51 protein-coding genes and 2 tRNA genes (2 of these 53 cut by a window edge) are annotated in these 56,725 nt (G+C 66.3%); 21 read left to right on the forward strand and 32 right to left on the reverse strand.

Features of this window, described 5'->3' with window-relative positions; genetic code table 11:
- From SM191_RS02750 to SM191_RS02760, 3 genes are all read right to left on the reverse strand, one after another.
- Positions 1-764, reverse strand: partial view of an MFS transporter gene (locus tag SM191_RS02750; RefSeq protein WP_341504881.1) — the 5' portion only. It extends 517 nt beyond the left edge of the window; only the first 764 of its 1,281 coding nucleotides appear in the window; it begins with the start codon at positions 762-764; its stop codon lies beyond the left edge, outside the window.
- Positions 765-993: 229 nt separating this feature from the next.
- Positions 994-1,070 (reverse strand) — tRNA-Arg (locus SM191_RS02755).
- 32 nt (positions 1,071-1,102) lie between these two features.
- A tRNA-Arg gene (locus SM191_RS02760) sits at positions 1,103-1,179 on the reverse strand.
- A 140-nt stretch (positions 1,180-1,319) separates the two neighbouring features.
- Here SM191_RS02760 and SM191_RS02765 point away from each other — a divergent pair.
- On the forward strand, positions 1,320-1,859 hold the full coding sequence (locus tag SM191_RS02765) for a hypothetical protein (protein WP_341504882.1): 540 nt from the start codon (positions 1,320-1,322) through the stop codon (positions 1,857-1,859).
- Between the two features lie 5 nt (positions 1,860-1,864).
- Here the strand turns inward: SM191_RS02765 and SM191_RS02770 are convergent, their stop codons facing one another.
- Entirely contained in the window at positions 1,865-4,069 is a 2,205-nt protein-coding gene (locus SM191_RS02770) for a spermidine synthase (RefSeq protein WP_341504883.1), read from the reverse strand.
- Between the two features lie 13 nt (positions 4,070-4,082).
- Complete coding sequence (gene hemB, locus SM191_RS02775; RefSeq protein WP_341504884.1) at positions 4,083-5,075, reverse strand: porphobilinogen synthase; 993 nt, start codon at positions 5,073-5,075, stop codon at positions 4,083-4,085.
- A gap of 100 nt (positions 5,076-5,175) precedes the next feature.
- Here hemB and SM191_RS02780 point away from each other — a divergent pair, with 100 nt between their 5' ends.
- Positions 5,176-6,033: a diacylglycerol/lipid kinase family protein gene (locus tag SM191_RS02780; protein WP_445949803.1), complete on the forward strand. Its 858-nt coding sequence runs from the start codon at positions 5,176-5,178 to the stop codon at positions 6,031-6,033.
- A gap of 73 nt (positions 6,034-6,106) precedes the next feature.
- On the opposite strand, the gene SM191_RS02785 is transcribed toward SM191_RS02780, so the two are convergent.
- The 5 genes from SM191_RS02785 to SM191_RS02805 are packed head-to-tail and all read right to left on the reverse strand — an operon-like array spanning position 6,107 to position 13,132.
- Positions 6,107-7,552 (reverse strand): MATE family efflux transporter, encoded by a 1,446-nt coding sequence (locus tag SM191_RS02785; RefSeq protein ID WP_341504886.1) that lies wholly within the window; start codon positions 7,550-7,552, stop codon positions 6,107-6,109.
- On the reverse strand, positions 7,549-8,433 hold the full coding sequence (locus SM191_RS02790) for a hypothetical protein (protein ID WP_341504887.1): 885 nt from the start codon (positions 8,431-8,433) through the stop codon (positions 7,549-7,551). The genes SM191_RS02785 and SM191_RS02790 overlap by 4 nt, the downstream gene beginning before the upstream one ends.
- Positions 8,434-8,456: 23 nt before the next feature.
- Positions 8,457-11,105, reverse strand: a complete 2,649-nt coding sequence (gene alaS, locus SM191_RS02795; protein ID WP_341504889.1) for an alanine--tRNA ligase — start codon at positions 11,103-11,105, stop codon at positions 8,457-8,459.
- Positions 11,106-11,138: 33 nt separating this feature from the next.
- Positions 11,139-11,879, reverse strand: coding sequence for a phytanoyl-CoA dioxygenase family protein (locus tag SM191_RS02800; RefSeq protein ID WP_341504890.1), 741 nt, complete (start codon positions 11,877-11,879; stop codon positions 11,139-11,141).
- Positions 11,876-13,132: a M24 family metallopeptidase gene (locus tag SM191_RS02805; protein ID WP_341504892.1), complete on the reverse strand. Its 1,257-nt coding sequence runs from the start codon at positions 13,130-13,132 to the stop codon at positions 11,876-11,878. Before SM191_RS02805 ends, SM191_RS02800 begins: the two co-directional genes overlap by 4 nt.
- A gap of 75 nt (positions 13,133-13,207) precedes the next feature.
- Here SM191_RS02805 and SM191_RS02810 point away from each other — a divergent pair, with 75 nt between their 5' ends.
- On the forward strand, positions 13,208-14,539 hold the full coding sequence (locus SM191_RS02810; RefSeq protein WP_341504893.1) for a dicarboxylate/amino acid:cation symporter: 1,332 nt from the start codon (positions 13,208-13,210) through the stop codon (positions 14,537-14,539).
- A gap of 109 nt (positions 14,540-14,648) precedes the next feature.
- On the opposite strand, the gene SM191_RS02815 is transcribed toward SM191_RS02810, so the two are convergent.
- From SM191_RS02815 to SM191_RS02840, 6 genes are all read right to left on the reverse strand, one after another.
- Positions 14,649-15,275: a glutathione S-transferase family protein gene (locus tag SM191_RS02815; protein ID WP_306999988.1), complete on the reverse strand. Its 627-nt coding sequence runs from the start codon at positions 15,273-15,275 to the stop codon at positions 14,649-14,651.
- Positions 15,276-15,926: 651 nt separating this feature from the next.
- Entirely contained in the window at positions 15,927-16,784 is an 858-nt protein-coding gene (locus SM191_RS02820) for a class I SAM-dependent methyltransferase (RefSeq protein WP_341504894.1), read from the reverse strand.
- Between the two features lie 65 nt (positions 16,785-16,849).
- Complete coding sequence (gene recA / locus SM191_RS02825; RefSeq protein ID WP_276039583.1) at positions 16,850-17,923, reverse strand: recombinase RecA; 1,074 nt, start codon at positions 17,921-17,923, stop codon at positions 16,850-16,852.
- 93 nt (positions 17,924-18,016) lie between these two features.
- Positions 18,017-18,853 carry a 4-(cytidine 5'-diphospho)-2-C-methyl-D-erythritol kinase gene (locus SM191_RS02830; RefSeq protein WP_341504895.1) on the reverse strand — a complete coding sequence of 279 codons (837 nt, stop codon included), beginning with the start codon at positions 18,851-18,853 and terminating at the stop codon, positions 18,017-18,019.
- A 41-nt stretch (positions 18,854-18,894) separates the two neighbouring features.
- The gene (locus SM191_RS02835; RefSeq protein ID WP_341504896.1) at positions 18,895-20,307 is read right to left on the reverse strand and encodes a tetratricopeptide repeat protein; all 1,413 of its coding nucleotides are present in this window, start codon (positions 20,305-20,307) and stop codon (positions 18,895-18,897) included.
- 169 nt (positions 20,308-20,476) lie between these two features.
- A complete protein-coding gene (locus tag SM191_RS02840; protein WP_306999979.1) occupies positions 20,477-22,132 on the reverse strand; it encodes an electron transfer flavoprotein-ubiquinone oxidoreductase in 1,656 nt (551 codons plus the stop codon).
- Between the two features lie 144 nt (positions 22,133-22,276).
- Here SM191_RS02840 and SM191_RS02845 point away from each other — a divergent pair, with 144 nt between their 5' ends.
- The 3 genes from SM191_RS02845 to moaB all read left to right on the forward strand — a co-directional run bounded on the left by SM191_RS02845 (position 22,277) and on the right by moaB (position 25,869).
- Positions 22,277-23,050 (forward strand): uracil-DNA glycosylase, encoded by a 774-nt coding sequence (locus tag SM191_RS02845; protein WP_341504897.1) that lies wholly within the window; start codon positions 22,277-22,279, stop codon positions 23,048-23,050.
- Positions 23,047-24,915: a lytic transglycosylase domain-containing protein gene (locus SM191_RS02850; RefSeq protein WP_341504898.1), complete on the forward strand. Its 1,869-nt coding sequence runs from the start codon at positions 23,047-23,049 to the stop codon at positions 24,913-24,915. Before SM191_RS02845 ends, SM191_RS02850 begins: the two co-directional genes overlap by 4 nt.
- Before the next feature lie 426 nt (positions 24,916-25,341).
- Positions 25,342-25,869, forward strand: a complete 528-nt coding sequence (gene moaB, locus SM191_RS02855; RefSeq protein WP_341504899.1) for a molybdenum cofactor biosynthesis protein B — start codon at positions 25,342-25,344, stop codon at positions 25,867-25,869.
- Here moaB and SM191_RS02860 read toward each other — a convergent pair whose 3' ends face one another.
- Complete coding sequence (locus SM191_RS02860; protein WP_341504900.1) at positions 25,870-26,202, reverse strand: VOC family protein; 333 nt, start codon at positions 26,200-26,202, stop codon at positions 25,870-25,872.
- A gap of 106 nt (positions 26,203-26,308) precedes the next feature.
- Between SM191_RS02860 and SM191_RS02865 the strand changes: the two genes are divergently transcribed.
- Complete coding sequence (locus tag SM191_RS02865) at positions 26,309-27,376, forward strand: PA0069 family radical SAM protein (RefSeq protein ID WP_341504901.1); 1,068 nt, start codon at positions 26,309-26,311, stop codon at positions 27,374-27,376.
- Between the two features lie 48 nt (positions 27,377-27,424).
- Entirely contained in the window at positions 27,425-27,559 is a 135-nt protein-coding gene (locus SM191_RS02870) for a hypothetical protein (protein WP_341504902.1), read from the forward strand.
- A 100-nt stretch (positions 27,560-27,659) separates the two neighbouring features.
- Here SM191_RS02870 and dnaE read toward each other — a convergent pair whose 3' ends face one another.
- Positions 27,660-31,151 carry a DNA polymerase III subunit alpha gene (gene dnaE, locus SM191_RS02875; protein WP_341504903.1) on the reverse strand — a complete coding sequence of 1,164 codons (3,492 nt, stop codon included), beginning with the start codon at positions 31,149-31,151 and terminating at the stop codon, positions 27,660-27,662.
- A gap of 101 nt (positions 31,152-31,252) precedes the next feature.
- Between dnaE and SM191_RS02880 the strand changes: the two genes are divergently transcribed.
- A complete protein-coding gene (locus SM191_RS02880; protein WP_341504904.1) occupies positions 31,253-31,819 on the forward strand; it encodes an HdeD family acid-resistance protein in 567 nt (188 codons plus the stop codon).
- A gap of 101 nt (positions 31,820-31,920) precedes the next feature.
- Here the strand turns inward: SM191_RS02880 and SM191_RS02885 are convergent, their stop codons facing one another.
- The 5 genes from SM191_RS02885 to SM191_RS02905 all read right to left on the reverse strand — a co-directional run bounded on the left by SM191_RS02885 (position 31,921) and on the right by SM191_RS02905 (position 38,065).
- On the reverse strand, positions 31,921-32,403 hold the full coding sequence (locus SM191_RS02885; RefSeq protein WP_341504905.1) for a glutathione peroxidase: 483 nt from the start codon (positions 32,401-32,403) through the stop codon (positions 31,921-31,923).
- On the reverse strand, positions 32,400-32,993 hold the full coding sequence (locus SM191_RS02890; RefSeq protein ID WP_341504906.1) for a GNAT family N-acetyltransferase: 594 nt from the start codon (positions 32,991-32,993) through the stop codon (positions 32,400-32,402). The genes SM191_RS02885 and SM191_RS02890 overlap by 4 nt, the downstream gene beginning before the upstream one ends.
- Positions 32,990-33,709, reverse strand: coding sequence for an ABC transporter ATP-binding protein (locus tag SM191_RS02895; protein ID WP_341504907.1), 720 nt, complete (start codon positions 33,707-33,709; stop codon positions 32,990-32,992). The genes SM191_RS02890 and SM191_RS02895 overlap by 4 nt, the downstream gene beginning before the upstream one ends.
- Positions 33,702-34,952, reverse strand: a complete 1,251-nt coding sequence (locus SM191_RS02900; protein WP_341504908.1) for a lipoprotein-releasing ABC transporter permease subunit — start codon at positions 34,950-34,952, stop codon at positions 33,702-33,704. Before SM191_RS02900 ends, SM191_RS02895 begins: the two co-directional genes overlap by 8 nt.
- A gap of 668 nt (positions 34,953-35,620) precedes the next feature.
- Complete coding sequence (locus tag SM191_RS02905; protein ID WP_341504909.1) at positions 35,621-38,065, reverse strand: TonB-dependent receptor; 2,445 nt, start codon at positions 38,063-38,065, stop codon at positions 35,621-35,623.
- 245 nt (positions 38,066-38,310) lie between these two features.
- Between SM191_RS02905 and SM191_RS02910 the strand changes: the two genes are divergently transcribed.
- Positions 38,311-38,790 (forward strand): Hsp20 family protein, encoded by a 480-nt coding sequence (locus tag SM191_RS02910; protein ID WP_341504910.1) that lies wholly within the window; start codon positions 38,311-38,313, stop codon positions 38,788-38,790.
- 331 nt (positions 38,791-39,121) lie between these two features.
- Here SM191_RS02910 and SM191_RS02915 read toward each other — a convergent pair whose 3' ends face one another.
- Positions 39,122-40,771, reverse strand: coding sequence for a CTP synthase (locus SM191_RS02915; RefSeq protein ID WP_341504911.1), 1,650 nt, complete (start codon positions 40,769-40,771; stop codon positions 39,122-39,124).
- A 106-nt stretch (positions 40,772-40,877) separates the two neighbouring features.
- Entirely contained in the window at positions 40,878-41,246 is a 369-nt protein-coding gene (secG, locus tag SM191_RS02920; protein ID WP_341504913.1) for a preprotein translocase subunit SecG, read from the reverse strand.
- Positions 41,247-41,612: 366 nt separating this feature from the next.
- Here secG and SM191_RS02925 point away from each other — a divergent pair, with 366 nt between their 5' ends.
- From SM191_RS02925 to eda, 8 genes are all read left to right on the forward strand, one after another.
- Positions 41,613-41,933: a MarR family transcriptional regulator gene (locus tag SM191_RS02925; protein ID WP_175311482.1), complete on the forward strand. Its 321-nt coding sequence runs from the start codon at positions 41,613-41,615 to the stop codon at positions 41,931-41,933.
- Between the two features lie 10 nt (positions 41,934-41,943).
- Entirely contained in the window at positions 41,944-42,243 is a 300-nt protein-coding gene (locus tag SM191_RS02930; protein ID WP_341504914.1) for an SH3 domain-containing protein, read from the forward strand.
- Complete coding sequence (gene argC, locus SM191_RS02935) at positions 42,240-43,166, forward strand: N-acetyl-gamma-glutamyl-phosphate reductase (protein ID WP_341504915.1); 927 nt, start codon at positions 42,240-42,242, stop codon at positions 43,164-43,166. The genes SM191_RS02930 and argC overlap by 4 nt, the downstream gene beginning before the upstream one ends.
- A 9-nt stretch (positions 43,167-43,175) precedes the next feature.
- On the forward strand, positions 43,176-44,639 hold the full coding sequence (zwf, locus tag SM191_RS02940; RefSeq protein WP_341504916.1) for a glucose-6-phosphate dehydrogenase: 1,464 nt from the start codon (positions 43,176-43,178) through the stop codon (positions 44,637-44,639).
- Positions 44,640-44,733: 94 nt separating this feature from the next.
- Complete coding sequence (gene pgl / locus SM191_RS02945) at positions 44,734-45,444, forward strand: 6-phosphogluconolactonase (RefSeq protein WP_306999936.1); 711 nt, start codon at positions 44,734-44,736, stop codon at positions 45,442-45,444.
- On the forward strand, positions 45,441-47,258 hold the full coding sequence (gene edd / locus SM191_RS02950; protein ID WP_341504917.1) for a phosphogluconate dehydratase: 1,818 nt from the start codon (positions 45,441-45,443) through the stop codon (positions 47,256-47,258). Before pgl ends, edd begins: the two co-directional genes overlap by 4 nt.
- Positions 47,259-47,277: 19 nt before the next feature.
- Positions 47,278-48,243 (forward strand): glucokinase, encoded by a 966-nt coding sequence (glk, locus tag SM191_RS02955; protein WP_341504918.1) that lies wholly within the window; start codon positions 47,278-47,280, stop codon positions 48,241-48,243.
- On the forward strand, positions 48,240-48,845 hold the full coding sequence (gene eda / locus SM191_RS02960; RefSeq protein WP_042482810.1) for a bifunctional 4-hydroxy-2-oxoglutarate aldolase/2-dehydro-3-deoxy-phosphogluconate aldolase: 606 nt from the start codon (positions 48,240-48,242) through the stop codon (positions 48,843-48,845). The genes glk and eda overlap by 4 nt, the downstream gene beginning before the upstream one ends.
- Before the next feature lie 292 nt (positions 48,846-49,137).
- Here the strand turns inward: eda and mltG are convergent, their stop codons facing one another.
- The 6 genes from mltG to fabD all read right to left on the reverse strand — a co-directional run bounded on the left by mltG (position 49,138) and on the right by fabD (position 54,260).
- Positions 49,138-50,106, reverse strand: coding sequence for an endolytic transglycosylase MltG (mltG, locus tag SM191_RS02965; RefSeq protein WP_341504919.1), 969 nt, complete (start codon positions 50,104-50,106; stop codon positions 49,138-49,140).
- A 247-nt stretch (positions 50,107-50,353) separates the two neighbouring features.
- Complete coding sequence (gene fabF, locus SM191_RS02970) at positions 50,354-51,610, reverse strand: beta-ketoacyl-ACP synthase II (RefSeq protein ID WP_306999926.1); 1,257 nt, start codon at positions 51,608-51,610, stop codon at positions 50,354-50,356.
- 122 nt (positions 51,611-51,732) lie between these two features.
- Positions 51,733-51,969 carry an acyl carrier protein gene (locus SM191_RS02975; protein WP_007403554.1) on the reverse strand — a complete coding sequence of 79 codons (237 nt, stop codon included), beginning with the start codon at positions 51,967-51,969 and terminating at the stop codon, positions 51,733-51,735.
- 131 nt (positions 51,970-52,100) lie between these two features.
- Positions 52,101-52,841 (reverse strand): 3-oxoacyl-[acyl-carrier-protein] reductase, encoded by a 741-nt coding sequence (gene fabG / locus SM191_RS02980; protein ID WP_306999922.1) that lies wholly within the window; start codon positions 52,839-52,841, stop codon positions 52,101-52,103.
- Positions 52,842-52,843: 2 nt separating this feature from the next.
- The gene (locus SM191_RS02985) at positions 52,844-53,272 is read right to left on the reverse strand and encodes a GxxExxY protein (protein ID WP_341504920.1); all 429 of its coding nucleotides are present in this window, start codon (positions 53,270-53,272) and stop codon (positions 52,844-52,846) included.
- A 28-nt stretch (positions 53,273-53,300) separates the two neighbouring features.
- On the reverse strand, positions 53,301-54,260 hold the full coding sequence (gene fabD, locus SM191_RS02990; protein WP_341504921.1) for an ACP S-malonyltransferase: 960 nt from the start codon (positions 54,258-54,260) through the stop codon (positions 53,301-53,303).
- Between the two features lie 258 nt (positions 54,261-54,518).
- Here fabD and rpsF point away from each other — a divergent pair, with 258 nt between their 5' ends.
- Genes rpsF through rplI form a run of 3 tightly spaced genes read left to right on the forward strand, consistent with a single transcriptional unit; the run spans position 54,519 to position 55,762 of the window.
- Positions 54,519-54,929 carry a 30S ribosomal protein S6 gene (rpsF, locus tag SM191_RS02995; RefSeq protein ID WP_037567458.1) on the forward strand — a complete coding sequence of 137 codons (411 nt, stop codon included), beginning with the start codon at positions 54,519-54,521 and terminating at the stop codon, positions 54,927-54,929.
- On the forward strand, positions 54,929-55,153 hold the full coding sequence (rpsR, locus tag SM191_RS03000) for a 30S ribosomal protein S18 (RefSeq protein ID WP_007403456.1): 225 nt from the start codon (positions 54,929-54,931) through the stop codon (positions 55,151-55,153). Before rpsF ends, rpsR begins: the two co-directional genes overlap by 1 nt.
- 12 nt (positions 55,154-55,165) lie before the next feature.
- Positions 55,166-55,762: a 50S ribosomal protein L9 gene (gene rplI / locus SM191_RS03005; RefSeq protein ID WP_341504922.1), complete on the forward strand. Its 597-nt coding sequence runs from the start codon at positions 55,166-55,168 to the stop codon at positions 55,760-55,762.
- Positions 55,763-56,135: 373 nt separating this feature from the next.
- Here the strand turns inward: rplI and SM191_RS03010 are convergent, their stop codons facing one another.
- Positions 56,136-56,725 carry the 3' portion of a transferase gene (locus tag SM191_RS03010; protein ID WP_341504923.1) on the reverse strand. It continues 73 nt past the right edge of the window, so 590 of the gene's 663 nt are visible here — the last part of the coding sequence; the start codon falls outside the window, past its right edge; it ends in the stop codon at positions 56,136-56,138.

Here is a 56,725-nt window from a genome sequence, read left to right on the forward strand (position 1 = left end):
GCGACCACCGGTGTGGCATACACCCACAGCAGATAGAGACCGAACCAGCTGAGAAATTGGATGGCCGCTACCGGACGCAGCGCCTGCCAGAGTGTGGCGAAGTCGGCCCGGCGACCAGGCCTCGCCGACGGATCGTGCCGCAGCGCTTTGGTGGCGGCCGGTTCGCGCACCCGCGCCACCGTCCAGCCGACTGCCAGCGCCACTGCCAGCGCCGCCGCCAGGAACGCCACCCGGATCGACGGCGCGGTCTGGCCCGGCTGCGCGACGTTCGACCAGCCGCCCCAGGCGAGCAGGATCGGCGCGCAGGCCCCGGCCAGCGCCCCCAACCCGATAAAGACGGTCTGCATGGCGTAGCCGCCCGCCTGATCCTCGGGCGGCAACGTGTCGGCGACCAGCGCGCGATAGGGTGCGTGGAGTGCATTCATCGCGGCCTCCAGTCCCCAGACCGCCGCCACGGCCACCACCAGCGACGTCGCCATCGGCAAGGCCGCCAGTGCGGCGATCACCAGCAGGGCCGATACCAGGATATAGGGCCGCCGCCGCCCGAACCGACCGCCATGACGATCGCTGATCCCGCCGACGACCGGCTGCACCAGCAGCCCCGTCACAGGCCCCGCAAGCCAAAGGATTGCCAACTGGTCGATCGAGGCCCCCAGTCCCTGGAACACGCGGCTCAGGCTGGCGCTCTGGATTCCAAATGCGATCTGCAACCCAAGATAGCCGACGCTGAGGTCTAGTCCCTTGATGCGCTTCGATGATCCCATGGCTCAGGGCATCTACAATTTCGTCCGCCCGCTCAAGTCGCTCTGTGGTCGCACGTTCTATGGATACATCGCCGAGCTTCGACCATCAGGGTTGGACCTGTTTATCGATACCCGATCCATCGAATTTCGGAATTGAACATCCGGCGTCCGAGGCCTGCAAGATGTTGGGTGCCCATCGCTATCCAACGCGTCGCGACGAAACGCAAGCAAATCTGGCGATTCTGCAAAGTGGCGCGCCCGGAACGATTCGAACGTCCGACCCTCAGATTCGTAGTCTGATGCTCTATCCAGCTGAGCTACGGGCGCGCATGGGTCTGATAAGACCGGATATGATCCACTGGCGCGCCCGGAACGATTCGAACGTCCGACCCTCAGATTCGTAGTCTGATGCTCTATCCAGCTGAGCTACGGGCGCGCTGTGGAGGTGGGCTCTTAGAAGCGGTTCGGGATCATGGCAAGCCCCTCGGCCCGGTTATCCACATTTTTTCGGAACGCGCCCGCAAAGCGTCCGTGCGGCATTTTCCCAAGCCCTGTCTTCCGTCTAGGATGGTTGCGATGATCCATCCGTCCCTCTCCACAATCCGCTCCGGCCCGATGATCGCGCTGCTCGGCCTGTTGTCCGCCACGATGCTGGCCGGATGCGCGCGCGACCGCGACACGACGCCCTATCCCTCGCTCGCGGTCCGCCCGGTCGAGAAGCAGGGCTTTGCCGAGCCGGTGACCAAGCCGGTCGCGCTGCGCCCCGATCCCGAGCTCGATACGCAGATCGCCGGGATCGCCGATCGCCTGACCGCTGTGGAGGGGGAGTTCGCCAAGGCCTATGACCAGGCCCGCGCCGGCGCGGCCAAGGCACGCGGGCAGAGCGTGGGCAGCGATGCCTGGCTGGCCGCGCAGACCGATCTGGCGGCGCTGGACGAAATCCGGGCGCGGACTTCGGGCTTGCTGACCGAGATAGACGACCGCGCCATCGCGCGTGCGGCCGCGCTGGAGCCGGACTATCCCGCGCTCACCGCCCTGCGCGAGCGGGTGGCGGGCGCGGTCGAGCGTCAGGCCAAGCAGATCGCGGCGCTGTCCGCCAGCCTGCCGAGCGGCTGATCCGCTCAGAACTGCCGGATGAAGGGCAGGACGCTGGAATAGTCGTCGGTCCAGGGCGCAAGGCCTGGCGGAGCGGTCGCGGCTTTCCAGTCGCCGCCCCTCGCCTCCAGCGCGCGGAGCACGCCCGAATCGCGCGACAGGGCGAGCCAGACCGAGGTGGTGGCCGACTCCTGCTCGTCCAGGTCCGAGGGGATATAGGCCAGCTTGCCGACCGCCCAGCCGCCGTCGCGCGCGGCGGCGGCCACCAGCGGCTCCAGATCGACGAAACGATTGGAGATATGGACCAGCAATAGCCCGCGCTGCGACAGCACCCGCCCATAGGTGGCGAAGGCCTCGCGCGTCAGCAGATGCGCGGGCACGGCGTCGGAGGAGAAGGCGTCCAGCGCGAGGAGGTCGAAGCTGTCGCTCGCCTCGGCGGCCAAGCGAATACGCGCATCGCCAATGCGGATGACCGGATCGGGCAGGCAGCGCCGCAGATAGCTGAACTGGCCGGTGTCGCGCGCGATACGGACGATGACCGGATCGATCTCGTAGAAGCGCCAGCTCTGCCCCGGCCTGGCATAGCAGGCGAGCGTTCCGGTCCCCAGCCCGACCACGCCGATCCGTGCCGAGGGTCCGAAGATGGCGGGCGCGGCGCGCATGGCCCGACCCACACCGGAATCGGGGGCATAATAGGTGGTCGGCGTCCGCTCGCGCGCCTCCGATCCGCGTAGCTGGATGCCATGGACGGTCGACCCATGGTCCAGTTCGCGGCGACCGACCTCGTCGCGCACGGTATAGACGCCGAAATAGCTGCGCATCCGGGCGTCGCGCTCCATCGACAGCGACAGGGCACGATAGCCGCCGAAGAGCACCAACGCCGCCGCCAGCAACAGGGCAAAACCCGTCCGCGCGCCGATCGTCAGGAAGGCGAGCAGCGCGATCGCGAGGAAGATCGGCCCCTGCCGCTCCTCCCCGAACCACGCTGCTTGCCCGAGCAGCCTGAGGCCGAGCAACAGGCCGATGACGATGATCAGCGCGACGAGCATGACGCGGCGATGCCGCAGCCATGCATGGCGCAGCCCCATGGTCATGAACTGCTGCGGGATCAGCACGCCCGCCGCCAGGATCAGCAGCGGATATTCATAGGTCCAGTCGAACAGCACCGGCGCCAATATCCCGGCGAACACGCCGCCCAGCGCGCCGCCGACCGCCATCGACAGATAAAAGCCGGTGAGCCGATCGACCGCCGGTCGCGCCCGGTAGAGCGCGGTGTGCAACGCCACCGACACCATGAAGAGCAGCAGCAGCGCGACGACGACATTGAAATAGGGCCGCCCCGGATAGCCGCCCATGATGACCCCGCCGAACAGCAACAGGGTGACGGGCGCGATCCGGGTCAGCGTGTCCGCCGCCGCGCGCCGCGTCGCGAAGGCGATGATGAAGCTCAACAGATACAGCCCCAGCGGCAGCACCCAGAGCAGCGGCATCGCCACGATATCGGCGGTGATATAGGTCGAGGTCGCCAGCACCAGACCCGAGGGCACCGCCGACAGCGCGGTCCACAGCGCCACCTTCCGCCATCCCGGCGGCAACGAGGCGGGCGCCTCCACCCTCTCCCGATCCTGCCCGCTCGGCAGCCGCGTCGCACAGGCCAGCACCATGACCGCCAGCAGGGCATAGCCGACGCTCCACAACCGGCTCTGCCCGTGAAGCGTCATCATCGGCTCGACCAGCAGGGGATAGGCGATCAGCCCGGCAAAGCTGCCCAGATTGGAGGCCGCATAGAGCGCATAAGGGTTACGCCCCGGCTCGGCGAGCGCGAACCAGCGCTGGATCAGCGGGGCCTGAGCCGACACCGCGAAGAAGAGAGGCCCGATGGACAGGCCCAGCAGCCACGGCACCCACAAGGCGGGCTCCGCATCGGATGGCAGTTCGACCGCCATCAACCCGATGGGCAGCCACAGCGCCGCACCCGCCAACAACGCCAGATGGATGCCCGCCTGAACCCGCGGTCGCCACCGGCCGAGCGCATGGGCATAGGCATAGCCGCCGAGCAGCAGCGCCTGATAGACGAACATCGCCGAGTTCCACACCGCCGGCGCGCCGCCCAGCCGGGGGAGCGCCATCCGCGCGACCAGCGGCTGGACGAGGAACAGCAGGAACGATCCGGTCAGGATCGTCGCGACGAACAGCGCGCGCGCGGGCAGGCCGGACGATCGGGCGATCACTCCCGTGCCGGGCTCAGGCGTTCAACAGACGCGCGGCATGGGCGGCGTGATAGGTCAGCACCCCCGCGCATCCCGCCCGCTTGAACGCCATCAGCGTCTCCAGCACCATGGCGTCGCGGTCGGCGGCCCCGGCGGCCACCGCCGTCTCGATCATCGCATATTCGCCCGACACCTGATAGGCGAAGGTCGGTACGCGGAACTCGTCCTTCACCCGGCGGATGATGTCGAGATAGGGCAGACCCGGCTTCACCATGACGCTGTCCGCGCCCTCGGCCAGATCGAGCGCGACCTCGCGCAGCGCCTCCTCGGCATTGGCCGAGTCCATCTGATAGGTGCGCTTGTCCCCCTTCAGCAGACCGCGCGTATTCACCGCGTCGCGGAACGGCCCGTAAAAGGCGCTGGCGTATTTCGCGGCATAGGCCATGATCTGGACATTCACGAAGCCCTCCGCCTCCAGCGCGGCACGGATCAGGCCGATGCGTCCGTCCATCATGTCCGACGGCGCGATCACGTCCGACCCGGCACGCGCTTGGGTCAGGGCCTGCTGGACCAGCGCGTCGGCGGTGCTGTCGTTGACGACATAGCCCGCCGCATCGACCAGCCCGTCATGGCCATGCGTGGTATAGGGATCGAGCGCGACATCGGTCAGCACACCGATCTCCGGCACTGCATCCTTGATCGCCGCGATCGCCCGGCACATCAGATTGTCGGGGTTCAGCGCCTCGCGCCCGTCATCGGTGCGGAGGTGTGAGGGCGTGTTGGGGAACAGCGCCAGGCACGGAATGCCCAGTTCCGCCGCCTCGCGCGCGCGCGCCACGATCCCGTCCAGCGACCAGCGCGATACGCCGGGCAGGCTGGCGATGGGTTCCTCCACCCCCTGCCCCTCGGTCACGAACAGCGGCCAGATCAGATCGGCGGGGGTCAGCACATTCTCGGCATGCAGCCGACGGCTCCAGTCGGAGGCGCGGGTACGACGAAGGCGAAGCGCGGGAAAGGATGCGGTCATGCTTATGGCATTTGGGGGATCGTACCGCGCTTGCCAAGCGTTGGATAAAGCGTTCCGGGTGCGAAAGGATATGAGGGTGAGAGAGATACGATCGGCCGCGATGGTGGTGAATGCCAAATCGCGGCGCGGACAGGCTCTGTTCCGACAGGCTTGTGCCGCCATGTCCGGCCTCCCCTACCCCGTCGATGCCCGTGCGATCGAGGACCCGGAGGATCTGGAGCCGACGGTTCGCGAATTGCTGGCCGCCAAGCCAGACCTGCTGATCCTGGGCGGTGGCGACGGGACGATCAGCGGGCTCGTGGACCTGATGGTCGGGCATGAGGTCATGCTGGGCGTCCTGCCGCTCGGCACCGCGAACAGCTTCGCGCGGTCACTGAACATCCCGCTCGACATCGAGGGGGCAGTGGAGGTGATCCGCACCGGTCGTCCGCGCCGCATCGACCTGGGCATGATCGACAACGACTATTACGCCAATTGCGCCGCCATGGGGATCAGCCCCAAGATCGCCGAGACCGTGCCGCACGGTCTGAAGCGCGTGGCGGGGCGGCTCGGTTATCTGGGCTGGGCGGCCTATCAGTTCCTGCGCTTCCGCCCCTTCACGCTGATCGTCGAGCAGGACGGCAAGCGCGAGCGGCTGCGGGTGGTCGAGGTGCGTATTTCCAACGGCCCATACCATGGCGGCACCGAACTGGTGGAATCGGCAGCGGTCGATTCGGGCGAAATCGTGGTGCAGGCGGTGTGCGGCCATGTGAAGCGCCGCCTGCTCGTCAACTGGGCGGCCAGTGTCCTGCACAGCGACTATCGCAAGGAAAAGGTGCGCGAGTTCCGGGGACGCGAAATCCGGCTCAACAGCATCCCGCCGCTGCCCATCTCGATCGACGGCGAGGTCCTGGCCCGCACCCCCGTCACCGCGAGGATCGCGCCCGGCATCATCGAGGTGATGGCCCCGGCGGAGTAACCCATCCTCCCCATCATCGATGGGGAGGCGGGACCGCCGCGACGCGGTGGTGGAGGGGCATCCCCGCCCGCGACTATCCGACCGGCATCGCCTTGTTGGTCGGCTGCCCTTCCGCCAGCGCCTGTTCCTCGCATTCCTGCTTGTCGGCCACGGCCATTCGCCCCTTGCGCCAATCGCCATAGCGATAATAGCCGATCGTCATGACCATCGAGGCGAGCGAGCCTGCCGGAAAGCTCCACCAGATCGCGTCCGCCCCCAGGCTGGGCTCCAGCAGGTTGGCGAGGCCGAAGCGGACCGGGAACATCGAAATCGCCAGGATGACGAGCGGTCCCACCACCGCGCCATTGGCCCGCACCGTCGCCGCCAGCACCATCGACACGCCGAACAGAATGAAGCTCCACCCGGCGATCAGGTTGATCCGCGTCGCGATCCCGATCGCCTCCCGCTCACTGCCCAGGAACAGCCACAGGACGTGCCGGTCGAGCAGCGTCACCGCCAGCACCAGCACGCCGGTCAGCAGCAGGTTCATCCGAAGCCCCGCGTTCGTGATCCGGTCGACCCGGTCCCACTGGCCCGCCCCGATATTCTGCGCCGCCATCGCGCTGACCGCCGCGCCGACCGCCATGGCGGGCATCTGGATATAGGTCCAAAGCTGGTTCGCCGCGCCGTAAGCCGCGGTGGTCGCGGTGCCGTGCCGGTTGACCAGCCCCATCATCGCCAGCGCGGAGGTGGAGACGACCAGCATCTGGAGCCCCATCGGAAAGCCCTTGACCACGATCGTCTTGAGCAGCGTCGGCGTCGGGACCAGATAGCGCCACTCGGCGCCGCGCAACCGGATGACCAGATCCTTGGCGTAGAGATAGATCACCATCGCCAGCAGCGATCCGCTATTGGCGATCAGCGTCGCCACCGCCGACCCCTCGATCCCCAGCGCCGGTGCGGGGCCGAGCCCCAGGATGAAGACGGGGTTCAGCACGACGTCGAGCACCGAGCCCAGCGCCATGAACTTCAACGGCGTGATCGAATCGCCCACCCCGCGCAACGCCATGGTCAGCAGCACGCCGATGAACCCCGGCGGCATCGCGACGAAGATCACGCGGAGATAGGCGAGCGCCAGCGGATAGACCTCGGCCGGGGTCGCCAGCGCGCGCAGGATGGCAGGCGCGGCCAGCCAGCCCACGACCACCGTCGCGGTCGAGATCACCACGAACAGCCCCAGCGCCGATCCCAGCACCCGGCGCACCGCCTCGACATCCCGCCGCCCCATATTCTGGCCGATCAGGATCGTCGCCGCCATGCCGAAGCCGAAGGTCGCGGCGACCAGCAGGAACATGATGATATTCGCATTGGTCGTCGCCGCCAGCGCGCGCTCGCCCAGGAACTGGCCGATCCAGATCGCGTTGATCGAGCCGTTCAGCGATTGCAGCACGCTCGACCCCAGAGTGGGCAATGCGAACAGCAGCAGCGTCTTGCCGATCGGCCCCGCCGTCAGGTCGCGACGTCCGTTGGGGGTACTCACGGCTTGGCCTCTCCTTTGGCCGTTTCCTCTTCGACGAAACGCGCCATCGCGGCATATTGGAACATGGGGCGGCGGTCGCCAGGACCCGAATAGAGCCCGCGCAGATACCCCCAGTCGAACGGCGTCATCGCCTCCGGCGCGGCGCCGTCGCCATCGAACAGCGACAATATGGTGGACACGCCCTCGCCCTTGCGCGGGCGGACCTGGGCAAGCAGCCGCATCGTCGTGTAATCGGCGATCTGGTTGACGGTCTTTCCATCCGCCGCACCATTGTCGATCAGCACCAGGGCGGCGGCGATATGGGCTTTGGTGGACAGGCTGATCCGGCTGGCGGTCGGAATGCGCAGCGTGGGCACGCCGCCGCCGATCTGGATCAGGGGATCGCCATCGCGGCTGGTGATCGCCGTCAGGCTCCAGGCATGGACCGGTCCCTTGTCGCGGACCAGCGTGCCTACCTCATGCGCGGACAGGGTGCCGAACACGCCCGGACGATGATCGGCAAGCCAGGCGACCTGCCGGGCCCCGTTTTCGACGAACAGGACGAGGACATTGGGGCTGCATTTGTCGCCGCCCAGTCTGATTCCCAGCCGCTCGGCATGCTCCAGAATGCGGTTCGCGATCGGGACCGCGACCTTCGCCGACATTCCGGAAATGGCGATGCACAAGGGCTCGGTCATGCGGGCCAGCGGTTCGTCACCGGAGGGATAGCCAGAGATCGAACCGAACCAGCGTAGAGTCTGCCGCCGGTCCGGCAAGGGTCGCGCGGTCACGACGACCGGGTCGCTCGCCGTCGCGCCGCTCTGCGCCAGCGCGACGGCACCGCTCGATGCCCCGACAAAAGAAGCAAGCAATGTCAAAGCCTTCAAAATGGTCTTTCGCATCGCTTGCTCCCTTCGATATGGCTTCAGCCTGCAAGAGCGTCCCGAACCGCCTGCAACGCCTCAGCCCCCTTGGTGCCATCCGGGCCGCCGCCCTGGGCCATGTCGGGACGGCCACCGCCGCCCTGCCCGCCCAGCGCCGCCACCGCCTTGCGCAGCAGTTCGACCGCATTGTGCCTGGCCGTCAGGTCGTCGGTGACGCCGACCGCCACCGAGGCGCGGCCGTCATTCACCGCGACCATCACCGCGACTCCCGATCCGCCCAGACGCTGCTTGGCATCGTCCACCGCGCCGCGCAGTCCCTTGGCCTCGAAGCCGTCGAGCACCTGGCCGATGAACGCGACATCGCCGATCTGCTCCGGCCCGGCGGCCGCGCCACCGGCCCCGCCGCCCATGGCGAGCGCCTTCTTGGCCTCGGCCAGTTCGCGCTCCAGGCGACGCCGATCCTCGACCAGCGCGGCAATGCGCGCGGGCACGTCGTCGGGCGTGGTCTTCAGCGTCGCGGCGGCGGCCTTCAGCATGTCGTCACGATGCGACAGATAGGCCCGCGCGCCTTCGCCGGTCAGCGCCTCCACACGGCGGACGCCGCTCGACACCGCGCCTTCGGACACGATCTTGAACACGCCGATCTCGCCCAGCGCGTTCACATGCGTACCGCCGCAGAGTTCGAGGGAGTAGGTGCCATCGGCATCCTCGCCCATCGACACGACGCGGACCTCGTCGCCATATTTCTCGCCGAACAGCGCCATCGCGCCCATTTCGATCGCTTCGTCGGGGGTCATCAGGCGGGTGACGACGGGCCCGTTGCCGCGCACCTGCTCGTTCACCCGTGTCTCGACCTCGGCGATGTCGTCGGCGGTCATGCCGACCGGCTGCGAGAAGTCGAAGCGCAGACGCTCCGGCGCGACCAGCGAGCCCTTCTGCGCGACATGGGTGCCCAGCCGCTGGCGAAGCGCCTCATGCAGCAGATGCGTCGCCGAGTGGTTGGCGCGAATCGCGGCGCGGCGGGTGGTGTCGATGGCCAGCTTCACGCTGTCGCCGACCTTGATCCCGCCTTCCTGAATTTGGCCATTGTGCACGAACACGCGGCCAAGCTGCTTGGAGGTGTCGGTGACGACCGCCTTCAAGCCGGTATCGCTGGAGATGGTGCCGCTGTCGCCGACCTGGCCGCCGCTCTCGCCATAGAAGGGCGTCTGGTTGACGATGATCGCGACGCTCTCGCCAGCACCGGCGCTATCGACCCGCGCACCGTCCTTGACCAGCGCCAGCACCTCGCCCTCGCCGGTGTCCGAGGCGTAACCCAGAAACTCGGTCGAACCCGTCTCTTCGGCGATGTCGAACCAGACGTCATCCGACGCCTTCGCGCCCGAGCCCTTCCACGCGGCGCGCGCGGCGCGCTTCTGCTCGGCCATGGCGGCGTCGAAGCCCGCCCGGTCGACCGACAGATTCTGCGCGCGCAGCGCGTCCTCGGTCAGGTCATAGGGAAAGCCGTACGTGTCATAGAGCTTGAACGCCGTCTCACCCGCCAGCGTCGCGCCCGGAGCCATGCCCGCCGTCGCTTCGTCGAGCAGCTTCAACCCCTTGTCCAGCGTCTGGCGAAAACGGGTTTCCTCCTGCTTCAAGGTCGCTTCGATCAGCGGCTGCGCTCGGACCAGTTCGGGATAGGCCGCGCCCATTTCCGACACCAGCGCCGGGACCAGCCGGTGCATCAACGGCTCCTTGGCACCCAGCAGATGCGCATGACGCATTGCCCGGCGCATGATCCGGCGAAGAACATATCCGCGCCCTTCATTGGCGGGCAGCACCCCGTCCGCCACCAGAAAACCCGCCGAGCGCAGATGGTCGGCGATCACGCGGTGCGACGCCTTCTGGCCATCCTCAGCCTTGGTGTGGGTCAGTTCGCACGACGCCGCGATCAGCGCCTTGAAGGTGTCCGTATCGTAATTGTCATGCACGCCCTGGAGCACGGCGGCGATCCGCTCCAGTCCCATGCCGGTGTCGATCGACTTCCTGGGCAGTTCGCCGACGATCTCATTGGCTTCCTGCTCGAACTGCATGAAGACGAGGTTCCAGATTTCGACGAATCGGTCGCCATCCTCCTCCGGGCTGCCGGGAGGGCCACCATAGATATGGTCGCCGTGGTCGTAGAAGATTTCCGAGCACGGACCACACGGCCCGTTCTCGCCCATCGCCCAGAAATTGTCCTTGGTCGGGATACGGATGATCTTGTGCTCGGGGAGCCCGGCGATCTTCTTCCACAGGTCGAACGCCTCGTCATCGGTGTGATAGACGGTGGCGGTCAGCTTTTCGGCCGGAATGCCCCAGACCTTGGTCAGCAGGGTCCAGGCATGGGTGATCGCCTGTTCCTTGAAATAGTCGCCGAACGAGAAATTGCCCAGCATTTCAAAGAAGGTATGGTGCCGCGCGGTATAGCCGACATTGTCGAGATCGTTATGCTTGCCCCCGGCGCGGACGCATTTCTGCGAGCTGGTGGCGGTGGAGTAGGGACGCGATTCCAGCCCGGTGAACACGTTCTTGAACGGCACCATGCCCGCATTGACGAACATCAGCGTCGGGTCGTTCTGCGGCACGAGCGGCGCGGAAGGGACGATCTGGTGCCCTTCACTTCCGAAATAGTCGAGAAAGCCGCGGCGAATGTCGTTGGTCGAGGTCATGGCCAAGCGACTTAGGCGAGGTTTCACGCGCGCTCAAGCGCCCGCGCGTTCGGGGCGCTCCGTCGCATCCGCAGTTTCCGCAGTTTCCGCAGTTTCCGCAGTTTCCGCAGTTTCCGCAGTTTCCGCATCGCTTGCCCAACGCAACCCGCCGGGCAAGTCGTCCGCCGACAGGTCGATCTGGAGCACCCGGCGATGCCGCCCCGGCCTCGATCGGGCCGAGCCGTGAAGGATCAGCGTCCGGTACAGCCAGACCGATCCCGCTTCCGCCAGGTCCATCGCCTCGCCGCACCGCTCAACCACGTCATTGATCGACGCTTCCGGGATCAGACCCAGCCGATGCGACCCCGGCGCGACCAGCAGGGGCGCATTGTCGGCATCCACCGGATCGAGGTGAAAGCGCACCGTCATCATGCGTTCGAGCAGCGATACCGGCGGCGCGACATGCACCCTGCCCTGTTTGACGGTCCATGGGCCGAAGCCGTCGACCTCGCGCCGCTCCGCGACCTCGACCGTCCGATCCTGATGCCAGGCGAGCGCCCAATTCGCATCGTCCGTCTTGTCGAACAGCAGCGCACGGACGGGGCGCATGGCCGAAGCCCGGTCCGCGATCAGTCGGCGCACGCCCGACAGAGCACCCGCACGCGCCGGGTCGATCCGCTGTCCGGGACGCCCGGCGGGCCAGTCGGCAAACAGCGCCGCCAGTTCGGCGCGCTCGCGCTCGTTCAGCCGTGACGGCCAGAGCGCATGGCCCTGATCTTCCAGTTGGTCGATCACCCGATCGGCACCTCGATCGACCTTGGCGGCTGCGAAAACCAGACCGGCCCGTTCTCGGTCATATGGAAGCAATCCTCCAGCCGGATGCCGAACTTGCCCGGCAGGTACAGCCCCGGCTCGTTCGAAAAGCACATGCCGGGGGCCAGCGGAGTCGCCTCGCCGTGCACCAGATTGACCGGCTCATGCCCGTCCATGCCGATACCGTGGCCGGTCCGGTGCGACAGGCCGGGCAGGCGATAGTCGGGGCCGAACCCTTGCGCGGTGTAGAAACGCCGCACCGCATCGTCGATGCTTCCCGCCGGAGCGCCGATCCTCGCCGCCGCGCGTGCCACTTGCTGCCCGCGTGCAACCGTGTCCCAGACCTTGCGCTGCTCCGCGCTGGCCGTGCCATGCACCCAACTGCGCGAGACGTCGGACTGGTAACCCTCGACCGTACAGCCGCAGTCCATCAGGACGACCTGGCCATCGGCGACCTTGTGCACCTGCTTGCTGCCATGCGGATAGGCGGAGGCTTCACCGATCAGCGCCATGCTGAATTCCGGGTTGCCGCCCAGTTTGCGGGTCGCGGCGCTCATCAGCGCGCCGATCTCCGCGCCCGTCATCCCCGCCTCGACACGGCGGTGGAGCCAGCGATAGGCCGCCATGGTCACATCGGTCGCCACCTGCATCAATGCGATCTCGGCGGGGGTCTTCACCATCCGGCACCCACGCACGATCGGATTGGCGGATACCAAGCGCGCGTCCGGCAAAGCCTTTTGCAAGCCATCGAAGGCGAAGAAGCGCGCCGTCTCCTCGATGCCGACCGGACGCCCTGCCAGCTTGCGATCACGCAGGAAGCCCGCGACGATGGCGAGCGGGTTCTGGTCTTCCTGCCACACCCGCACCTCCGCGGGCACGGCCAGCGTCTCGCGGACCGAGGGTTCTTCGAAGAAGGGGGTGACGATGCACGGCTCGCCCTCGACCGGCAGGATCGCGGCGGTCAGCCGCTCGCTCCGGCCCCAGCGGACGCCGGTGAAATAGACCAGGCTCGATCCCGGCTCGATCAGCACCGCGCCGATGCCGTTCGCCTTCATCAGTTGCTGCGCCCGCGCCAGCCGCCGCGCGCGCTCCTCCGGCCCGATCGGCACCGCCCCGCCCGTGATATCGGACAATCCCGCCAGATCGGGCTCGGCAGCGCGCAACAGCCCCGGACGGATCAGAAGCGGCAGGGCGGCGGCCGCGACCAGCGCGCGGCGGGACAACAGGGTCTGCATGGCCGGACGATAGAATTCTTGACCTGAGCGCCGCAATGCCCTTGGCTCGCGCGTGGAACTTATATTGGGGGATGCATGGCCAAGCGGCTGACCTTGTACATCTTCATCGGGCTGGTTTTGGGCCTGATCGTCGGGCTTGCGATCAACCTGTCGCTCGACGACGGCAGCGCGGCGGCGACCGCGCAACTGACGACGATCGCCAAATATTTTGCGATCGTCACCGGCCTGTTCCTGCGCCTGATCAAGATGATCATCGCGCCGCTGGTCTTCGCGACCCTGGTATCCGGCATCGCACAGATGGGCGATACCAAGGCACTGGGGCGGATCGGTTTCCGGTCGCTCGCCTGGTTCATTTCGGCCAGCCTCGTCTCGCTCAGCCTGGGCATGTTGCTCGTCAATCTGTTGCAGCCTGGCGTCGGCCTGAACCTGCCGCTGCCCGCCGTCACCGCCGATAGCGGCGTGGTGAAGGCGGGGTTCGACCTGCAGAAATTCGTCACCCACCTCGTCCCCGCCTCGCTGATCGAGGCGATGGCGACCAACGAGGTCTTGCAGATCGTCATCGGCTCGCTCTTCCTGGGCGTCGCGATCACGGCGGTCGGCGAGCGCGCCGCGCCGCTGGTGCGCGCGGTCGATGCGCTGGTCGCCGTCATGTTGCAGGTCACCGATTACGTCATGCGCGTCGCCCCGATCGCGGTGTTCGCGGCGGTGGCGGGGACGCTGATCGAGCAGGGGCCGTCGGTGATCGGCAAGCTCGCCATCTTCATGGGCAGCTTCTATCTCGGCCTGTTGCTCCTGTGGTGCGTGTTGCTCGGTATCGCCACGCTGTTCATCGGGCCGCGCATCCGCGACCTGATCGCGCATATCCGCGCGCCGCTGATCCTGGCCTTTTCGACCGCGTCGTCCGAGGCGGCCTATCCGCGCATTCTGGAGGGGCTGGACCGGTTCGGCGTGCCGCCGCGCATCGCCAGCTTCGTGCTGCCGCTGGGCTATTCGTTCAACCTCGACGGCTCGATGATGTACATGACCTTCGCGTCGCTGTTCATCGCGCAGGCGTACGGCATCGACCTGTCGATCGGGCAGCAGATCACGATGCTGCTGGTCCTGATGGTCACGTCGAAGGGGATTGCGGGCGTGCCGCGCGCCTCGCTCGTGGTGATCGCGGCGACCATGCCGATGTTCAACATTCCCGAGGCGGGGCTGCTGTTGATCCTGGCGGTCGATCATTTCCTCGACATGGGGCGTTCGGCGACCAACGTCATCGGCAACGCGGTGGCGAGTGCGGTCATCGCGAAATGGGAAGGCCCGCTCGATCCGCCCGAGCCGGTGGATGTCGAATCGCTGCGGGCGCCATCGGGGACTCCCGCCGAGCCGGCACCGGACAGCTTTCGGCAGATCGGGGGGCATTGAGGGCGTTCGCGCGGGGGATGGTGCGCCGAATCGTCACCATCCTTTGCGGTTTGGCGACGTTACGTAAGTGGCGATGGGCAGGGCATGGGGTGAACCCCAGCCTCCGCCCTCACGCATAGGCATAGGGCCCACCCTTGGCGAGCGCGGCCTGATAGGCGGGGCGGGCATGGATCCGCTCCAGCCACGCGATCGTCGCCGGGCGGCTTTCGTTCAGCCCGGCCCGGGCGCGAGCGGCCTCCAGCGGGAAGCTCATGATGATGTCGGCGGCGGTCATCTGCTCGCCCGCGAACCAGGGCGCGCGTTGCAATTCGCTTTCGATATAGTCGAGATGACGGTCGATCATCGGCCGGAAGCGCTTGATCGCGGCCTTGCCCATCACCGGTATGCGGCTGAGCACGAGCAGGACGAACAGCGGCGGCATCAGCGATCCCTCGGCATAATGCAGCCAGAAGCGCCAGCGCTGCATGGCTTCCCGATGCGCGGGCGGTCCCAGGCGGCCATCGCCCTTGCCGACCAGATATTCGATGATCGCCCCCGTCTCGGCGATCACCATGCCGTCATCCTCGATCACCGGCGATTTGCCAAGCGGATGCACGGCACGCAACTCGCGCGGGGCCAGCATCGTCTTGGGATCGCGCTCATAGCGCTTCACGTCATAGGGCAGCCCCAGTTCCTCCAGCATCCAGAGGATACGCTGCGACCGGCTGTTTTCCAGATGATGGACGATGATCGTCATGCCTGTTCCCCATGATGCGGGCGCGATAACGCATCAATCGTCTCGCGGGGCCCAATCCGGGCTTCGGCAAGTCATCGCTCGCCGCGATCGGGATGCGTACGGACCGGGCGGTCATGATCCGATCCATGCGCCAAGCTTGCCCCCCCTCGGACGGGACGCTCAATCGAAACATCTCTGCGTTCTCTGCGCCTCTGCGCGAACCCCGTTCGAGAGGGACCGGCGCGAATCGACATTCACTCAATTCCTCCCCTGGAAGGAAACCCCTGCGAAAGTCGGGACCTCGCCCAATACCATGTACCACCCCGGCGGATGCCGGGGTCCAGTTGGGAAGCAATTAAAGTCATTTCCAATCGTCCAGCAATTGGCTTCCGGCCTTTGCCGGAATGGTGCTGAGGGAGTTTTGCAGAGGAGTCCTGAAAGGGGAAGTGGCAGGCCGTCAGGCCTGACGCAGCGGCGTCGCGCTTTCGATAGGGGGATACCCCGCCACCATGCTCCGCACGCCCGCCCTCCTCTCGCAGGGGAGGAGTGAAGGCGGCGCAGCCCGAATGTCGTTCGGGGCCAAGCAGGATGGAACGTCGGTGCGCAGCGCGCCTCATCGTGGCGATCCGTCAGGACAAGATCAGACGATGCGCCAGCCCCACCGCCACACGCCTATCCCGCACCACCCCGCGCATGGGCGCGCCAGATCCAGGCGGAGGCGGGCAGAACGACGCGGTCCTCCACTCGATAGTCCGACAGAGCCCGCCCCAACGCCTTAACGATCCGGTCGCGTTCATCGGGAGTGGCCGCAGAGATCGCCCGAGCGGCGGGGCCGATGCGCGACAGGAAGGCGATCGCATCGGCGACCGGATCCTCCCCCGCTCCGACAACATATTCAAAGGAGAGGCGCGCCGCCGCACCCGGCGCCCATCCCGCCTGCTCCAGCCAGTCCGCCACCCTATGGCTGTCGGCGAAGGCGAAGGGTCCGGGCTCATATCCGGCGGGCGTGGGGGGCGTGTGTCCGATCACCGCATCGGCCAGGGTCGCGAAGCCGTTATGCCCGCGCTCATCGAAACAGGAAAAGACGAACGCGGCGTCATCGGTCGCCGCCTGTCGCAACCCTCGAAAGGCCGCGACCGGATCGGGGAAGAACATCACGCCGTGGCGCGAGACGAAGAGGTCGAACGGCCCCTCACGCGCCGCCAGTCGGATCGCATCGTCGCAGCGAAAACGCAGATGCACCTCGTCCGCCCCGCCGCCCTCGTCCGCCGCCCGGCCTTGCGCGACCGTTACCAGGTCCGGCGACAGATCGACACCCGTCACACATAACCCAGGTCGCGCGGCATGAAGCGCCAGGCTGGTCGCCCCCGCCCCGCTTCCGATATCGAGCGCGAGCCCCTGCTCCGGGGCGACTGCTGCGATCGCAGCGTTCAGGTGGCGTGACAGATCGGCGAGGCTGCGATCGGTGCGACGCCATTCCGCCGCCCAGATATCGCCGACCCGGCCACGCCAATCCAGTCCGCTGGTCATCGCCCCACCCCGCATGCGCCACAAGCGAAACGGCCCGCCATCGCTGGCGGGCCGTTTCCCCGGGTTCAGATATCGTCCTCGGCATCAGGGCCGGTCATCATCTCTTCGGCGACCTTTTCGGTCCGCTGACGGATGGCGCGCTCCAGACGGTCGGCCATGTCGGGATTGTCGCGCAGATAGGTCTTGGCGTTCTCACGCCCCTGCCCGATCCGCACCGAGTCGTAGGAGAACCAGCTCCCCGACTTCTCGACCAGCCCGGCCTTCACACCCAGGTCCAGGATCTCGCCGATCTTCGAGATGCCCTCGCCATACATGATGTCGAATTCGACCTGCTTGAACGGCGGCGCGACCTTGTTCTTCACCACCTTCACGCGGGTGGCGTTGCCGGTCACTTCCTCACGATCCTTGATCGCGCCGGTGCGACGGATGTCGAGCCGGACCGAGGCATAGAATTTCAGGGCGTTGCCGCCCGTCGTCGTCTCCGGGTTGCCGTACATCACGCCGATCTTCATGCGAAGCTGGTTGATGAAAATCACCATGCAGCGCGAACGGCTGATGGAGCCGGTCAGCTTGCGAAGCGACTGCGACATCAGACGGGCCTGGAGGCCGACATGGCTGTCGCCCATCTCACCCTCGATTTCCGCACGTGGCACGAGCGCGGCAACCGAGTCGACCACCAGCACGTCGATCGCGTTCGAGCGGACCAGCGTGTCGGTGATTTCCAGCGCCTGCTCGCCGGTATCCGGCTGAGACACGATCAGTTCGTCGATGTTGACGCCCAGCTTCTTGGCATAGACCGGGTCGAGCGCGTGTTCGGCGTCGACGAAGGCGGCGGTGCCGCCCATCTTCTGCGCCTCGGCGATGACGTGCAGCGCCAGCGTCGTCTTGCCCGAGGATTCAGGGCCATAAACCTCGATCACGCGGCCGCGCGGCAGGCCGCCGACGCCCAGTGCGATATCCAGGCCCAGCGAGCCGGTCGAGATCGCCTCGACCTGCATCGTCTCCTTCTGCCCCAGCTTCATCGCCGAGCCCTTGCCGAATGCCCGGTCGATCTGGGCGAGCGCGGCGTCGAGCGCCTTTTGCCGGTCTGCGTTTGCGGTTGCCATGCCTGTTTCGATCACTTTCAGATTGGCGGCCATCAGATGCTTCCCTCGCTAGACCATGCGCGTGGTCCATTCAACGCATCTGCTATGTATGCGTTTTGTTCCGTGAGAACAAGAGCGGAACAAAACTCACTGTAAAAATGTCGGCAGTACCCACCAGCCCCGTGCCGAAGCGGTCCGCGCCGCCGCGTCGCGCGCCGCCACGTCACGAAAGATCGCAAAGCAGGTCGCCCCCGATCCCGACATGCGCGCCAGTTCCACGTCCGCCGCGCCCTCCAACAGCGCCAGCACCGCATCGATCTGCGGCGCGATGGCGCGCGCCGGGGGCTCCAGGTCGTTGCGTCCGTCCGCCGCGACCGCCATCGCATCGCCTTCACCCAGCGGCCCGCGATCGACTTGGTCCCAGCGCCCGAACACCGCCGCCGTCGATACGCCCACGCCCGGATTGACCAGCAGCACCGGCCGGTCGCCGAGCGGCGGCAGCGGTCGAAGCGCATCGCCCTTCCCCTCGCCCCGCGCCGTCCGTCCGAGCAGACAGGCGGGAACGTCCGCGCCCAGACCGGCGGCCAGCGCGAACAGGTCGGCATGGTCGAGCGGAACATCATGCAACCGCGCCAATGCCCGCAAAGTGGCCGCCGCATCCGCCGACCCGCCGCCGATCCCGGACGCGACCGGCAGATGCTTGTCGAGCGTGATGGCATGGCCCCCGGTCACGCCGAAGCGCTCGCCAAAACGGCGCGCTGCGCGGGTGACCAGATTGTCCTCCTGCGCCTCGCCCGCCAGCACTGCGGCAAAAGGGCCGGTCAGGGTCAGGCTGGTCGCTGCCGCCGGCTCGACCGTCACCCTGTCGCCGTCGCGGCAAAAGGCGAACAGCGTTTCCAGATCGTGATAGCCATCGGCGCGGCGACGGCGGACGTGAAGGGCCAGGTTGATCTTGGCGGGGGCGGTCTCGACGATGACGGTCATACCCAGCCCATGCGTCGCCCGGCGCGGCGCGGCAAGACCGCTCAACGCGCCAGCTTCGCCGCCAGCGCCGCCTGCTCACTATCGTCGGCGGTCAGCGCGGCCGCACGCCAGGCATAGCGCGCTTCATAATGCCGCCCCAGCGCCCAATAGATATCGCCCAGATGATCGGCGATTTCGCTATTGGCGGGTTCGGCCATCGCCGCCTGCTCGACCAGGGGCAGCGCGCGCCCTGTCTGCCCCGCCTTGTGATAGCCCCAGCCGAGCGAATCGGTGACCGAGGCATCGTCCGGCGCCAGCTTGCTCGCGCGTTCGAGCAGCGCCAGCGATCCGGGCACGTCCTCTCCCCGCTCGATCCGCGCATAGCCCAGATAATTGAGCGCCAGCGGTTCCTCTGGACCCAGCGCCACCGCACGGGCGAGCGCGGCATCGGCCTCGTCCTTGCGCCCCGCCTGATCCAGCGCGCCGCCATATTGCAGCCAGGCGGCCCAGGGCAGCGGCGGATCGGCGCGGGTCACGCGCTCATACCAGGGGGCGGCATCCGCCGGGCGCTTGGCGGCGATCAACTGATCGGCATAGACCTGCCAGTCATCGACCCCCGCCGTCTTCGCGGTCGCCAGCCCCTTCGCCAGCATCAACGCCTCGCCCGGGCGGCCCGCCTCTCCCAGCAGGCCGATGCGCACCACCGCCGCCCGGTGGGCGAAGGCGCGGTCGGGAGCGACGCCCTCCAGCGCGGCGATGGCGGCGTCCCAGGCATCGTCCTTGGCCAGCGCCTCCGCCATCAACAGGCGGGCTCGGTCGTTGCCGGGGTCGGCGATCAGGGCGGTACGGGCGAGCGCGATCACCAGCGGGCGCGGCCCCTCCCCCACCAGCTCGGCCCCGACGCGGGCGAAGAGTCGCGATACGCCGAAGCCCAGATCGGGCTTACGGCCAAGCTTCCCGCGCGCCGACGACACCAGCGGATCGGTCAACAGGCCACGGGCATTGGCCTCGTCGCCGCGTCCCGCCATCAATTCTGCCGCCGCGATCCGCGTGTCGGCGGGCGCACGCACCGTCTCCAGCAACACGCGCGCCGACGGATCGGCCATCCGCCGCCCCGCCAGCGCCAGCAACAGGCGATGTTCCTCGGCCAGCCGCCGTGCGACCGGCTCCTTGCCCGCGCTGTCCAGCGCCGCTTCGACCGGCTGCTTGCGGTCCCATGCACCCCATGCCCGCAGGACCGGCGACAGGATGCGCAGCGCACCGCCATCGATCCGGGTCAGCGCGCCATCATACGCCCTTCGGTCGCCTTTGTGCGCCGCGATGGCCAGGTCGAGCAGCGCCACGTCGATCGGCGCGACCTTCTCGGCCTCCATCACGCGGGCGGCGCGCAGGGCGAGCGCTTCGTCGCCGCTGATCATCGCCTCGCGGTAGGCCCGGACCGCGACGGCGGGATCGTCGGGCCAACTGGTCAGCACGACCGCATAGTCGCTCGCCGCCGCCGCCGAACGCCCCTCCGCCGCCGCGACCCGCGCGGACAGATAGGCGGCGAGTGGTTCGGGACCGGCCTTGACCGCGGCGACCGCCGGGGTCGAGACAATCGCCGCGATCAGGGCCAGAGCCGAACCCCGGACGAGGGACGAACGCTTACATATTGGGATAATTGGGTCCTCCGCCGCCTTCCGGCACGACCCAGTTGATGTTCTGGGTCGGGTCCTTGATGTCGCACGTCTTGCAGTGGACGCAGTTCTGGGCGTTGATCACGAACTTCGGATCGCCCTCCTCGACACCCACCACCTCATAAACGCCCGCCGGGCAGTAGCGTTGCGCGGGTTCGTCGAACAAGGGCAGGTTGTGGGCGATCGGAACGCTGGCGTCCTTCAGCGTCAGATGGACCGGCTGATCCTCCTCGTGATTGGTGTTCGACAGGAAGACCGAGGACAGGCGGTCGAAGGTCAGCACGCCGTCGGGCTTGGGATAATCGGGTTTCTTCACCTGATCCTTGCGCCACAGGCTTTCGTGATCGGGCTTGTGCTTCATGGTGAAGGGCATCTTCAGCCCGAAATGCTCGGCCCACATGGTCACGCCCGCCAGGCCGGAGCCCAGCGTATCGCCATATTTCTTGACCAGCGGCACGACGTTGCGGACGGTCGACAGTTCCTTGTAGAGCCAGGACGCACGGAACGCCTGCGGGTAATCGGTCAGTTCGTCACCTTCGCGACCCGCCTGCACCGCCGCGAAGGCCGCCTCGGCGGCCAGCATCGCCGACTTCATCGCGCCGTGCGTACCCTTGATCCGCGGCACGTTCAGGAAGCCCGCCGAACAGCCGACCAGCACGCCGCCGGGGAAGGTCAGCTTCGGGATCGCCTGGAGCCCGCCGTCATTGATCGCCCGCGCGCCGTAGGAGACGCGCTTGCCGCCCTTGAGCAACTCCGCGATGACCGGATGGGTCTTCCACTTCTGCATCTCCTGGAAGGGAGAGATGTACGGGTTGGTATAGTTCAACCACGTCACGAAGCCGAGCGCGACCTGCCCGCCCGCCTGGTGATAGATGAAACCGCCGCCATTGGCGTCATGGCCCAGCGGCCAGCCCTGGGTATGGATCACCCGGCCCGGCACATGCTTGGCGGGGTCGATGTCCCACAATTCCTTCACGCCCAGGCCATAGACCTGCGGATCGCTGTCGCGGGCGAGGTCGAACTGGCGGATGATTTCCTTGGACAGATGGCCGCGAACGCCCTCGGCGAAGAAGGTGTATTTGGCGTGGAGTTCGAGGCCCGGTTGATAGTCGGGCTTGCGGGTGCCGTCGCGGCCTACGCCCATGTCGCCGGTCGCGACGCCCTTCACCCGGCCATCCTCGTGGAACAGGATTTCGGCGGCGGCGAAACCGGGGAAGATTTCCACCCCCAGCTCCTCGGCCTTGCCCGCCAGCCAGCGGCACAGATTGCCCAGGCTCCCGGTATAGGTGCCCTTGTTGTGCATGAAGGGCGGGGTGAGCGCATGGGGCAGGTTGCGGTGCTTGCCCGCGCTCAATATCCAGTGAAGATTCTCCGTCACCGGCACCTCGGCCAGCGGGCAGCCATCGTCGCGCCAATCGGGCAGCAGTTCGTCGAGCGCGATCGGATCGATCACCGCGCCCGACAGGATATGCGCGCCGACCTCGGACCCCTTTTCCAGCACGCAGACCGACAATTCGCCGCCCTGCTCGCCCGCGAGCTGTTTCAGGCGGATCGCCGCCGACAGGCCCGCCGGACCAGCGCCGACGATCACCACGTCATAAGGCATCGATTCGCGTTCGCTCATGGCATCCTCGCATTGTGACCGCGCCGCTGCCGTAGGGTCCCGCTATGGCGGGTTCGTCCGGGCGCGGACGGGAAACATCTTGTCCCGACCGTCGATCCGACAGATTGACGCGCACGTCAACCTTGCAGCATGGAAGCAAGTCATATGGGGGTTCTTCCAACGTTCGACACCGCATTGGCGGCCAGCGTGCTCGATTGGTGGCATGACGCGGGCGTCGACCTGCTGGTCGAGGAGGAACCCCGCGACTGGATGGCCGCCGAACCGGTGCGGCCCATGGCCTTCACGCCCCCCGCGCCGACCATGGCGAGTGCGACGCCCGCCATGCATGGCGGCGTGGTCGCGCTGGCCCCGGCACAGCCCACGCCCCTTCCCGATACGCTGGAGGCGTTCCTGGCGTGGCGGTTGTCCGACGCCGCGCCGGAGACGGCATGGGACGGCATATCGCTCGCTGCGACGGGGCCGATCAATGCGAAGCTGATGGTGCTGGTCGATTGCCCCGACCGCGACGATGGCGACGCGGGGCAGATCCTGTCCGGCGCGCCCGGCCGGCTGTTCGACCGGATGCTGGCCGCGATCGGCCAGTCGCGGGAGACGGTCCACATCGCCTCGGTCTGCGCACGCCGCCCGCTGGCCGGACGCGCGCCCGCCGGGCTGGAGGCGCGGCTGGCCGAGATCGCGCTTCATCATGTCGGCCTGGTCGCCCCGCGCGGGCTGCTATTGCTGGGCAATGCGGCGAGCCGTGCCGTGCTCGGGACCGAACTCACCAGCGCACGCGGACATTCACACGAACTTGATCATAAGAACGGCAAAAGCAGGGCGATTGCCAGCTTCCATCCCCGCTTCCTCATCGAGAAGCCGATGGCCAAAGCGGAAAGCTGGAAGGACTTGCAGATGCTGATGGGGGATATGCGAGGATGAAACCGGGGCAGCTTGTTACGTATATGCTGACCATGGGGGCGATGATCGCCGCCGGCCAAAGTGCCTCCGCCGCCCCGATCGAACCCGCCGCCGGTGGCGACGCGCGGGTTTCCCTCCCCGCCAAGGCGCCGCCCAGCATCCCTGCATTGCTCGATGCCGATCAGAAGGCGGGATATGCCCGCGTCTTCACCGCGATCCGCGAAAGCCGCTGGACCGACGCGCAGCTCGAACTCGACGCGCTCAAACCCGGCCCGCTCCATGCGATCGCCCGCGCCGAACTCTATACCGCCAAGGGCTCGCCTAAGGTCGATGTCGAGCGGCTGGTCGCGCTGCTCAACGAAGCCCCCGAACTGCCCCAGGCCGAGCAGCTTGCCCGTCTCGCCCGGTCGCGCGGCGCGCACGACCTGCCCCCGCTGCCGGAGGCGCACAATCTGATCTGGCAGGACGGCGCGCCCCGCCGCGTCCGGGCCAAGAGCGTGAAGAGCGACATGATCGCCGCCGATCTGGCGGTGAAGATGCAACCCTTCGTCAAGGCGGATGACGGCCCCTCCGCACAGGCGCTGCTCGAATCGACGCAAGGCCTGTCGCCCGAGGCACTGACCGAATGGCAGCAGAAGGTCGCCTGGATCTATTTCCTGATGGGCGACGATGACAATGCTCGCGCACTGGCCGCCAAGGCCGCCGAGGGCTATGGCGAATGGGCGGTGCAGGGTCGCTGGACCGTCGCTCTGTCGGCCTGGCGTCAGAATGACTGCCAGACCGCCGCGACCGCGTTCGAGGGTACCGCCGCGCGCGCCACCGATGTCGACCTGCGCGCCGCCGCACTCTATTGGGCCGCCCGCGCCGACATGGTTTGCGGCCGTCCCGACCGGATCGAGGGGCGACTGCGCTCCGCCTCGCAATTCCGCGAAAGCTTCTATGGCCAGCTTGCGCGTCAGGCGCTGGGGATGCGCGGCGAGCGGGAGCCGCGCGGGCAGTTGGTCGCGACCGACTGGGCCGCGCTCGACCGTCGCCCCAACATCCTGGTCGCCGCCGCGCTGGTCGAGATCGGCGAGACCGACCTGGCCGATCAGGTGATCCGCCAGCAGGCGCGGATCGGTCAGCCAACCGAGTTCCGCAACCTCGTCCGCCTCGCCGAATCGCTCGACCTGCCCGCGACGACGGTGTGGCTGGCGCATAACTGCCCGGCGGGCGTCACCGCGACCGCCGAGGCGCGCTATCCGACGCCGAGCTGGAAGCCCGACAGCGGCTGGCGTGTCGACAAGGCGCTGGTCTATGCCCACACCCTTCAGGAAAGCGGGTTCCGCAACAAGGTGGTCAGCCCGGCGGGCGCATACGGCCTGATGCAGATCATGCCCGCTGCCGCGACCGACTTCGCCCGCGAGCGGGGCGTGTCGATCGACCGCAGCGCGCTGACCAAGCCGTCGACCAACATGGATATCGGCCAGCGCCATCTGGAGCGGCTGCGCGACATGACCGGCATCACCGGCGGCCTGCTGCCCAAGGTGATCGCCGCCTACAACGCCGGGCCCAAGCCGGTGGGCGAGTGGAACAGCATCGTCCGCGACAATGGCGACCCGCTCCTCTATATCGAGAGCATTCCCTATTGGGAGACGCGCGGATACGTCACCATGGTCCTGCGCAACTATTGGATGTACGAAAGCCAGACCGGCAAGGCCAAGTCGCCCAGCCGCTCCGCGCTGGCGCAAGGCCTGTGGCCGCGCTTTCCGGGTCTTCCCGGTGCGACGGCGATCCGGCTGCAACGTCCCAATGTCGCGCAGGCCAGCGTGCCCCCGAAGACGACGATCGCCCTGAACGCCACGATCAACCCGCAATCGAGTACGGCGGTCCCTCAGGCGAATTGAGCGGGATCGCGGGCGGCGTCGCTTGGCCTTCGACTTCGCTCAGGCTGAACGGACTGCGGGTTGTGCGGAACGGGGAATGACCGCGTTGCCTCCCTCCCAACCTCCGTTCACGCCGAGCGCGGTCGAAGCGCACGCCCCGGCACTCGCCAAATGGGGATGGGTACAAAAGTCGCCCTTCCACTCCCCCTCCGCACCACCCCGGCGAAGGCCGGGGTCCAGTTGCGGAGCGGTGGGAGCAAATTACCTGCGCCACGCCAACGGGATCCCGGCCTTCGCCCTTGTAAAAGCGCAGGCCGGACGGAAGAAATAATCTCCCAACCCCGTTCGCACTGAGCAAAGTCGAAGCGCACGCTCCACCACCTGCCCAGCCGCCCCCGATATCCCCACCCGAGCGTTCAGCCGCGAACCCCTGTATCGAAAGCCGCCATGCCCATCGACACCACCCGCCCCTTCCTTCCCGTCCGCATCGCGGTGCTGACCGTTTCCGACACCCGCTCACTGGCGGAGGATCGCTCGGGCGACACGCTGGTCGGGTTGCTGACCGAGGCGGGGCATGACCTGGCCGAGCGGACGATCCTGCGCGACGATGCCGATCATATCGTCGCGCAACTCCATCGCTGGATCGACGATGCGAGCGTCGACTGCATCCTGACCACCGGCGGCACCGGGGTGACGGGGCGCGACGTGACCCCGGAAGCCATCGAACGAGTCGCCACCAAGATGATCCCCGGCTTCGGCGAACTCTTCCGCTGGCTCAGCTTCCAGACGATCGGCACCTCGACCATCCAGTCGCGCGCCTGCGCCTGTGTCGCGCGTGGCACCTACATCTTTGCGCTCCCCGGCTCGACCGGCGCGGTGAAGGATGCGTGGAACGGCATATTGCGCGACCAGCTCGACAACCGCCACCGCCCCTGCAACTTCGTCGAGTTGATGCCGCGCCTGCTGGAACGCTGATCAGTCGGGCTGCATCGCCGCCAGTTCATGGCCGTCGACGTCGCGGAAATGAAAGCGCCGCCCGCCCGGAAAGGCGAAGATCGGCACGCTGATCGCCCCACCCGCGCGCTCGACCGCCGCCTGCGCCGCCTCCAAATCATCGACGCGGATCACCGGCAACGGCGCGGCGACCTTGTCGGACGCGGCGTCTAGGCCAAGGTCGGTGTCGCCGCTCATCGTCGCGGCGTAATCCGGCCCGAAATCGGTGAAGCTCCAGCCGAACGCCTCGGCATAGAAACGCTTGGCCTCCGCCCGATTGGAAACCGGAAGCTCCAGATAATCGAACCGCGCCATGATCACCTCCTGATGTTCTTGATACGTTCCGATTGATGATCTAATCTGGCGGCATGGTCAAGCGTGATTCCTCGAACGTCATGGTCCCTCTCACGACGGTACCCCCATGCCGAAAGTGACGGGGCGCGGCGCGACGGGAAATGCAACGAGTAGGCGTTTCAATCTGCCAGAGCATGAAGCGGACGGCGACTGGCTGGACCAGCGCGCGTTGATCGATGGCGAGCCGCCCAGGCTGCGCACGAGCGTGACGGTGGTCAAACCGCGGACGATCCTGACCCGCAACAACTCGCCCGATGTGCCGTTCAGCCAGTCGATCAACGCCTATGGGGGCTGCGAGCATGGCTGCATCTATTGCTTCGCGCGGCCGACCCATGCCTATCACGATCTCTCGCCTGGGCTGGATTTCGAGACCCGACTGTTCGCCAAACCCGATGCGGCGGAGTTGCTCCGTGGCGAACTCGCCAAACCGGGCTATGCGGTTGCGCCGATCGCGTTGGGGACCAACACCGATCCCTATCAGCCGATCGAACAGCAATGGCGTATCACGCGACAGATATTGGAGGTGCTGGCCGAAACCGATCACCCCGTCGCGATCACCACCAAGTCCGACCGGGTGGTCCGTGACCTCGACATTCTGGCCCCCATGGCGGCCAAGGGGCTGGCGACCGTCTGTGTCTCGGTCACCTCGCTCGACGCGCGCCTGTCGCGCACGGTCGAGCCGCGCGCGCCGACACCCGAACGGCGGCTGGCGGCGGTGGCGAAATTGGCGGCGGCGGGCATCCCGACCTATGTCTCGATCGCGCCGGTCATCCCGGCGATCACCGATCATGAGATCGAGCATCTGGTCGCCCGCGCGGCGGAGGCGGGCGCGCGGCACGCCTTCTTCATCCCCGTCCGCCTGCCGCACGAGGTCGCGCCGCTCTTTCGCGCGTGGCTCGATACGCATTTCCCCGATCGGGCGGGCAAGGTCATGGCGATCATCCAGTCCTTGCGCGGCGGGCGGGACAATGATCCGGGTTTCTTCACCCGCATGAAGGGCCAGGGCCCTTGGGCGGAGCTGCTCCGCGTCCGCTTTCACCGCGCCTGCCGGTTGCACGGACTGAACCGCGACCGACCATTGCTCGACACCGGCCGGTTCCGTCCGCCCAAAGGCCCGCAAGGCGAGCTATTCTGAGGATCGTCCCTATCGGCCAATGCGTTGAGGGCACGAAGGAGAGAGACGATGACGACCGACCCCGAGCCCACCCAGCCCGACCAGATCCCCAACGAGGATGAAGCCGACAGCTCCGGCGGGGGTTACGGCAATCACGGCGACGCGGGAGAGGAAGAACAGGATCGTCGCGAAGTCGGCGGCTGACCGGCTTCCATAATGTCATGCCAGCGCAGGCTGGCATCTTTGGCAGGTAAGCGACACCTTCGCCAAAGGCCCCAGCCTTCGCTGGGGCGACGACCGGCTGCTACCCCACCAACGCCAGTCGCGCCTCCGACGACTTCATCTCCACGCCCTTCACGCCGGGCAGATCCTCGATATGGCTGGCCAGTTCGGCATCGAGCAGGAAGTTGCGTCCCAGCGTCAGCAACGTGTCGCCATCCTGCCCCTTGATCCGGGCCCGTACCTCGCCGCGTCCGTTGCGCAGCGGATCGAGCATCGCGTGGAGCGCCTTGAACGCGATCTTGTCGGTCACCGTCACCTCGACCACGAATTTCGCCGTGCTGGCGAGGCCGTCGAACAGTTGCACGCGCTTGATGCTGACCCGAGGCGCTTCTTCGCCCGGGCGGCGGTCCAGTTCGACGGTGATCAGCGCGCAGTCACCTTCCTTGGCCGCCTTTTCCAGATCGGCGGCGACCGAGTCGTCGAAACAGGTCGCCAGGAACTGGCCCGTCGCATCCGATAGCTGCGCCATCATGTAGCGCTTGCCCCGCGCCGAGGTCCGCCAGCGCGCATCCTCGACCAGAGCCGCCATGGTCGCGCCGATCCGCGCCCCATCGTCGGGAATGATAAGCTCGGTCAGCGAGGTATAGGTCCGTGCGCCGTGCATCTTGGCGATATGCGCATGGCGGTCCACCGGATGCGCCGAGAAATAGAAGCCGAACGCCTCCTTCTCCTGCTCCATCCGCTGCGACAGGGTCCAGCGCACCCCCGAAGGCAGCTTGATGGCGTCGCCCGCCACTTCGGTCTCGCCGAACAGACCGCCCTGCCCGCTAGTCCGTCCCTCATGCGTCCGCGCGGCGATGGCGAGGACGGTTTCCGCGACCGCATGGACACCCGCGCGGTTGGGCTCGATCCCGTCGAACGCGCCCGCCGAGGCCAGCGTCTCCAACTGCCGCTTGTTCATCAAGCGTGGATCGACCCGCTTGGCCAGCGCATCGAGCGAGGCGAAGGGGCCGCCCGCCTCCCGCTCGACGACCAGCTTCTCCATCGCCCCCTCGCCCACCGACTTGAGCGCGCCCAGCGCATAGCGGACGGCCAGGCCATCCTCATGCGGCTCGACATCGAACTCGGCCTGGCTGGCGTTGATGCAAGGGGGGAGCATCGCCACGCCCATGCGCCGCGCGTCGTCGACGAAGATCGCCAGCTTGTCGGTCAGTGCCATGTCGTAGCACATCGACGCGGCATAGAATTCATGCGGGTGATGCGCCTTCAGCCACGCGGTCTGATAGGCGAGCAGCGCATAGGCCGCCGCGTGGCTCTTGTTGAAGCCATAGCCGGCGAACTTGTCGATCAAGTCGAACAGTTCGTTGGCCTTTTGCGCAGGGATGCCGTTCACCTCCTGGCATCCCTTGACGAAGATGGCGCGCTGCGCATCCATCTCCGCCTTCACCTTTTTGCCCATCGCGCGGCGGAGAAGGTCGGCACCGCCCAGCGAATAGCCCGCCAGGATCTGGGCGGCCTGCATCACCTGTTCCTGATAGACGAAGATGCCATAGGTCTCGGACAATATCTGTTCGAGCAGCGGGTGCGGGTAGATGATCTCCTCGGTCCCCTGCTTGCGGCGGCCGAAGCTGGGGATATTATCCATCGGGCCCGGCCGATAGAGCGACACGAGCGCGATGATGTCGCCGAAATTGGTCGGGCGCACGGCGGACAGGGTGCGCCGCATCCCTTCCGATTCCAGCTGGAACACGCCGACCGTGTCGCCCTTCTGAAGCAGCGCGTAGGTCGCCTCGTCATCCCAGGCCAGCGCGCCGAGATCGACCTCAACCCCGCGCTTGGCGAGCAGCTGCACCGCCTTTTGCAGCACCGACAGGGTCTTGAGGCCGAGGAAGTCGAACTTGACCAGCCCCGCGCCCTCGACGAACTTCATGTCGAACTGCGTCACCGGCATGTCCGAGCGCGGATCGCGGTAGAGCGGCACCAGTTGCGCCAGCGGCCGGTCGCCGATCACGACCCCTGCGGCGTGGGTCGAGGAGTGGCGCGGCAACCCCTCCAGCTTGGTGGCGAGATCGAGCAACCGGCGGACCTGATTGTCGTTGGCATACTCCTTCGCCAGTTCCGGCACGCCGTTCAGCGCGCGCTTCAGGTCCCAGGGATCGGTCGGATGGTTGGGCACCAGCTTGGCGAGGCGATCGACCTGGCCATAGCTCATCTGGAGCACACGGCCCGTGTCCTTGAGCACGGCGCGCGCCTTCAGCTTACCGAAGGTGATGATCTGCGCGACCTGATCGCGGCCATATTTCTCCTGCACATAGCGGATGACCTCGCCACGCCGGGTTTCGCAAAAGTCGATGTCGAAGTCGGGCATCGACACACGTTCCGGGTTCAGGAAGCGTTCGAACAGCAGGCCCAGCTTGAGCGGATCGAGATCGGTGATGGTCAGCGCCCAGGCGACCACCGAGCCCGCGCCCGAACCACGGCCCGGACCCACGGGAATGTCGTGATCCTTGGCCCATTTGATGAAGTCGGCGACGATCAGGAAGTATCCGGGGAAGCCCATCTGGATGATGATATCGACCTCGAACTTCAACCGTTCGTGATAGGCTTCGCGCCAGCCGGGTTCGCCCTCACCCTCCAGTTCGGCGATACGATCGAGCCGCGCCTCAAGCCCCGCCGTCGCGTCGCGGCGAAGCATCTCGGCCTCGCCCTCCCGGTCGCCCGCCAGGCTGGGAAGGATGGGCTTGCGCCACGGGGCCATGACGGCGCAGCGTTGCGCGACGACCAGCGTGTTGTCGATCGCTTCGGGCAGGTCGGCGAAGAGTTGCTTCATCACCTCAGCGGGCTTGAGCCACGCCTCGGGCGAACTTTTGGGGCGGTCGTCCATTTCGACATAGGTCGAGTTGGCGATGCACAGCATCGCGTCATGCGCATCGCGGAAACCGCTATCGGCGAAGCAGCAGGGATTGGTCGCGACCAGCGGCAGGTCGCGGTCATAGGCCAGGTCGATCAGCTCCTGCTCGGCCGCCATCTCGATCGCGTCATCGCGCCGCACCAGTTCGATATAGAGCCGGTCGCCATAAATGGCCTGCAACCGGCCGGCATAGGCTTTCGCCCGGTCGGGTTGGCCCTCCGCGAACAGCCGCGCGATGCCCCCCTCGCCCCCCGCCGTCAGCGCGATCAGGCCGGCGCTGAACTTCTCCAGCACGTCGAAACCGACATGGGCGGCCAGTTCGATCGGCCGCTCCAGATGCGCCGCCGACACCAGCGCGCACAGATTGTCGTAACCGGTCATGTCCTGCGCATAGAGCGCGATCCAGTCGACCATGGGCGCGACATTGTCCGGCATGTCGGGGCGCGCGACGCCCAGCATCGTGCCGATGATCGGCTGCACCCCCGCCTTCTTCGCCGCGTCCGAAAAGGCCATGGCGGCATAAAGGCCGTTGCGATCGGTCAGCCCGGCGGCGGGGAATAGATTGGCCTTGGCCTGGGCGGCGATCGCCTTGGGATCGATCGCGCCGTCGAGCATCGTGAAGGAGGAAAAGATGCGGAGCGGCACATATCCGGAATGCATCATCGACCCTTAGGCCAAGTCGCGTGATTCGGCCAGCGCGGAACCGGTGGGAAGACGGATCGTTACGCCCACAGAAGGATCAACCGGGATCAAGGCGACAGACGATGACCGACACGGACCGCTCATTTGCGACCCAGCTTCGGCCCGGTGCGGGCTGGGGCTGGATATTGGCTTACGGCGTGCTGTCGGCGCTGCTGGGTCTGGCTGCGTTCGTGTTTCCCGTGCCCGCGACATTCGCCGCGACGCTGGTGATCGGCGCGTTCTTCATCGCCGCCGGGCTCGTGTCGATCGGCGCGGGCCTGTTCGGCAAGGGGCATGAGGGACGCGGCTATGCGATCGGCTTCGGCCTGATCTCGCTTGTCATCGGCCTGATCATGGCGTTCGAGCCGGCGACCGGTGCGATCTCGATCACGCTTTTGGTCGCGGTCTGGCTGGGCCTTCGCGGCGCGCTGGAGATCGGGCTAGGCGCGCGGATGCGGCGGCGGCGTGGGTGGATGATTGCGCTGGGCGTGCTCAACATCATCCTGGCGCTGTTCGTGCTGGCGACGCTGCCGTGGAGCGCGATGACGCTGCCGGGTTATATTCTGGGGCTGAGCTTCCTGTTCGGGGGTATCACGTCCATCGCGGCGGCGCTCGATCATAAGAAGGGGGCGAGCGCGTTTTCGATTTGAGGGGCTTCCCTTGGCTTTCGACTACGCTCAGGCTGAACGGAGGTCAGGGATATGTCCTCCACCCCGTTCGCGCTGAGCGAAGTCGAAGCGCACGTTCCGCCCTATCCGAGCAGCGCCTCGATATCCTTCGCCAGATCCTCGGGCTTGGTCGTCGGCGCGTAACGCCCGACAACCTTCCCCGAACGATCAACCAGGAATTTGGTGAAGTTCCACTTGATCGCCTTGGTCCCCAGCACACCCGGCGCTTCGACTTTCAGCCACTGGAACATCGGATCGGCTCCGTCGCCATTGACCTCGACCTTAGCCATCACCGGGAAGGTCACGTCATAGGTCAACGAACAGAAATTCGCGATCTCCGCCGCATCGCCCGGCTCCTGCGCGCCGAATTGGTTGCAGGGAAAGCCCAGCACGGTCAGCCCCTGCGCCTCGTACCGGCGATGCAGTGCCTCAAGCCCCTCATATTGCGGGGTGAATCCGCATTTCGACGCCGTGTTGACGATCAGCAGCACGCGCCCGGCATAGGTCAACATGTCGACCGGCCGACCGTCCGCCACCGTGACGGTGAAGTCCGCGATACCGCTCATCCGTGCTTCCCCAGCAGATAGTCCAGATTGGCGCGAACGCCCGGCCATTCGCGATCGATCATCGAATAGACGATGCTGTCGCGAATGCGCCCATCGGCCATCACCTGATGTCCGCGCAACACCCCGTCTTTCTTCGCGCCGAGCCGCTCGATCGCCCTCTGGCTGCGCGCGTTGAGCGCATCGGTGCGGATCTGGATGGCCTGGCACCCCATCACCTCAAAGGCGTGAGCGAGCAGCATTCGCTTCGCCTCGGTATTGACGCCGGTACGCTGGACGCGGATGGCGTAGAAGGTGCCGCCAATCTCCAGCCGCCGATGCTGCGGTGCCATGCGCATATAGCGGGTGGTGCCGACGACCTCCCCGTTCGGCGTCTCGACCGTGAAGAGCAGGGCGCGGCTATAGTCCCGCTCCTCGAGCGCCGCCGCCAGCCAGCGCTCGGGCGTCTTCATCATCGAGACATTGGCGTAGAAGATGTTCCACAACCCGCCCTCCCGCGCGACCTCGACCAGCGCGGGCAGATCGGCCTCCAGGAACGGGCGCAGCGTGACATGGCGGCCGGTCAGCGTCGGCGTCTCGGTCCAGACGCTCATTGCAGGCGGCCTTCGTGCAGGCGGACCACCCGGTCCATCTTCGACGCCAGCCTCTCGTTATGCGTCGCGATCAGTGCGGCAGCCCCCTCGCCCCGCACCAGCCGCAGGAACTCGGCCAGCACCACTTCGGAGGTATGCTCGTCCAGATTGCCGGTCGGCTCGTCCGCCAGCACGAGCGGCGGCTGGTTGGCGAGCGCGCGGGCGACCGCCACGCGCTGCTGCTCGCCGCCGGAAAGCTGGCTCGGCCGGTGGGTCAGCCGGTGGCCGAGGCCCAGCGCGGTCAACAAGCCCCTGGCGCGCTCATCGGCGGCACCGGGCAGCTTGCCCTGCACCAGTTGCGGCAGGACGACATTCTCGATGGCATTGAAGTCGGGCAGGAGGTGATGGAACTGATACACGAAGCCCAGATAATCGCGCCGCGCGACGGTGCGGCCATGCGCGTCCAGCTTCGACACTTCCTCGCCCGCGATGCGGATGGAGCCCGAAAAACCGCCTTCCAACAGGCCGACCGCCTGCAACAGCGTCGACTTGCCCGAGCCGGAGGGGCCGAGCAGCGCGACGATCTCACCCGGCGCGACGGCCAGGTCGACGCCGCGCAGCACCTCGATTGTCTGGCCCCCTTGCGTGAAGCTGCGCGAGAGTCCGGTCGTCTCCAGCACCGGTTCGGCGACGCGGGCCTCGACGGCGGTTCCCATGCGGATGATCGGATCATTCATAGCGCAGCACCTGAACCGGGTCCGTGCTCGCCGCCTTCCAGGCGGGGTAGAGCGTGGCGAGGAAAGAGAAGACGAGCGCCATCGACGCGATCACGATGACCTCGACGGGGTCGGTCTTGGACGGCAGCTCGGTCAGATAGCGGATCGATGGATCCCAGAGATTCTGCCCCGTGACGAACTGGACGAAGTTCACCACCCCCTGCCGATAGAAGAGGAAGATCGCCCCCAGCACGAGCCCGGCCAACGTTCCCAGCGCGCCGATCGTCGTGCCGACCGTCATGAAGATACGCATCAACCCGCCCCGCGTCGCGCCCATCGTCCGCAGAATCGCGATGTCGCGCGTCTTGGCACGGACCAGCATGATCAGCGAGGACAGGATGTTGAACACCGCGACCAGGATGATGATCGACAGCACGGTGAACATCGCCACCCGCTCGACCGCCAATGCCTCGAACAATTGCGCGTTCATCGTCCGCCAGTCGGCGATCACCGCGCGCCCACCCAGCTTGTCGGCCAGCGGCGCCAGGATCTGCCCGACCCGGTCCGCATCGACCGTCTGGATTTCGACCATGCCGACCGTGTCGCCCATCAGGAGCAGCGTCTGCGCATCCTCGATGGGCATGATGACATAGGCCTTGTCATAGTCGTACACCCCGATCTCGAAGATCGCGCCGACCGTGTAGCTGACGATGCGCGGCACCGTGCCGAAGGGGGTGGTCTGTCCCTGCGGGCTGATCAGCGAAATTTCCGAGCCGACGGACGCCCCCAGCGCTTCGGCCAAGCGGCTGCCGATCGCGATGCGCCCGCTGCCGGGCGTGACGCTGTTGAGATTGCCCATGACGATCTTGGAACGGATCGCGGAATTGCCGCGGATATCGGCCACCCGCATGCCACGCACCAGCACCGCCTCGACCCGGCCGTTATAGCTGGACATCAGCGGCTGCTCGATCATCGGCACCGCGCTGGTCACGCCGGACGTCGCCCTGGCATCGCGCACGATATCGCGCCAATCGGGCAGGCGACCGCCCCCCCCCTGCACCACCGCATGACCGTTCAGCCCGACGATCTTGTCGAACAGCTCGGCGCGAAAACCGTTCATCACGCTCATGACGATGATGAGCGCGGCGACGCCCAGCATGACCGCGACCAGGCTGATCGAAGCGACGAGGAAGATGAATGCCTCCCCCTTGCCCGGCAGCAGATAGCGCCGCGCGATCATCCGTTCGTAACGAGACAGGATCATTGAGGTCCGATCGATCCATGAAGAAGACGAAATGCCCGCAGGCTGTAGGAGCGCCGCCGGGTGCTGGCAATGCCGCGCCCGGTTCGGCTTGCAAAACCGGTGACTCCGGCGATTGTTGCGCGCGTGCCACACAGCCGCGCCAATCGTAGCGCGGATGCCGCAAGAGGGATGACAAGCCCCGTCATCCTAACGTACCACAATCTTACTGAGACACAGGCAGCAACGGCCGTGGTTCGGGGATTGCTCCAACGCTCACCCAACGAGGTTGATGCGGGAGCGGGAAAAGGGGGCTGACGAGCGATCGTCACGCAGGCGCCCGGATCGGAAACGGTCCGGGCGTTTGGCATTCAGGCACCGACACGATCGCTCCACGCTCGGGAAAAGCCACCGGGACCGGCCAGGGAAACGGGGAGCTTCCAGACTTCCGTCCCCAGATGCCGGCCCGGCGCCCGCTCACGGGACCTTCGATATACCAGATCAAGATGAACCGAATGTGGACGAATCCTGTGATTCGTTCCCTTCCATCCTCCCCAAGCTTGGCTTGGGGAGGGGGACCACTGGGCGTTAGCCCAATGGTGGAGGGGCTATGCCGTTCGCGAGCGTAACCCGCCCCTCCACCATCGCTAACGCGATGGTCCCCCTCCCCATCTCCGATGGGGAGGATTGGGTCAGAAAGACTTGGAAATCGTTAACCCATAGGTCCGGGGATCGCCCGGCTGCCCGACGATCAGACCGGTCGAGCCCGACTGGGTCGCCAGCAACTCATAGTAATTGTGATCGAACAGGTTGCGCACCCAGACGAAGGCGTTCCAACTCCCCGGTGCCTTGAAGCCTGCGCGGACGTTGGACAGGCTGTAGCCGTTGATATCAGTATAGGCCGAGCGCGACGGATTGGACGAGAATTTCGACCGATAGCTGCCGTCGTAACCGAGATAGAATTGTCCCTCTGTCCCCGCCACGGTCGCGGGCAAGTCATACTCCGCGCCATAGGAAAAAGCCCAGCGCGACACGCCCGGCAGCCACTGGCCCGAGATATCGCAATAGGGCAGCGAATTGCCCGGCGTTCCCGCCGCCGCCGGAGTGCCGACGATCTGGCCGTTCACCACGGGCAGCGCGGTGCCGCCCGACAATTCCGGCGGGCAAGGCGCATTGGTGAAGCGGGTATAGCGCGCATCGGTGAAGGCGGCATTGGCATAGACGTTGAACCGACTGGTCGGGCGGAAGGCCGAGTCTATCTCGACCCCCCGCGTCCGCACCCGCCCCGCATTGGCGAGATAGCCGCGCAGCACGTTGACCTGCAGGTTGTTCACCGTCGCCTGATAATCGCCGATCTCGGTCCAGAAGCCCGCGATATTCACCGTCGCACGCCGGTCGGCGAACTGGGTCTTCAGCCCCAACTCGAAATGATTGACCTTCTCGGGGCGCACGGTCTGCGTCGCCAGGATCGGATTGTTCTGCCCATCGAGCGGCAAGCCCGACAGGTTGATGCCCCCCGACTTATAGCTGCGCGCATAGGTCGCGTAGTAATGGACATTGGGATTGAACTCATAGGCGATGGTCAGGTCGCCCGACAGGTTCCAGTTGGTGAAGGAGGGCGTGTAATTCTGCGGCGCCAGCACCCCGCGCTGGTCGCTGGTCAGCGTCGAGGACCCCGCCCCATTGGTCACGGTCGAGACATAGGACCCGTCCTTGCGATCATAGTTGAGCCGCAGGCCCGGCGACACCGACAGGCGATCGTCGACATGCCAGGTCAGCTTGCCGAACAGCGCCGCCGAAGTGTTGGTGAAGCCGATGGTATTGCGCGAGGTCAGGCCGTTCAGCGTCGCCGGATCACGCCCGCCCGCGCTGGTCGGGTTGAGCAGGAAGGCGCTCGCCGCCGGGCCCTGTACCTGTAGCCCCTGCGTGTCGATCGACTGCCAGAAGTAAAAGGCGCCCAGCACATAATCCAGCGTCCGCTTGCCGTTCGAGGCGATGCGGATTTCCTGTGTCACCTGGCTCTGCTGCGACGGATTGGCGGAAACCGTGGTGATGGGCAGGCCGATAAAGTCGCGATCGTTGGACGGGTCCCAATGCCAGAAGCGCCACGCCGACACGCTGGTCAGCGTCGCCTCGCCCACATCCCAGTTGGCGACGAGCGACAGCCCGCCCAGTTCCTGCTTGGCGCGCAGGTCGGTATCGACATCGGTCAGCCGGTCGAAGGCATTGGTCGAGGGTACGCTATAGCCTTGCGCCGCCGCGAGCGCGGCATATTGGCGGTTGATCGGCCGCTGCGTCGCGCCCACCCGCGCATAATATTGGACGCAGCAATTGGGGTTCTGCCGTGCATAATCGCCCGACAGGGTCAGGTCGAGAGTGGGCGTCGCGTGCCACAGGAACTGGCTGCGCAGCGACAGATTGTCCTGGCTATTCTGCCATTCCTGCTGTCGCGTGTTCCAGACGGTACCGCGCCGCGTGGTGATCGAGGTCGACAGGCGGACCGCCACCTTGTCATCGACCAGCGGGCCCGACACCGACGCCTTGCCCTGGAAGAAATCGTAATTGCCGGCACTCAGCTCGACCCGCGCCTCGGGCGTGAAGCTGGGCGCGCGGGTGATGATGTTGATCGCGCCCGCCGTGGTGTTCTTGCCATAGAGTGTGCCTTGCGGCCCGCGCAGCACCTCGATCCGCTCGGTATCGGTGAAGTCGAACGTCGCCGAGGCGATGCGGCTGTAATAGACCTGATCGACATAGATGCCGACGCCCTGCTCGATCCCGTCATTGGTGAGGCCGAACGGCGCGCCGAGCCCGCGGATATTCGCTGCCGAGTTGCGCGGATTGGTCGAGTAGAATTGCAGCGTCGGCTGAATCTGGGTCAGCCGGTTGACATTGTACGTCCCCGTCTCCGCCAATGCGGTGCCGCCGATCACCGACATGGCGATGGGAACGCTCTGGATCGTCTCGGCGCGACGGCGCGCGGTGACGACGACATCGCCGCCACCCTGTTGCGCGGTGCCCAACCGTCCTTCGTCGCGGCGGGCTTCGGTCGTCGGTGCGGTGACGACAGGCGTGTCCTGCGGATCGGCGGCCGGTGCAGCCGCCTGAGCGGCGAGGATGAGCGCGAGGGTCAAGGACATGGAAGCTCCCCTTTTGATTTCATCTCCTATTCACACATCGTTTTACTATGCATTCAAGCCAGCCATGGCTTGCCCCATCCGAAGATTTGCTTTCCGATCCGAAAAGGCTCTTGAAGCCTCTTTATGGTGAACCATATGGGTTCGCGTGCGGTGCCGATAGCGGGCTGCACGGATGGGTCGAACCGCCCCGCGCCGGGGCGATCCGGCCGATCCCGTTTCAATTCGCTTCTGATGGAGGTTTTGACATGCGTATCGATCTGACTCCGTACCGCCGTTCGACCATCGGCTTCGATCGGCTGTTCGATCTGCTGGAGGCCAATTCACGTGGCGCTTCGGCGGAGAATTATCCTCCCTTCAACCTCGAACGTCTGGCCGAGGACCGTTACCGCATAACCCTGGCGGTCGCCGGTTTCAGCCGTGACGAGATCGAGATCACCGCGCAGCAGAACATGCTGCTCGTCACCGGCAAGAAGGATGACAAGACGGGTTCGCCCAACTTCCTGCATGTCGGGATCGCCAATCGCTCGTTCGAGCGGCGCTTCGAACTGGCGGACTTCGTGTTCGTCGAGGATGCGCGCCTGAACGACGGCCTGCTCGTCATCGACCTCGTCCGCGAGGTGCCCGAGGCGATGAAGCCCAAGACGATCGCGATCAAGACGGGCCAGCCGCTCGCCGCGGTGGAACATCACGCCGACGACAAGGCCGACGAGGCCAAGGCGGCGTAAGAGGCTCGACGTCTTTCCCTCCCTGAAGACGTCGTGGGGCGTCCGGACCGACGGGTCCGGGCGCCTTTTGTTTTATGCGTTTCGGTCGGGCTGGCAAAAGGAGAAATAAACATTCCTCCCCAAGCTCGCTTGGGGAGGGGGACCGCGCCCGAAGGGCGTGGTGGAGGGGCTTGGCCGGTCCGTCATCGCCCCTCTACCATCACTGACGCGATGGTCCCCCTCCCCGAGCGAAGCTCAGGGAGGAATGGGGTTACATCCCCTCATTCAGCCTGAACGGTGCGGGAAAGAAGAAAAACCCCGCCCCCTTTATCAGTGAGGCGGTGCTCTCAAATCACACCAACCGGCTCTGCTTCACCGCCGCTTCGACGAAGCTGGCGAAGAGCGGGTGCGGGTCGAAGGGCTTGGACTTGAGTTCCGGGTGGAACTGCACGCCAACGAACCAGGGATGGTCGGGCCGCTCCACGATCTCGGGCAGTGTACCGTCGGGCGACATGCCGCTGAACACCAGGCCGCCCTTTTCCAGCGCGTCCTTATAGCCGGTATTCACCTCGTAACGGTGACGGTGACGCTCGGAGATATCCTCCCCGCCATAGATCGACGCGACGACGCTGTTGCCCGCCAGCTTCGCCTGATAGGCGCCCAGCCGCATCGTGCCGCCCAAATCGCCGCTCGCCTCGCGCTTCTCCAGACCGTCGCGCCCCATCCACTCGGTGATGAGTCCGACGATCGGCTCGGCGGTGGGGCCGAACTCGGTCGAGGAGGCGTCGGCGATCCCGGCTAGGTTCCGCGCGCCTTCGACGCACGCCATCTGCATCCCGAAGCAGATGCCGAAATAGGGCACACGCCGTTCGCGCGCGAAGCGGACCGCCTCGATCTTGCCTTGCGCCCCGCGCTCGCCGAACGCGCCGGGGACGAGGATGGCGTGGCAGGGTTCGAGTTGCTGCGCGATCTCGCTCTCGTCGCCCTCGAAGAGTTCGGCGTCGATCCAGCGGATATGGACCTTCACCTTGTTGGCGATGCCGCCGTGCACCAGCGCCTCGTTGAGCGACTTGTACGCGTCCTGAAGCCCGACATATTTGCCGACCACACCGATCGTCACTTCGCCTTCCGGGTTGACCAGACGGTCGACGATCTCGGTCCAGCGCGACAGGTCGGGGGCACCCTCGGGCTCGATCCCGAAGGCGCGCAGCACCTCCGAATCGAGACCTTCGGCATGATATTGCAGCGGCACGGCATAGATGCTCTTGGCATCCAGCGCCGGGATGACCGCCGAGGGCGGCACATTGCAGAACAGGCCGATCTTGGCACGATCCGAGGCGGGCAACGGATGCTCGCAGCGGCAGACCAGCACGTCGGGCGACACGCCCAGCGCGGCGATCTCGCGCACCGAATGCTGGGTCGGCTTGGTCTTCAACTCGCCCGCCGCAGCGATATAGGGCACCAGCGTGACGTGGATGCTGATCGACTGGCCCCGGCCGAGTTCGTTCTTCAACTGGCGGATCGCCTCGATGAAGGGGAGCGACTCGATATCGCCGACCGTCCCGCCGATCTCACACAGGACGAAATCCAGGTCCTCGCCATTCTCGTCGACCGTATCGGCCCGCGCGAACGCCTTGATCGCGTCGGTGACGTGCGGAATGACCTGCACCGTCGCGCCCAGATAGTCGCCGCGCCGCTCGCGCTCGATGATCGTCTTGTAGATGCGGCCCGAGGTGACGTTGTCCGACTGGCGCGAGGCCACGCCGGTGAAGCGTTCATAGTGACCCAGGTCGAGATCGGTCTCGGCCCCGTCATCGGTCACATAGACCTCGCCATGCTGATACGGGCTCATCGTGCCCGGATCGACATTGAGATAGGGATCGAACTTGCGGATGCGCACGCGGTAGCCGCGCGCCTGCAAAAGAGCCGCAAGAGAGGCCGCCATGAGGCCTTTGCCGAGCGACGAAACCACGCCGCCGGTGATGAAGATATACCGCGCCATGGGAAGAATCGCCTAGCTTGGATGGGGTGGATACGACAACAGCAAAGATGCGCGCCGCCGTCGATTTGCGGCGGCGCGTTGGCCTAAGCTGTTATGGAGACGAAATTTAGCGTGCGAGCGGAACCGCCGAATTATCGGTCGGCTGTGCCGGTGCCGCGGCGTTGTCCGACGGAACGGGTGCGGGTGCGGGCGCGGTGATCGGCGCCTGAGTCGCGGGCGTGCGCGCCAGCGAGGTATCGATGGCAGGCGCGCCGCGCGTCGCCGCGAGCACGGCCAGCAGGATCGAGAAGCCGACGAACGCCGTCGCCAGCACCGCCGTCGCCCGGCTGAGGAAGTCCGCCGCGCCGCGCGCCGACATCAGCCCCGACGGGCTGCCCCCCATGCCCAGACCGCCGCCTTCCGACTTCTGCATGAGGATCACCGTGACCAGGGTCGCGGCGATAAGAGCGTGGATGACGAGCAGAAATGCGAACATGAGGCGCGTGTGATCCCGATTGAGGGGTGTGCGAAACCGCGCACATAGGCGAGCCGGGGGGCGGGATCAACCATGGGACAGATCGGTAGCCCATTCCCCCCAAGCCAGCTTGAGGAGCAGGACCCTCGCGCCAGCGATGGTTGGGAGGGCAAGTCCGACCGGCCCTGCCCATCCACCACCCCGAGCAAGTTCAGGGAGGAATGGGAATCCCCTGACTCAGGTTGATGACCTTCACGGAACATCAGTGGAAACCACCACCGATAAAGGGCGTTATGACTTCGAAACAACGCCCGGCAAAGCCCGGCTCAGCTATTGGAATCGCCACCCGTGTCCCACCCACACGAAGCTCAGTCGCTGTTGGCCTGGATGAGCGCCCTGGTCGATTATGTCCGTTCGGGCGAGCCCGACCTGACCAATCGGCAGATGGCCTTGCTGCTGGTCGTCTACCTTCGCCCGGGCCCCCATACCGTGCGCGGTTTGGCGCGTGCTTTGAACGTCTCGAAACCCGTCGTCACCCGCGCCTTGAATAGACTAGGAACGCTGGGCTATCTGCGCCGCCAACGCGATGATAGCGACAAGCGTAACATCTTTGTCGCCAGGACACCTGAAGGGGCGGACTTTCTTGAAGAATTCGGACATTTCATCGGCGCTGGCGACGCCCCCGGCCTCCAGCGAGCCAGCGCGTAAGAGTTTTTCGTTGCAGGGTCGCCGCACAGAACTCGACCCGCGCACCCATGCGGTCCGCGCCGATCTGGCCGATGTGCGGCTCGCCGAATACGTGTTCGCGCCCCACTATGCCGCGCCATTGCTTTACACCACCAAAGTTCCGCTCACCTTGCGCGAAGGCCGCCGGTCTGACAGCACGGTGCTGGCGGAATTGACCTCGGGCGAGAGGTTCGAGGTTCTGGAAATCGCGGGCGGTCAGGCTTGGGGGATCGCGACGCATATGGGGCTGGTCGGCTATTGCGATGCCGATGGGCTGGAGCGGGTACAGTGACGAAGACGGTTTTCATCGATGGCGGAGCGGGCACGACCGGGCTGGAGATCGCCGACCGGCTGGCCGGTCGTCCCGACCTGTCGATCCTGACCCTGCCCGATGACCGCCGCAAGGACGCGGATGCCCGGCGCGAGGCGATCAACGATGCCGATTTCGTCATCCTCTGCCTGCCCGACGATGCCGCGCGCGAAGCCGTTTCGCTGATCGCCAACGACCGGACGCGCGTGGTGGATGCCTCCACCGCCCACCGTACCGCGCCCGACTGGGTCTATGGCTTCGCCGAACTGGAGCCCGACCAGGCGGAGCGGATCGCCGAGGCGCGGTTCGTCTCCAATCCCGGCTGCTACCCGACGGGTTTCCTGGCGCTCGTCCGTCCGCTGGTCCGCGCCGGGATCGTTCCGGCGGACTGGCCGATATCGGTCAACGCCGCCTCGGGCTATTCGGGCGGCGGCAAGGCGATGATCGCCGAATATGAAAGCGCCACCAACCGCGCCTTTCGCCCCTATGGCCTGTCGCTGGCGCATAAGCATGCGCCGGAGATGCAGCGCCATTCGGGCCTGACCCACGCCCCGATCTTCGCCCCGGCCGTGGTCGATACCTATCGCGGCATGGTGGTGGAGGTGCCGCTGCCCCTTCATGCCCTGCCCGGCGCGCCGACGCTGGAGACGGTCGCGGCGGTGCTGGCCGACGCCTATGCCGATGGCCGGGTGGTAAGCTTCGCGCCAGGCGACGTCGCGGCGGTGAATATCGAGGAAAATGCCCGTACCGACCGGATGACCTTGCGCCTGTGTGGGAATGCCGCCACGGGTCAGGCTCGACTGATCGCCACGCTCGACAATCTGGGCAAGGGTGCCGGGGGAGCGGCGGTGCAGAATCTGAACATCATGGCCGGGCTCGATCCGACCGCCGGCCTCGTCCTCTAAGGAGACGTCATGACGCGCAATCCCGTTGGCAAGCTGCTGCTGTTCGGCGCGACCGGCGACCTGTCGCAGCGTATGTTGCTGCCATCGCTGTTCAATCTTCACTCCGACGGCCTGCTGCCCGAGGAACTGACGATCACCGGCACCGCCCGCTCCGACCATGACGACGCCAGCTTCCGGGAATTCGCGGAGAAGGCGCTCGACACCTTCCTGCCGGACGACCGCAAGGACGGCGAAAAAATTGCCAGCTTCTTAAATCGATTGCAGTATCAGTCGCTGGACGCCTCCTCGACCGAGGGTTTTCCGGCACTGGCGGAGAAGGTCGGCGACGTATCCAACGGTCTTGCCATCTATCTGTCGACCGCGCCCAGCCTGTTCGAATCGACCATCAAGGGCCTCGAATCGGTCGGCCTGGCGGGCGAGACGGTGCGAATCGGCCTGGAAAAGCCGCTCGGCTACGACCTCGCCTCGTCGAAGGAGATCAACGACGCGGTGGCGTTCGGCTTCCCCGAGGAGCGGACCTTCCGCATCGACCATTATCTGGGCAAGGAAACCGTCCAGAACATCCTGGCGCTGCGTTTCGGCAATTTCTTCTTCGAGCCGATCTGGAACGCGCACGGCATCGACAATGTGCAGATCACCATCGCCGAGACGGTCGGGCTGGAGGATCGCGCGGGCTATTATGAAGGCGCGGGCGCGCTGCGCGACATGGTGCAGAACCATATCCTGCAACTCCTCGCCCTCATCGCGATGGAGCCGCCCGCCCGCTATGACGGCACCGCGATCCGCGACGAGAAGGCCAAGGTCTTCCGCTCGCTGCGCCTGATGACGCCGGAGGAAGTGCCGCACAACACCGTCACCGGCCAATATTCGGACGGTGCGGTCGGCGGCAAGATCGTCGGCTCCTATGCCGACGAACTGGGCAAGCCCTCCAAGACCGAGACCTTCGTCGCGATCAAGGCGCATGTCGACAATTGGCGCTGGCAGGGCGTGCCCTTCTATCTGCGCACCGGCAAGCGCATGGCCGCGCGGCGCTCCGAGATCGCGATCCAGTTCAAGCCCGTCCCGCACTCGATGTTCGCGGGGCGCGGTGGCATCCTTCAGCCCAACACGCTGATCATCCGCCTGCAACCGGAGGAATATATCCAGTTGCTAGTGATGGCGAAGGAGCCAGGCCTCGACCGCGAGGGCCTGCGCCTGCGCGAAGTGCCGCTGAACCTGTCGCTCGACGCCGAGTTCGCCGGCACCCGCCGCCGCATCGCCTATGAGCGGCTGCTGCTCGACCTGATCGAGGGCGACCAGACGCTGTTCGTCCGCCGTGACGAGGTGGAGGCGCAATGGACCTGGATCGATGCGATCCGGGCCGGTTGGGACGCCGCCGATGTGAAGCCCAAATCCTATCCCAGCGGTAGCTGGGGCCCGTCCGCCGCGATTGCGCTGACCGAGCGCGACGGCGTGACCTGGCAGGACGACTGACATACGCGCCTGAACGGCGTGCGATGATCGGCAGGGGCCGTTCGCTGGAAACTGCGGACCGGCCCTGCCCCGAAATATTTCAGGACAGGATGACATGACCGACGAAATCGAATGGTGGGATTATGAAGACACCACCGAAATGGCGGACGCGCTGGCGGGCGACATCCAGTTCATCATCGAAAGCGCGATCGAGGCGCGCGGCGCGGCGGTGATCGCGCTGTCGGGCGGCAAGACGCCGATCCCGGTCTATGAGAAGCTGGCCAAGGCCAAGCTGGACTGGAAGCGGGTGACGATCGTGCCCGCCGACGAGCGGATCGTGCCGCTGGGCGATCCACTGTCCAACGTCACCATGATCGGCAAGATCTTCCTGCCCAAGGGTGCGCGGGTGATGCCGATCGTGCCGCAGGCGACCGAGGATTATAAGGCCGCGGGCCGCTCGGCCGATGCGCTGATGCAGGATCTGCACTGGCCGCTCGATCTGGTGCTGCTGGGCGTGGGCGGCGACGGGCATACCGCCTCGATCTTCCCCGGCCCGGACTATGACGAGGCGCTCAACGGGCCGAAGGAACGCCGCGCGCTGGGCGTCATGCCCGATCCGCTGCCCCCCGAAGCCCCCGTCGCGCGGGTGACGCTCAGCCGCGCCGGGATCGTCTCGGCGCGCTCGATCATGATCGCCATTTCGGGTCCGGCCAAGAAGAAGGTGCTCGAGGACGCGATCAAGCAAGGCGCGTCGTCGCCCTATCCGATCGGTCGCGTGCTGGCCGAGGTCGAACTGCCGATCGACATCCACTGGAGCGAGCAATGAGCCTGAACGCCGCCGTCTCGGCCGTCACCGACCGGGTCATCGAACGCTCGAAGCCCGGACGCCAGGCCTATCTCGACCTGATCGCGCGAGAGGCCGAAACGGCGGTGCGCCGCCCCAATCTGGGCTGCGCCAACCTCGCCCATGCCTATGCCGGGACCGAGGAGGACCGCGACGCCATGAAGGCGGATCGCGGCATGAATATCGGCATCGTGTCGGCCTATAACGACATGCTGTCGGCGCATGCCGTCTATTATCGCTATCCCGAACTGATGAAGGTGTGGGCGCGCGAGGTCGGCGCGACCGCGCAGGTGGCGGGCGGCGTGCCCGCCATGTGCGACGGCGTGACGCAAGGTTACGCTGGCATGGAATTGTCGCTGTTCAGCCGCGACACCATCGCGCTGTCGACGGCGGTCGCGCTGTCCCACGGCACCTTCGAGGGGGCCGCGCTGCTCGGCATCTGCGACAAGATCGTGCCGGGCCTGCTGATGGGCGCACTGCGCTTCGGCCATCTGCCGATGATCCTGGTGCCCGGCGGCCCGATGCCGACCGGCCTGCCCAACAAGCAGAAGGCCGCCGTCCGCGAAGCCTTTGCCGAGGGCAAGGCGGGACGCGACGAACTGCTCGACGCCGAGATCGCCGCCTATCATAGCAAGGGCACCTGCACCTTCTACGGCACCGCCAACACCAACCAGATGATGATGGAGGTGATGGGCCTGCACATGCCGGGCGCCGCCTTCGTCAATCCGGGCACCAAGCTACGCCAGGAACTCAGCCGCGCCGCCGTCCACCGGCTGGCCGCGATCGGACAGCGGGGCGAGGATTACCGGCCGCTGGGGCGCTGTGTCGATGAAAAGGCGATCGTCAACGCGGCGGTCGGCCTGCTCGCGACCGGCGGCTCGACCAACCATTTGATCCACCTGCCCGCCATCGCGCGCGCGGCGGGGATCGTCATCGACTGGGAGGATATGGATCGCCTCTCCGCCGCCGTTCCGCTGATCGCGCGGGTCTATCCCAATGGCTCGGCGGACGTGAACGGGTTCGAGGCGGCGGGCGGCATGCCCTATGTGATCCGCGAACTCCTGTCGGCGGGGCTGCTCCATCGTGACATCCTGACCGTCGCGGGCAAGGATCTGTCGGACTATGGCCAGACCGCCGTGATCGCGGACGACAAGCTGGCCTGGACCCCGGTCGGCGACAGCGGCGACGAGACGATCCTGCGCCCCGCCGCCGCGCCCTTCTCGACCGATGGGGGCATGCGCATCCTGTCGGGCAATCTGGGCCGCGCCTGCATCAAGGTGTCGGCGGTCGAGCGCGAGCGCTGGGTCATCGAGGCCCCTGCCCGCGTCTTCTCCGACCAGTCGGAGGTCCAGGCCGCGTTCAAGGCGGGCGAGCTGGAACGCGACGTGGTCGTCGTGGTCCGCTTCCAGGGCCCCAAGGCCAACGGCATGCCCGAACTCCACAAGCTGACCCCGCCGCTGGGCGTGCTCCAGAACCGGGGCTTCAAGGTGGCGCTGGTCACCGATGGCCGCATGTCGGGGGCGAGCGGCAAGGTGCCCTGCGCCATCCATCTCAGCCCCGAGGCGATTGGCGGCGGTGCGATCGGCCTGATCCGCGATGGCGACATCGTCCGGCTGGACGCGGTCGAGGGGACGCTGAACGCGCTGGTCGATCCGGCCGAATGGGCCTCGCGCCAGTTGGCCGAGACGCCTGCCCCGGTTCAGGGCATGGGCCGCGAATTGTTCGCGCTGTTCCGCCAGGCCGCCGACGAAGCCGAAAAGGGCGCGTCGCCGGTTCTGGCCGGCGCGGGCCTGTAAGAGTTCAGGGGAGGACATCATGGAAATCGTTGCCGTCGACATCGGGGGCACGCATGCGCGCTTCGCGATCGCCGAGGTCGAGGACGGGCGCGTCGTCAAGCTGGGCGAGCCCTGCACGCAGAAGACCGCCGAGCACGCCTCGCTCCAGACCGCGTGGCAAGCGTTCGGGGCGCATCTGGGCCGCCCGCTGCCCAAGGCGGCGTCGCTCGCCATCGCCTCGCCGATCACCGGCGACGTGATCCGCATGACCAACAATCCCTGGGTCATCCGCCCCTCGCTGGTCCCCGAGCGGCTGGGTGCGGACGTCTATACCGTCATCAACGATTTCGGCGCGGTCGGCCATGCCGTGGCGCAGGTGCCGGAGGAGAACTTCCTCCACATCTGCGGCCCCGAGGAGCCGATGACGGACAACGGCGTCGTCACCGTCTGCGGCCCCGGCACGGGCCTTGGCGTCGCACAGGTGCTCATGACGCCCCAGCGTTACCATGTCATCGAAACCGAAGGCGGGCATATGGATTATGCCCCACTGGACGGGATCGAGGATGCGATCCTGAAGCGCCTGCGCCGCACCTATACCCGCGTGTCGTGCGAGCGGATCTGCTCGGGGCCCGGCATCATTGCCATCTATGAGACGCTCGCCTCGCTGGAGGGCCGCGCGGTGCCCAGCCGCGACGACCGCGAAATCTGGACCGAGGCGCTGGACGGCACTGATTCGATCGCGCTCGCCGCGCTCGACCGTTTCTGCCTGGCGCTGGGCGCGGTCGCGGGCGACTTCGCGCTGGCGCAGGGGGCCAAGACCGTCGTGATCGCGGGCGGCCTGGGCTATCGCATCAAGGACAAGCTGCTGCGCTCGGGCTTCGACCAGCGCTTCGTCGCCAAGGGGCGCTTCCAGTCGCTGATGGCGCGCATCCCCGTCAAGCTCATCACCCATCCCCAGCCCGGCCTGTTCGGCGCGGCCGCGGCCTTCGCACAGGAGCATACATGACCGACATCGCCACCATCATGCGCACCAGCGCGGTCATCCCCGTGCTGGTCATCGACGATGCCGCCACCGCCAAGCCTCTCGCCGAGGCACTGGTCGCGGGTGGCCTGAAGGTGCTGGAGGTGACGCTGCGCACCCCCGCCGCGCTGGAGGCCATGGCCGAGATGAAGAAGGTCCCCGGCGCGATCGTCGGCGCAGGCACCGTCGTCAACGAGCAGCAGCTCCGCGACGTGGCGGATGCGGGCGCGGAGTTCATCGTCTCGCCGGGCCTGACCGACCGGCTGGGTGCGGCAGTGATCGAGAGCGGCATCCCCTATCTGCCCGGCATCGCCAATGCGGGCGACATCATGCGCGGGCTCGATCTGGGCCTGACCCATTTCAAGTTCTTCCCGGCCGAGACGAGCGGCGGGCTGAAGGCGTTGAAGGCGCTGGCCGCGCCCTTCTACCAGGCGCGCTTCTGCCCGACCGGCGGCATCACCGAGGCGAGCGCGCCCGACTGGCTGGCCTTCGACCGCGTGCTGTGCGTCGGCGGTAGCTGGGTAACGGGCGGGTCGATGGCCGATGTCGAAGCCAAGGCGCGCGCGGCGGCTGCACTGCGCGGCTAACCCCCAATCCTCCCCAAGCTTTGCTTGGGGAGGAGGTCCGCCCGGCGCAGCCGGGTGGTGGAGGGGCGGTGGGACTGCCACTCCCGCCAGCCCTTGCTGAAAGTCCGGGCCACACCCCTCCACCATCGCTGACGCGATAGTCCCCCTCCCCATCGGAGATGGGAGGACCGGTCAGCGTCCGCCGCGATCACGTCTGGCAAGCGTGAAGTGCCGACAGCGCGGTCTTGGCGGCCGCTTTTCCACTGCCTGTTCGGTCCTCAACGGCAAAGGGCTGCGCGGCGAGTGGCGAACCTTACATTTCCCCGCGCTGGCGGCGGATCGCGTACCATTTGCGCACATTGGCGTTATGCTCCGCCAGCGTGTCGGCAAAGACATGGCCACCCGATCCGTCGGCCACGAAATACAGCGCCTTGCTGTCCGCCGGGTCCAGCACCGCGTCGATCGAGGCGCGGCCGGGATTGGCGATCGGCCCGACCGGCAGGCCGGGGCTGGCATAGGTGTTGTAGCCGTTCTTCGCATGGAGTTCGGACCGCAGGATGCGGCGGCCGAGCGGACGCCCTTTGGTGATCGGATAGATCACGGTCGGATCCGCCTGAAGCGGCATGCCGATGCGCAGACGATTGCCATAAACCGCCGCGACGGTACGCCGCTCGGATGGCTTGCCGGTTTCCTTTTCGACGATCGAGGCCAGGATGATGGCCTGTTCGGGCGAGGTAACCGCGATGCCGGGCTTGCGGTTCGCCCAGGCCTTGGCGAGATAATCCTTCATCGCCTTCTGCATCCGCCCGACCACCGAAGCGCGGGTGTCGCCCTTCTGATAGGCATAGCTGTCGGGCAGGATCGAACCCTCGGCGGGAACGGGCACATCGCCGGTCAGGCCATCGGCGCGCAGCAACGCGTCGTGGACCAGCACCGAGGGATAGCCTTCCGGCACGGGAACCAGCCGCTGGCGGACCTTGCCGTCCTGAAGCAGCGTCAACACGTCCGAGGCGCTGGCCCGTTCGGGAATGGCATATTCGCCCGCCCTGATCGCTCCGCCGCCGCCAAACACCCGCGCATAGAGCCGGAACCGGCTGGCCGAACGGATCGCTCCGGCCTTTTCCAGTTCGTTCGCGGCGCGCGCCAGGCTCGCCCCCTCGGGCACGACGACTGCGAGCGGCTTGGCCGCCGGGCCGCTGCCCGCCCAGTCATGTGCGACCCAGGCGAAGACGGCGATGCCGATCAGCCCCAGCAGCAATCCGATACAGCCGACCTTGCGCATATCTCACCCGGTTTTGACTAGGGCGCTGGGCCCCCGACATGGAACGACCCCGGCGACGATCCGGGTCCGCTTGCGTGTCAGGCCGATGGCGCGGCTTGATCCAGATTGCAACCGGACCCGGACGTCGCCGGGGTCGTTCTTTATAAAGCCTGTCCTCCGTTCGCCCTGAGCGGAGTCGAGGTGCAAGTCCGGAACTCGCCCGCGTCCCTTGGCAACACAACCGCCCCGTCCGAACGGCAAGTGACGTTTAGATCGCCTTCATCACCAGTGAGGCATTGGTCCCGCCGAAGCCGAACGAGTTGTTCAACACCGCCTTCACCTCCCGCTTCCTGGCCTTGTGCGGGACCAGGTCGACGCCTTCGGTCCCCTCGTCCGGGTTGTCGAGGTTCAGCGTCGGCGGCACGATCTGGTCGCGCAGCGCCAGGATGCAGAAGATGCTCTCCACCGCACCGGCCCCGCCCAGCAGATGGCCGATCGCCGATTTGGTGCTCGACATGGACGCGCCCGACAGGTCGTCGCCGAACACGCGCTTGGCCGCGGCCAGTTCGATCGTATCGGCCATGGTCGAGGTGCCATGCGCGTTGATATAGTCGATGTCCGACGGCTCCATGCCCGCCTTGCGCAGCGCCATGCGCATCGCATTCTCCGCGCCCTTGCCCTCGGGATGCGGCGCGGTGACGTGATAGGCGTCGCCCGACAGGCCATAGCCGACAACCTCGGCATAGATCTTCGCGCCGCGCGCCTTGGCGTGCTCATATTCCTCGAGCACGACCACGCCCGCGCCCTCGCCCATCACGAAGCCGTCGCGGCCCTTGTCATAGGGGCGGCTCGCCTCGGTCGGACGGTCGTTCATGCTCATGTTGAGCGCGCGCGCCTGGGCAAAGCCCGCCACGCCCAGCGGGTTGATCGTGCTCTCCGCACCACCCGCCAGCATGATGTCGGCATCGTCGTCGCGGATCATCCGCGCCGCATCGCCGATCGAATGCGCGCCGGTCGAGCAGGCGGTGACGACCGCATGGTTCGGGCCCATCAGGCCATATTTGATGCTGACCTGGCCCGAGATCAGGTTGATCAGGCGACCATGGACGAAATGCGGGCTGACCCGGCCAGGACCGCGCTCATGCAGGTTGACCGACTCGATCTCGATACCCGGCAGACCGCCGATGCCCGAGCCGATCGACACGCCCGCGCGCAGCTTCGTCGCCTCGTCCATCTCGGTCAGGCCCGCATCTTCCAGCGCCTGTCCGGCGGCGTCGATGCCATAGACGATGAAGGGATCCACCTGACGCTGGACCTTATGGTCGACGCGTTTGTCGGGGTCGAAGCCATATTCATGATCCTTGGGCTTCACCTCGCACGCGATGGTGCATTTCTGCCCCGTGGTATCGAAGCGGGTGATCGTTCCCGCGCCGGACTTGCCAGCGATCAGATTGGCCCAGGCCGTTTCCACATCCGCGCCCAACGGCGTGACAAGACCCAATCCGGTTACGACGACGCGCCGCATATTCCACTCCATTCCATAACGAAAACGGCTCCCCGCCCGCTAGTCGGGATCGGGGAGCCGCTTGCAACCTGGCCTGACGGCCCGTTCGGCCTGCGGATCACGCAGGCCGAGTGGCCCCGGAATTAGGCCTTGTTCTCGTCGATATAGGTGATCGCGTCCTTGACGGTCGTGATCTTCTCGGCGGCATCGTCCGGGATTTCGACACCGAACTCTTCCTCGAACGCCATGACGAGCTCGACGATGTCGAGGCTGTCGGCACCGAGGTCGTCGATGAAGCTCGCGTCCTCGGTCACCTTGTCGGCTTCGACGCCGAGATGCTCGACGACGATCTTCTTCACGCGGTCGGCGGTCTCGCTCATGGTAATCCCTTCTCGTAATTCATCGGGGGTTGATACTTGCTGAACGCACGTAGAACGCGCGCCCATGTCTGGCAAGCCCGTCCGGCGACGGACTTGGACCAGGATAGGATCATTCGTGGCAAATACGCCTTTTACAGCATCGCCATGCCGCCATTGACGTGCAGCGTCTGGCCGGTGACATAGCCCGCTTCCTTGGACGCCAGATAGACGACGGCGGCGCCGATATCCTCGCCCTTGCCCAGATCGCCCGCCGGAATGCGGGTGAGCAGTGCGGCCTTCTGCGCCTCGGGCAGCACGTCGGTCATCGCCGAGCGCATGAAGCCCGGCGCGACGCAGTTGACGGTGATGTTGCGGCTGGCCAGTTCCTGGGCCACCGCCTTGGACATGCCGACAAGGCCCGCCTTCGATGCGGCATAGTTCGCCTGCCCCGGATTGCCGGTGGCACCGACGACCGAGGTGATCGAGATGATACGACCGAAACGCGCCTTCATCATCGGCTTGGCGGCGGCGCGGATCAAACGGAACGCGGCCTCCAGATTGACGCGGATCACCTGATCCCACTCCTCGTCCTTCATCCGCATGGTCAGGTTGTCGCGCGTGACGCCCGCATTGTTGACCAGGATGTCGATCTTGCCGCCCAGCGCTTCCACCGCCTGCGGGATCAGCGCGTCGACCGCGACGGGGTCGGACAGGTTGCACGGCACCGCGACATGATCGCCGCCCAGTTCGGCGCGAAATGCCTCCAGCTTGTCGATATTGGAGCCGGACAGCGCCAGCTTCGCCCCCTGCGCCGCCAGCGCCTTCGCCACCGCCGAGCCGAGCCCACCCGATGCGCCGGTCACGAGGGCGGTCATTCCTGTCAGGTCGAACATGCTTATTCTCCGATTCTTTGGTTCACGCGGAGACGCGGAGACGCGGAGGGAGTGTGGGAATTGACGATCCGTCGCACCCCTTCTCTCAGCGTTGCGCCGCCAAAGTTGATCAGCAAACCGACCGGCTGGCCGGTCAGCCTCAAATAGGTCAGCAGCTGCTTGGCATGAGCGGCGGTCAGCCGCTCAACCGATTTGATTTCGACGAGCAAACGCTCATCAACGAGGAGATCGATACGGAAAGCGGCATCGAAGGTCATGCCGTCGAAATGAATGTCTACTGGACGCTGACGGGCGACCCTGAAACCCATCCGGTCCAGCTTGCCCGCCAGAACGGTTTCATAGACGCTTTCCAGCAACCCCGGCCCCAAGTCGCGGTGCATATGCAACGCCACGTCGAGAACGGCTCCACTGATCTCGTCTATATCCCGCATCTCCGCGCCTCCGCGTCTCCGCGCGAAATCAAAGCTTCGCCAGCAGCCCCTCGATATCGTCCATCGTCACGACGCTGACCGCCTCGCAGTCCGGCGCGATCCGCTTGACCATCGGGGCGAGGACCTTGCCGCCGAATTCGACGAAATTCGCCACGCCCGCATCCTGCATCGCCAGCACCGATTCGCGCCAGCGGACCATGCCCGTCACCTGCGCCACCAGTAGCGCGCGGATCGCGCCCGGATCGGCGACCGGCGCCGCCTCGACATTGGCATAGACCGGCGCCAGCGGCGCCCGGATCGTCGCTTCGGCAAGCGCTGCCTCCATCGCATCGGCGGCGGGTTGCATCAGCGGGCAGTGGAACGGCGCGGACACCGGCAACAGGACGGCGCGCTTGGCGCCCAGGTCCTTGGCCAGCGCCACCGCCTTCTCGATCGCCGCGCGGTGGCCCGAGATCACCACCTGCGACGGGTCATTGTCGTTGGCGACCGTGCAGACCAGTTCGCCGCCACCCTCGGCCAGGATCGAATCGACCGCCGCGCCCGCGATGGCCTTTGCCTTGTCCAGGTCCGCGCCGAGCAAAGCCGCCATCGCGCCCTCGCCCACCGGCACCGCCGCCTGCATCGCCCGCCCACGCAGCTTCAGCAGCCGCGCGGTCGTCGCGATATCCAGCGCATCCGCCGCGCACAGCGCCGTATATTCGCCGAGCGAATGGCCCGCGACGAAGTCGGCCTTTTCCGCCAGGCGGACGCCGCCTTCCCTCTCCAGCACGCGCAGCGTCGCGATGGCGTTCGCCATGATCGCGGGCTGCGCATTTTCGGTCAGGGTCAGCTCATCGGCGGGGCCTTCGACCATCAGGCGATAGAGATTCTGGCCCAGCGCCTCGTCGACCTCCTGGAACACCTCGCGAGCGATCGCGCTCGCCTCGGCCAGCGCCTTGCCCATGCCGACGGCCTGGCTGCCCTGGCCCGGAAAGATGAATGCACGCATATGTCTTATCTGCCATCAAAGCGTAAGTGGATGGCCCGCGCGGTAGAAAGGTCGCCCGCCGCTGGCAAGTGCGCGCCATCTTCCCCGCTTGCCTTTTGCCCGCGATCCGCTATGAGCCAGCGCACCATTGGGCGGGAAGCACCTGCTTCACCCGCCCTCATGCCATTTTGGCGTGACGGTATTGAAGTATGGAAGACAGCCGGAGGGGCGCACCACATGGGGTGGGCGTCAGCGATCGGCCAACATAAGGTAAGCTGCATGGCTCTTTACGAGCACGTGTTCCTTGCGCGCCAGGATCTGGCACAGGCGCAGGTGGACGCGCTGGCGGAAGCCGCCACGAAGATCGTCGAGGACAATCAGGGCAAGGTCGTGAAGACCGAGACCTGGGGCCTGCGTTCGCTGGCGTACAAGATCGCCAAGAACCGCAAGGCGCATTACGTGATGCTCGAGATCGACGCGCCCGCGGGCGTCGTTGCCGAGCTGGAGCGCCAGACCCAGATCAACGAAGACGTGATCCGCTACATGACCGTCAAGGTGGACGGCCATGAAGAAGGCCCCTCGGTGATGATGCGCAAGCAGGAGCGCGACCGTGAGCGTCGTGCCGATCGTGGCGAACGCCCCGACCGCGCTGACCGCCCCCGTCGTGATCGTGAAGAGGAAGCCGCATAATGGCCCGCCCGTTTTTCCGTCGCCGCAAGAGCTGCCCCTTCTCCGCGAAGGACGCGCCCCGGATCGACTATAAGGACGTCCGTCTGCTGCAGGGCTTCGTGTCCGAGCGCGGCAAGATCGTGCCGTCGCGCATCACCAGCGTGTCGGCCAAGAAGCAGCGCGAGCTGGCCCAGGCCATCAAGCGTGCGCGTCATCTGGGCCTCCTGCCCTACGTCGTGAAGTAAGGGGTCTTACAGATGAACGTTATTCTGCTTGAGCGCGTCGAGAAGCTCGGTGCCATCGGCGACGTGGTTTCGGTGAAGGACGGCTACGCCCGTAACTTCCTGCTGCCGCGCAAGAAGGCGCTGCGCGCCAACGAAGCCAACAAGAAGGTGTTCGAGGCCAACCGCGCCCGCATCGAAGCCGAGAACGCGAACCGTCGCGCCGAGGCCGAGGTCGAGGCGAAGACTTTCGACAACGTGACCGTGACCCTGATCCGTCAGGCGTCGAACGTCGGTCAGCTCTATGGCTCGGTCGCGGTTCGCGATCTGGTCGACGCGCTGGTCGCCGATGGCCACAAGGTCAACAAGGGCCAGATCGTGCTCGACCGTCCGATCAAGGCGATCGGCCTGTACGACGTGCGCGTCGCGCTTCACCCGGAAGTGGCCGTGACCGTCAAGGTCAACGTCGCCCGCTCGCCGGAAGAGGCCGAGATGCAGGCGCAGGGCGTCGACGTGATGTCGTCGATGTTCGAGCGTGACGAAGCCGGCTTCACCGAGGATTACGATCCCAATGCAGAGCCCGGCGCCACCGCCGAGGTTCAGCCGGAGCAGGAAGAAGAAGCGCAGGGTTAATCCCCAGCGCTTCGGCCTTCCGCCGATAAAGAAAGGGCCGTCCGGTATGACCGGGCGGCCCTTTTCGCGTCCTGGGAGACAAAAATCTGGTGCGCGCCTATACCGCGCGCGGATGACCTCAGGGACAGGCGACGCAGGCGCTGACGACAGCGGCCAGCGGAATCAGCGCGAAGATGAGTGGCATGATGTGCTTCATAGAAAAAACTGTCCAAGCTCTTCTTGGGACCGATAATAGACAGCACCGTGTAAAAGTTGCGTTACGATGAACGCATGGAGCGAATTTTTCTCGGTTCGTCGCCAAAGAGGCTCGGTTTATCGCCGATTTACGTGTTGGTTCGAGCGATCATGCAAAGCCCGATCAACGCCTCGATACTCATTCGGCTTGCCGGACAATATCGGCGATAGAGGGGGCCGCATGCGATCCGCCATGATATTGGTCGACCAACTCCAACCGCCCCACGACCGTACCCGGCCGAAGCAGCGCACCGGGGGCAATGACGGCATTCGCGCCAATCCTAACCCCGTCACCGATCAACGCACCGAATTTTGTGACGCCCGTATTGATCACACCCGAAGGTACGGCGATACGGATGATTTTGTCGGTTAGCTCGTTGCGATGATTGGCGACCACCGCGCCCGCTTCGATATTGACGCCCGCCCCGACAATGGAGTCGCCGACGAAGTTGAGATGGGCCAACGCCGCACCATCGAATATAAAACTGTTCTTGACCTCACAATGGGGGCCAAGCGTACAATTTGCCGCGAGATAGACACCGCCTCGCAGATAGCAGCCGGTCGCGACCTGGCAATGCGGACCGATGATCCCGACCCCCTTCAGCGTCACCCCCGATTCGACGTTCGCGGTACGGTGGGCCAGAAATCCGTCATGCCGCAGATATCCATCGCCAAGATGCTCCATTCGCCGAGCAACCATAATTTCGGCGTACGGGACAATCTTCCATG

It is taken from the genome of Sphingomonas sp. 2378 (genome assembly GCF_038084995.1).
Classification (GTDB): domain Bacteria; phylum Pseudomonadota; class Alphaproteobacteria; order Sphingomonadales; family Sphingomonadaceae; genus Sphingomonas.

What these genes read in the sequence shown, in the direction of transcription:
- SM191_RS02895 (WP_341504907.1), bottom strand. Translation starts at nt 33,709, where the DNA reads ATGAATGATCCGATCATCCGCATGGGAACCGCCGTCGAGGCCCGCGTC.
- hemB (WP_341504884.1), bottom strand. Translation starts at nt 5,075, where the DNA reads ATGACCGCATCCTTTCCCGCGCTTCGCCTTCGTCGTACCCGCGCCTCC.
- SM191_RS02915 (WP_341504911.1), bottom strand. Translation starts at nt 40,771, where the DNA reads ATGGCGCGGTATATCTTCATCACCGGCGGCGTGGTTTCGTCGCTCGGC.
- zwf (WP_341504916.1), top strand. Translation starts at nt 43,176, where the DNA reads ATGACGCGCAATCCCGTTGGCAAGCTGCTGCTGTTCGGCGCGACCGGC.
- SM191_RS02880 (WP_341504904.1), top strand. Translation starts at nt 31,253, where the DNA reads ATGACCGACACGGACCGCTCATTTGCGACCCAGCTTCGGCCCGGTGCG.
- SM191_RS02885 (WP_341504905.1), bottom strand. Translation starts at nt 32,403, where the DNA reads ATGAGCGGTATCGCGGACTTCACCGTCACGGTGGCGGACGGTCGGCCG.
- SM191_RS02805 (WP_341504892.1), bottom strand. Translation starts at nt 13,132, where the DNA reads ATGCAGACCCTGTTGTCCCGCCGCGCGCTGGTCGCGGCCGCCGCCCTG.
- pgl (WP_306999936.1), top strand. Translation starts at nt 44,734, where the DNA reads ATGACCGACGAAATCGAATGGTGGGATTATGAAGACACCACCGAAATG.
- SM191_RS02865 (WP_341504901.1), top strand. Translation starts at nt 26,309, where the DNA reads ATGCCGAAAGTGACGGGGCGCGGCGCGACGGGAAATGCAACGAGTAGG.
- SM191_RS02860 (WP_341504900.1), bottom strand. Translation starts at nt 26,202, where the DNA reads ATGGCGCGGTTCGATTATCTGGAGCTTCCGGTTTCCAATCGGGCGGAG.
- alaS (WP_341504889.1), bottom strand. Translation starts at nt 11,105, where the DNA reads ATGACCTCGACCAACGACATTCGCCGCGGCTTTCTCGACTATTTCGGA.
- rpsR (WP_007403456.1), top strand. Translation starts at nt 54,929, where the DNA reads ATGGCCCGCCCGTTTTTCCGTCGCCGCAAGAGCTGCCCCTTCTCCGCG.
- fabD (WP_341504921.1), bottom strand. Translation starts at nt 54,260, where the DNA reads ATGCGTGCATTCATCTTTCCGGGCCAGGGCAGCCAGGCCGTCGGCATG.
- mltG (WP_341504919.1), bottom strand. Translation starts at nt 50,106, where the DNA reads ATGCGCAAGGTCGGCTGTATCGGATTGCTGCTGGGGCTGATCGGCATC.
- SM191_RS02870 (WP_341504902.1), top strand. Translation starts at nt 27,425, where the DNA reads ATGACGACCGACCCCGAGCCCACCCAGCCCGACCAGATCCCCAACGAG.
- glk (WP_341504918.1), top strand. Translation starts at nt 47,278, where the DNA reads ATGGAAATCGTTGCCGTCGACATCGGGGGCACGCATGCGCGCTTCGCG.
- fabF (WP_306999926.1), bottom strand. Translation starts at nt 51,610, where the DNA reads ATGCGGCGCGTCGTCGTAACCGGATTGGGTCTTGTCACGCCGTTGGGC.
- rplI (WP_341504922.1), top strand. Translation starts at nt 55,166, where the DNA reads ATGAACGTTATTCTGCTTGAGCGCGTCGAGAAGCTCGGTGCCATCGGC.
- SM191_RS02890 (WP_341504906.1), bottom strand. Translation starts at nt 32,993, where the DNA reads ATGAGCGTCTGGACCGAGACGCCGACGCTGACCGGCCGCCATGTCACG.
- dnaE (WP_341504903.1), bottom strand. Translation starts at nt 31,151, where the DNA reads ATGATGCATTCCGGATATGTGCCGCTCCGCATCTTTTCCTCCTTCACG.
- SM191_RS02810 (WP_341504893.1), top strand. Translation starts at nt 13,208, where the DNA reads ATGGCCAAGCGGCTGACCTTGTACATCTTCATCGGGCTGGTTTTGGGC.
- SM191_RS02910 (WP_341504910.1), top strand. Translation starts at nt 38,311, where the DNA reads ATGCGTATCGATCTGACTCCGTACCGCCGTTCGACCATCGGCTTCGAT.
- eda (WP_042482810.1), top strand. Translation starts at nt 48,240, where the DNA reads ATGACCGACATCGCCACCATCATGCGCACCAGCGCGGTCATCCCCGTG.
- SM191_RS02900 (WP_341504908.1), bottom strand. Translation starts at nt 34,952, where the DNA reads ATGATCCTGTCTCGTTACGAACGGATGATCGCGCGGCGCTATCTGCTG.
- fabG (WP_306999922.1), bottom strand. Translation starts at nt 52,841, where the DNA reads ATGTTCGACCTGACAGGAATGACCGCCCTCGTGACCGGCGCATCGGGT.
- SM191_RS02790 (WP_341504887.1), bottom strand. Translation starts at nt 8,433, where the DNA reads ATGCGAAAGACCATTTTGAAGGCTTTGACATTGCTTGCTTCTTTTGTC.
- recA (WP_276039583.1), bottom strand. Translation starts at nt 17,923, where the DNA reads ATGGCCGCCAATCTGAAAGTGATCGAAACAGGCATGGCAACCGCAAAC.
- SM191_RS02985 (WP_341504920.1), bottom strand. Translation starts at nt 53,272, where the DNA reads ATGCGGGATATAGACGAGATCAGTGGAGCCGTTCTCGACGTGGCGTTG.
- SM191_RS02975 (WP_007403554.1), bottom strand. Translation starts at nt 51,969, where the DNA reads ATGAGCGAGACCGCCGACCGCGTGAAGAAGATCGTCGTCGAGCATCTC.
- moaB (WP_341504899.1), top strand. Translation starts at nt 25,342, where the DNA reads ATGCCCATCGACACCACCCGCCCCTTCCTTCCCGTCCGCATCGCGGTG.
- SM191_RS02850 (WP_341504898.1), top strand. Translation starts at nt 23,047, where the DNA reads ATGAAACCGGGGCAGCTTGTTACGTATATGCTGACCATGGGGGCGATG.
- edd (WP_341504917.1), top strand. Translation starts at nt 45,441, where the DNA reads ATGAGCCTGAACGCCGCCGTCTCGGCCGTCACCGACCGGGTCATCGAA.
- secG (WP_341504913.1), bottom strand. Translation starts at nt 41,246, where the DNA reads ATGTTCGCATTTCTGCTCGTCATCCACGCTCTTATCGCCGCGACCCTG.
- SM191_RS02840 (WP_306999979.1), bottom strand. Translation starts at nt 22,132, where the DNA reads ATGAGCGAACGCGAATCGATGCCTTATGACGTGGTGATCGTCGGCGCT.
- rpsF (WP_037567458.1), top strand. Translation starts at nt 54,519, where the DNA reads ATGGCTCTTTACGAGCACGTGTTCCTTGCGCGCCAGGATCTGGCACAG.
- SM191_RS02905 (WP_341504909.1), bottom strand. Translation starts at nt 38,065, where the DNA reads ATGTCCTTGACCCTCGCGCTCATCCTCGCCGCTCAGGCGGCTGCACCG.
- SM191_RS02820 (WP_341504894.1), bottom strand. Translation starts at nt 16,784, where the DNA reads ATGACCAGCGGACTGGATTGGCGTGGCCGGGTCGGCGATATCTGGGCG.
- SM191_RS02765 (WP_341504882.1), top strand. Translation starts at nt 1,320, where the DNA reads ATGATCCATCCGTCCCTCTCCACAATCCGCTCCGGCCCGATGATCGCG.
- SM191_RS02815 (WP_306999988.1), bottom strand. Translation starts at nt 15,275, where the DNA reads ATGACGATCATCGTCCATCATCTGGAAAACAGCCGGTCGCAGCGTATC.
- SM191_RS02830 (WP_341504895.1), bottom strand. Translation starts at nt 18,853, where the DNA reads ATGACCGTCATCGTCGAGACCGCCCCCGCCAAGATCAACCTGGCCCTT.
- SM191_RS02780 (WP_445949803.1), top strand. Translation starts at nt 5,176, where the DNA reads ATGGTGGTGAATGCCAAATCGCGGCGCGGACAGGCTCTGTTCCGACAG.
- SM191_RS02845 (WP_341504897.1), top strand. Translation starts at nt 22,277, where the DNA reads ATGGGGGTTCTTCCAACGTTCGACACCGCATTGGCGGCCAGCGTGCTC.
- SM191_RS02925 (WP_175311482.1), top strand. Translation starts at nt 41,613, where the DNA reads ATGAGCGCCCTGGTCGATTATGTCCGTTCGGGCGAGCCCGACCTGACC.